The 57,671-nt window shown below is 67.7% G+C and carries 50 protein-coding genes (2 of these 50 only partly in view); 26 read left to right on the plus strand and 24 right to left on the minus strand.

The window, feature by feature from the left end; all coding sequences use genetic code 11:
- Positions 1-1,066, plus strand: the 3' portion of a protein-coding gene (locus SR882_RS00035) for a peptidoglycan DD-metalloendopeptidase family protein (protein WP_322521318.1). The gene continues 518 nt to the left of window position 1, outside the view; only the last 1,066 of its 1,584 coding nucleotides appear in the window; its start codon lies off the left edge, out of view; its stop codon occupies positions 1,064-1,066.
- Positions 1,067-1,115: 49 nt separating this feature from the next.
- Positions 1,116-2,240 (plus strand): anhydro-N-acetylmuramic acid kinase, encoded by a 1,125-nt coding sequence (locus SR882_RS00040; RefSeq protein ID WP_407653355.1) that lies wholly within the window; start codon positions 1,116-1,118, stop codon positions 2,238-2,240.
- A gap of 27 nt (positions 2,241-2,267) precedes the next feature.
- Here SR882_RS00040 and SR882_RS00045 read toward each other — a convergent pair whose 3' ends face one another.
- The 3 genes from SR882_RS00045 to argC form a co-directional block, all read right to left on the minus strand.
- Positions 2,268-3,422 (minus strand): citrate synthase, encoded by a 1,155-nt coding sequence (locus SR882_RS00045; RefSeq protein WP_322521320.1) that lies wholly within the window; start codon positions 3,420-3,422, stop codon positions 2,268-2,270.
- A 71-nt stretch (positions 3,423-3,493) separates the two neighbouring features.
- Positions 3,494-3,868, minus strand: coding sequence for an iron-sulfur cluster insertion protein ErpA (gene erpA, locus SR882_RS00050; RefSeq protein ID WP_456152241.1), 375 nt, complete (start codon positions 3,866-3,868; stop codon positions 3,494-3,496).
- Positions 3,869-4,153: 285 nt separating this feature from the next.
- Complete coding sequence (gene argC / locus SR882_RS00055; protein ID WP_322521321.1) at positions 4,154-5,188, minus strand: N-acetyl-gamma-glutamyl-phosphate reductase; 1,035 nt, start codon at positions 5,186-5,188, stop codon at positions 4,154-4,156.
- A gap of 167 nt (positions 5,189-5,355) precedes the next feature.
- On the opposite strand from argC, the gene SR882_RS00060 reads away from it, so the two are divergent.
- From SR882_RS00060 to SR882_RS00105, 10 genes are all read left to right on the plus strand, one after another.
- Entirely contained in the window at positions 5,356-7,371 is a 2,016-nt protein-coding gene (locus tag SR882_RS00060; RefSeq protein ID WP_322521322.1) for a chloride channel protein, read from the plus strand.
- Positions 7,372-7,534: 163 nt separating this feature from the next.
- Positions 7,535-8,095 carry a peroxiredoxin family protein gene (locus tag SR882_RS00065; protein WP_322521323.1) on the plus strand — a complete coding sequence of 187 codons (561 nt, stop codon included), beginning with the start codon at positions 7,535-7,537 and terminating at the stop codon, positions 8,093-8,095.
- A 120-nt stretch (positions 8,096-8,215) separates the two neighbouring features.
- Positions 8,216-8,974, plus strand: coding sequence for a type I methionyl aminopeptidase (gene map, locus SR882_RS00070; RefSeq protein ID WP_322521324.1), 759 nt, complete (start codon positions 8,216-8,218; stop codon positions 8,972-8,974).
- Positions 8,975-8,978: 4 nt separating this feature from the next.
- Positions 8,979-11,678 carry a [protein-PII] uridylyltransferase gene (gene glnD / locus SR882_RS00075; RefSeq protein WP_322521325.1) on the plus strand — a complete coding sequence of 900 codons (2,700 nt, stop codon included), beginning with the start codon at positions 8,979-8,981 and terminating at the stop codon, positions 11,676-11,678.
- The gene (locus SR882_RS00080) at positions 11,675-12,340 is read left to right on the plus strand and encodes an RluA family pseudouridine synthase (protein WP_322521326.1); all 666 of its coding nucleotides are present in this window, start codon (positions 11,675-11,677) and stop codon (positions 12,338-12,340) included. Before glnD ends, SR882_RS00080 begins: the two co-directional genes overlap by 4 nt.
- Before the next feature lie 101 nt (positions 12,341-12,441).
- Positions 12,442-12,840: a succinate dehydrogenase, cytochrome b556 subunit gene (gene sdhC / locus SR882_RS00085; RefSeq protein ID WP_322521327.1), complete on the plus strand. Its 399-nt coding sequence runs from the start codon at positions 12,442-12,444 to the stop codon at positions 12,838-12,840.
- Positions 12,837-13,160, plus strand: coding sequence for a succinate dehydrogenase, hydrophobic membrane anchor protein (sdhD, locus tag SR882_RS00090; RefSeq protein ID WP_322521328.1), 324 nt, complete (start codon positions 12,837-12,839; stop codon positions 13,158-13,160). Before sdhC ends, sdhD begins: the two co-directional genes overlap by 4 nt.
- Complete coding sequence (gene sdhA / locus SR882_RS00095) at positions 13,157-14,914, plus strand: succinate dehydrogenase flavoprotein subunit (RefSeq protein WP_322521329.1); 1,758 nt, start codon at positions 13,157-13,159, stop codon at positions 14,912-14,914. Before sdhD ends, sdhA begins: the two co-directional genes overlap by 4 nt.
- A 367-nt stretch (positions 14,915-15,281) precedes the next feature.
- Entirely contained in the window at positions 15,282-15,977 is a 696-nt protein-coding gene (locus tag SR882_RS00100) for a succinate dehydrogenase iron-sulfur subunit (protein WP_322522366.1), read from the plus strand.
- Positions 15,970-16,227: an FAD assembly factor SdhE gene (locus SR882_RS00105; RefSeq protein ID WP_322521330.1), complete on the plus strand. Its 258-nt coding sequence runs from the start codon at positions 15,970-15,972 to the stop codon at positions 16,225-16,227. The genes SR882_RS00100 and SR882_RS00105 overlap by 8 nt, the downstream gene beginning before the upstream one ends.
- Before the next feature lie 29 nt (positions 16,228-16,256).
- On the opposite strand, the gene SR882_RS00110 is transcribed toward SR882_RS00105, so the two are convergent.
- Positions 16,257-16,670, minus strand: a complete 414-nt coding sequence (locus tag SR882_RS00110) for a VOC family protein (RefSeq protein ID WP_322521331.1) — start codon at positions 16,668-16,670, stop codon at positions 16,257-16,259.
- A gap of 198 nt (positions 16,671-16,868) precedes the next feature.
- Between SR882_RS00110 and dapC the strand changes: the two genes are divergently transcribed.
- The 3 genes from dapC to SR882_RS00125 all read left to right on the plus strand — a co-directional run bounded on the left by dapC (position 16,869) and on the right by SR882_RS00125 (position 22,085).
- Positions 16,869-18,077 (plus strand): succinyldiaminopimelate transaminase, encoded by a 1,209-nt coding sequence (gene dapC / locus SR882_RS00115; protein WP_322521332.1) that lies wholly within the window; start codon positions 16,869-16,871, stop codon positions 18,075-18,077.
- A gap of 856 nt (positions 18,078-18,933) precedes the next feature.
- Positions 18,934-19,758 (plus strand): 2,3,4,5-tetrahydropyridine-2,6-dicarboxylate N-succinyltransferase, encoded by an 825-nt coding sequence (gene dapD, locus SR882_RS00120; RefSeq protein WP_322522367.1) that lies wholly within the window; start codon positions 18,934-18,936, stop codon positions 19,756-19,758.
- 134 nt (positions 19,759-19,892) lie between these two features.
- Entirely contained in the window at positions 19,893-22,085 is a 2,193-nt protein-coding gene (locus SR882_RS00125; protein ID WP_322521333.1) for an EAL domain-containing protein, read from the plus strand.
- Between the two features lie 71 nt (positions 22,086-22,156).
- On the opposite strand, the gene SR882_RS00130 is transcribed toward SR882_RS00125, so the two are convergent.
- The 3 genes from SR882_RS00130 to phoB are packed head-to-tail and all read right to left on the minus strand — an operon-like array spanning position 22,157 to position 24,954.
- Positions 22,157-22,762, minus strand: a complete 606-nt coding sequence (locus SR882_RS00130; RefSeq protein ID WP_322521334.1) for a class I SAM-dependent methyltransferase — start codon at positions 22,760-22,762, stop codon at positions 22,157-22,159.
- A 32-nt stretch (positions 22,763-22,794) separates the two neighbouring features.
- Entirely contained in the window at positions 22,795-24,219 is a 1,425-nt protein-coding gene (gene phoR, locus SR882_RS00135; RefSeq protein WP_322521335.1) for a phosphate regulon sensor histidine kinase PhoR, read from the minus strand.
- A 48-nt stretch (positions 24,220-24,267) separates the two neighbouring features.
- Entirely contained in the window at positions 24,268-24,954 is a 687-nt protein-coding gene (gene phoB, locus SR882_RS00140; RefSeq protein ID WP_322521336.1) for a phosphate regulon transcriptional regulator PhoB, read from the minus strand.
- A 256-nt stretch (positions 24,955-25,210) separates the two neighbouring features.
- On the opposite strand from phoB, the gene nadC reads away from it, so the two are divergent.
- Positions 25,211-26,047, plus strand: coding sequence for a carboxylating nicotinate-nucleotide diphosphorylase (gene nadC / locus SR882_RS00145; RefSeq protein ID WP_322521337.1), 837 nt, complete (start codon positions 25,211-25,213; stop codon positions 26,045-26,047).
- Between the two features lie 25 nt (positions 26,048-26,072).
- On the opposite strand, the gene SR882_RS00150 is transcribed toward nadC, so the two are convergent.
- Positions 26,073-26,378: a c-type cytochrome gene (locus SR882_RS00150; protein ID WP_322521338.1), complete on the minus strand. Its 306-nt coding sequence runs from the start codon at positions 26,376-26,378 to the stop codon at positions 26,073-26,075.
- Positions 26,379-26,543: 165 nt separating this feature from the next.
- On the opposite strand from SR882_RS00150, the gene SR882_RS00155 reads away from it, so the two are divergent.
- On the plus strand, positions 26,544-26,888 hold the full coding sequence (locus tag SR882_RS00155) for an arsenate reductase (protein ID WP_322521339.1): 345 nt from the start codon (positions 26,544-26,546) through the stop codon (positions 26,886-26,888).
- On the plus strand, positions 26,885-28,048 hold the full coding sequence (gene dapE, locus SR882_RS00160) for a succinyl-diaminopimelate desuccinylase (RefSeq protein ID WP_322521340.1): 1,164 nt from the start codon (positions 26,885-26,887) through the stop codon (positions 28,046-28,048). The genes SR882_RS00155 and dapE overlap by 4 nt, the downstream gene beginning before the upstream one ends.
- Positions 28,049-28,069: 21 nt before the next feature.
- Here dapE and proB read toward each other — a convergent pair whose 3' ends face one another.
- The 5 genes from proB to SR882_RS00185 form a co-directional block, all read right to left on the minus strand.
- Positions 28,070-29,188: a glutamate 5-kinase gene (proB, locus tag SR882_RS00165; RefSeq protein WP_322521341.1), complete on the minus strand. Its 1,119-nt coding sequence runs from the start codon at positions 29,186-29,188 to the stop codon at positions 28,070-28,072.
- Positions 29,189-29,190: 2 nt separating this feature from the next.
- Positions 29,191-30,264, minus strand: a complete 1,074-nt coding sequence (gene cgtA / locus SR882_RS00170) for an Obg family GTPase CgtA (RefSeq protein ID WP_322521342.1) — start codon at positions 30,262-30,264, stop codon at positions 29,191-29,193.
- 127 nt (positions 30,265-30,391) lie between these two features.
- Entirely contained in the window at positions 30,392-30,649 is a 258-nt protein-coding gene (gene rpmA, locus SR882_RS00175; protein WP_322521343.1) for a 50S ribosomal protein L27, read from the minus strand.
- 32 nt (positions 30,650-30,681) lie between these two features.
- Positions 30,682-30,993, minus strand: a complete 312-nt coding sequence (rplU, locus tag SR882_RS00180) for a 50S ribosomal protein L21 (RefSeq protein WP_125198165.1) — start codon at positions 30,991-30,993, stop codon at positions 30,682-30,684.
- 383 nt (positions 30,994-31,376) lie between these two features.
- Positions 31,377-32,795 (minus strand): KamA family radical SAM protein, encoded by a 1,419-nt coding sequence (locus tag SR882_RS00185; RefSeq protein ID WP_322521344.1) that lies wholly within the window; start codon positions 32,793-32,795, stop codon positions 31,377-31,379.
- 218 nt (positions 32,796-33,013) lie between these two features.
- Between SR882_RS00185 and SR882_RS00190 the strand changes: the two genes are divergently transcribed.
- The 6 genes from SR882_RS00190 (at position 33,014) to SR882_RS00215 (ending at position 41,923) form a co-directional block, all read left to right on the plus strand.
- Positions 33,014-33,781, plus strand: a complete 768-nt coding sequence (locus SR882_RS00190; RefSeq protein WP_322521345.1) for a CPBP family intramembrane glutamic endopeptidase — start codon at positions 33,014-33,016, stop codon at positions 33,779-33,781.
- Between the two features lie 66 nt (positions 33,782-33,847).
- Entirely contained in the window at positions 33,848-34,954 is a 1,107-nt protein-coding gene (locus tag SR882_RS00195) for a PQQ-dependent sugar dehydrogenase (protein ID WP_322521346.1), read from the plus strand.
- A gap of 69 nt (positions 34,955-35,023) precedes the next feature.
- Positions 35,024-35,356, plus strand: a complete 333-nt coding sequence (locus tag SR882_RS00200) for a hypothetical protein (RefSeq protein ID WP_322521347.1) — start codon at positions 35,024-35,026, stop codon at positions 35,354-35,356.
- 90 nt (positions 35,357-35,446) lie between these two features.
- Entirely contained in the window at positions 35,447-36,700 is a 1,254-nt protein-coding gene (locus SR882_RS00205) for a TolC family protein (RefSeq protein WP_322521348.1), read from the plus strand.
- Complete coding sequence (locus tag SR882_RS00210; protein WP_322521349.1) at positions 36,697-38,256, plus strand: efflux RND transporter periplasmic adaptor subunit; 1,560 nt, start codon at positions 36,697-36,699, stop codon at positions 38,254-38,256. The genes SR882_RS00205 and SR882_RS00210 overlap by 4 nt, the downstream gene beginning before the upstream one ends.
- 391 nt (positions 38,257-38,647) lie before the next feature.
- Positions 38,648-41,923 carry an efflux RND transporter permease subunit gene (locus tag SR882_RS00215; RefSeq protein ID WP_322521350.1) on the plus strand — a complete coding sequence of 1,092 codons (3,276 nt, stop codon included), beginning with the start codon at positions 38,648-38,650 and terminating at the stop codon, positions 41,921-41,923.
- A 135-nt stretch (positions 41,924-42,058) separates the two neighbouring features.
- Here SR882_RS00215 and SR882_RS00220 read toward each other — a convergent pair whose 3' ends face one another.
- The 6 genes from SR882_RS00220 to SR882_RS00245 form a co-directional block, all read right to left on the minus strand.
- A complete protein-coding gene (locus SR882_RS00220; RefSeq protein ID WP_322521351.1) occupies positions 42,059-42,535 on the minus strand; it encodes a DUF302 domain-containing protein in 477 nt (158 codons plus the stop codon).
- An 82-nt stretch (positions 42,536-42,617) separates the two neighbouring features.
- Positions 42,618-44,255 carry an FMN-binding glutamate synthase family protein gene (locus SR882_RS00225; protein ID WP_322521352.1) on the minus strand — a complete coding sequence of 546 codons (1,638 nt, stop codon included), beginning with the start codon at positions 44,253-44,255 and terminating at the stop codon, positions 42,618-42,620.
- A gap of 101 nt (positions 44,256-44,356) precedes the next feature.
- Positions 44,357-45,907, minus strand: a complete 1,551-nt coding sequence (gene rmuC, locus SR882_RS00230) for a DNA recombination protein RmuC (RefSeq protein ID WP_322521353.1) — start codon at positions 45,905-45,907, stop codon at positions 44,357-44,359.
- Positions 45,904-46,911: a bifunctional riboflavin kinase/FAD synthetase gene (gene ribF, locus SR882_RS00235; protein ID WP_322521354.1), complete on the minus strand. Its 1,008-nt coding sequence runs from the start codon at positions 46,909-46,911 to the stop codon at positions 45,904-45,906. Before ribF ends, rmuC begins: the two co-directional genes overlap by 4 nt.
- A 25-nt stretch (positions 46,912-46,936) precedes the next feature.
- Positions 46,937-48,523 carry a murein biosynthesis integral membrane protein MurJ gene (gene murJ, locus SR882_RS00240; protein ID WP_322521355.1) on the minus strand — a complete coding sequence of 529 codons (1,587 nt, stop codon included), beginning with the start codon at positions 48,521-48,523 and terminating at the stop codon, positions 46,937-46,939.
- 654 nt (positions 48,524-49,177) lie between these two features.
- Entirely contained in the window at positions 49,178-49,882 is a 705-nt protein-coding gene (locus SR882_RS00245) for an arylesterase (protein ID WP_322521356.1), read from the minus strand.
- A gap of 5 nt (positions 49,883-49,887) precedes the next feature.
- On the opposite strand from SR882_RS00245, the gene SR882_RS00250 reads away from it, so the two are divergent.
- Positions 49,888-50,619, plus strand: coding sequence for an ABC transporter ATP-binding protein (locus tag SR882_RS00250; RefSeq protein WP_322521357.1), 732 nt, complete (start codon positions 49,888-49,890; stop codon positions 50,617-50,619).
- Positions 50,620-50,761: 142 nt separating this feature from the next.
- A complete protein-coding gene (locus SR882_RS00255; protein WP_322521358.1) occupies positions 50,762-53,227 on the plus strand; it encodes an ABC transporter permease in 2,466 nt (821 codons plus the stop codon).
- Positions 53,228-53,241: 14 nt separating this feature from the next.
- Here the strand turns inward: SR882_RS00255 and SR882_RS00260 are convergent, their stop codons facing one another.
- The 5 genes from SR882_RS00260 to SR882_RS00280 form a co-directional block, all read right to left on the minus strand.
- Positions 53,242-53,985, minus strand: coding sequence for a ParA family protein (locus SR882_RS00260; RefSeq protein WP_322521359.1), 744 nt, complete (start codon positions 53,983-53,985; stop codon positions 53,242-53,244).
- A 134-nt stretch (positions 53,986-54,119) separates the two neighbouring features.
- Positions 54,120-55,565, minus strand: a complete 1,446-nt coding sequence (gene ntrC, locus SR882_RS00265) for a nitrogen regulation protein NR(I) (protein ID WP_322521360.1) — start codon at positions 55,563-55,565, stop codon at positions 54,120-54,122.
- A 7-nt stretch (positions 55,566-55,572) separates the two neighbouring features.
- On the minus strand, positions 55,573-56,679 hold the full coding sequence (gene glnL, locus SR882_RS00270; protein ID WP_322521361.1) for a nitrogen regulation protein NR(II): 1,107 nt from the start codon (positions 56,677-56,679) through the stop codon (positions 55,573-55,575).
- 213 nt (positions 56,680-56,892) lie between these two features.
- Positions 56,893-57,537, minus strand: a complete 645-nt coding sequence (locus SR882_RS00275; RefSeq protein ID WP_322521362.1) for a DUF4124 domain-containing protein — start codon at positions 57,535-57,537, stop codon at positions 56,893-56,895.
- 67 nt (positions 57,538-57,604) lie between these two features.
- A protein-coding gene (locus SR882_RS00280) for a 5-(carboxyamino)imidazole ribonucleotide synthase (protein ID WP_322521363.1) crosses the window boundary here: on the minus strand, positions 57,605-57,671 show its 3' end. 1,127 nt of this gene lie beyond the right edge of the window; the window shows 67 of its 1,194 coding nt (coding positions 1,128-1,194); its start codon lies off the right edge, out of view — the gene reads right to left on this strand; the stop codon is at positions 57,605-57,607.

Consider the following 57,671-nt stretch of genomic DNA (forward strand, 5'->3'; position numbering starts at 1 on the left):
CAAGGTGCTAGACCTCGGTGACGAGGCCCGTCGCCTGGAACGCATTCGCCCGGGCGACAAGCTCGTGCTGATGATGGACGACGCCGAACAGTTCGCCGGACTGAAATACGACCTCAGCAGCGAGAGCGAGCTTTCCATCTTCCGCAGCGAGGGCGACCAGCTGGTGGCCGAGATCACCGACCTGCCCAGCGAGACCCGGCTGGTCTCCGCCGGCGGGACCATCAAGGGCTCGCTTTACCAGTCCGCCATCGCAACGGGCGTTCCCCCCGCGCAAATCATGCAATTGGCCGAGGTCTTCGGCTGGAAGGTGGATTTTCTGCGCGACGTGCGGGATGGCGACCAGTTCCGCCTGATCTACGAGGTGCGCGAACGCGAGGGCGAGCGTCTCGGGACCGGCCAGCTCGTCGCCGCCGAGTTCGTCAATCGCGGCGAGCGGGTCCAGGCCGTGCGCTACACCTCGCCCGACGGGACGAGCGGCTACTACGAACCCGATGGCAGCAGCCTCGAGCGCGGTTTCCTGCGCTACCCGGTGGAGTTCTCCCGCATCAGCTCGAACTTCAACCCCAAGCGACTGCACCCGATTCACAACACCGTCCGTCCGCACAATGGCGTGGACCTCGCCGCCCCGACCGGCACACCGGTCAAGTCCGCCGCCTCCGGCCGCGTTACCTTCGTCGGCTGGAAGCACGGCTACGGCAAGGTGGTCCAGGTACGGCACGACGCCAAGCACGAAACCCTCTACGCGCACCTGTCCGGCTTCAAGGGCAACCTCAAGCGCGGCGCGAGCATCGACAAGGGCACCACCATCGGCTTTGTGGGCATGACGGGCGCCGCCACGGGGCCGCACCTCCACTACGAATTCAAGGTCCACGGCAAGGCGCTCGATCCGCTCAAGGTGGACCTGCCGGAAGCGAACCCGATCGCCTCGAAGGACCGCAAGGATTTCATCGCCCGGACGCGCGGATCGCTTGAGGAACTGGCCCGCATCGAGGTCGACGTGGCAGGCGAGCAGCCGGTTCACCTGGCCCGCAACGAGCGTGTCGCCCACGAATCACGTGACGACTGATCCGGACCGGAACCGCCCCGACGACGGCGGCGAGCTCTTCATCGGGGCGATGACGGGCACCAGCATCGACGCACTCGACCTGTGCCTTTGCGACTTCTCCGGTTCGCTCCCCCGCCTGATTGCCCACCACCAAGAGCCGCTGGACGCCAAACTGACCGCCCAGTTGAAACGACTGGCCCAAGGCGTCAACGGCGCGGCAGACCAGGCCCCGCCGGCGCCCGCGATCGACGCCATCGACCTGTTGGGCATGGCCGATCGTCGGCTGGCCGAGACCACGGCGGCAGGCGTCGCCCGGCTTCTAGAGCAGGCCGACCTGCCGGCAACGGCGATCCGGGCAATCGGCTCGCATGGTCAGACCGTGCGCCACCGACCGAATTGGCGGGACGCCGCCTTCACCCTGCAACTGGGCGATCCCAGCCGCATCGCCGAGCTCACCGGCATTACCGTGGCCGCCGACTTCCGTCGCCGCGACCTGGCCGCCGGCGGCCAGGGCGCCCCGCTGGCGCCGCCGGCCCACGCGGCCCTGTTCCCGCCCGGCCCCGAGGGGCGGATCGTGATCAATCTGGGCGGGATCGCCAACGCCTCGATATTGCACCCCGGCCGGGAGCCCATCGGCCTGGACACCGGCCCGGCCAACACCCTGATGGATGCCTGGCACAGCCGCCACCGGCCGGCCCCGTTCGACCGGGACGGCCAATGGGCTGCCAGCGGGACGGCACACCCCGCTCTGCTTGAGCAACTCCTGATCGAATCGTTCTTCACGGCCCCCGCCCCGAAATCCACCGGACCGGAACAGTTCAACCTCGATTGGCTGGAACGACTGGGCGGGCAGTGGCTCGAGGTACTCCCGGCCGAGGACGTCCAGGCCACCCTGCTTGAACTGACGGTCGAGAGCATCGCCCGAGCCCTGTCGCCCTGGCAGGCCGAACAACCGGGCATGCCGATCACGCTGTGCGGCGGCGGGGCTTACAACGGGCGACTGGTCAAGCGACTGGGCGAGCGGCTGGCCGCGCCGGTGGAAAGCAGTGCGGCACTGGGCCTGGCGCCGGAATGCGTGGAGGGGGCCGCGTTTGCGTGGCTGGCCCGCCAGTTGCTGAGCGGCCAACCCGCCAACGCCCCCAGCGTGACTGGCGCGGCCGGGCCGCGCCTGCTGGGTGGCATCTACCCGGCCTGAATCGACCGGATCCTCAGCAGAGATCGATCAGCGGGCGCCGATCGAGCGGTAGTCGCGCGGGCTTTCACCGACGTATACCTGGGTGGGACGATAGATGCGGTTGTTCGCGATCTGCTCCTTCCAGTGCGCCAGCCAGCCGGCCGTGCGCGAGATGGCGAAGATCGGCGTGAACTGATCACGCGGGATGCCAAGCTCGGCGTACAGCAGACCGGAATAGAAATCGACGTTCGGGTAGACACCCTTGCCGGCCAGGTGTTCGGCCGCCTGGGTCTCAAGCTCGCGGGCAATCTCGTAGAGCGGCGAGAGCTGGCCACCGCGGTGCTCGCGCAGCTGCTCGAGCAGCCCCTGCAGGATGTCGGCGCGCGGGTCCTTGACCTTGTACTCGCGGTGACCAAAGCCCCAGATCACCTCCTTGTTGGCCAGCTTCTGCTCCAGCCAGGGCGTGACGTTCTCGACCGAACCGATCTCGTCGAGCATCGCCAGCACGCGCTGGTTGGCCCCACCGTGCAGCGGCCCCGCCAGCGTGCCGATCGCCGAGGCGACCACCAGATTCGGCGGCGCGAGTGTCGAACCGCAGACCAGCGAGGCGAAGGTCGAGGCATTGAGCGTGTGCTCGGCGTGCAGGATCAGGCAGGCATCCATGATGCGCGCCTCGATCGGGTCGGGCTCGCGCTCGGTCATCATGTACAGGAAGTTCTCCGCGTAGGAGAGATCGGCGCGCGGCGCGACCGGGTCGTCACCCTTGCGGATATGCTCCCACATGGCCACGAGCGTGGACATGCTCGAGAGGATCTTGACGATCATCTGCTCGACGAATTCGCTGTCGGCATTGACGCCGTTGGCCGTCATGCGCTCCTGCCCCGGGTAGAACATGCCGAGACTGGCCACGCAGGTCTGCAGCGCCTCCATCGGGTGCCCGTCGATGGGCAGGAACTTCATGATGTCGCGCACGTTGTATTTCACGCGGCGGTTGCGACGCAGGTCGGCGTCGAACTCGGCCAGCTCGAGCGCCGTGGGCAGATCACCGTGGATCAGCACCCACGCGGTTTCCTCGAACGTGCTCTGGCGGGCCAGATCCACGATGCGATAACCACGGTAGGTCAGCAGCCCGGCCTGACCATCCAGATACGAAATGGCAGACTGCGCCGCCGGCACACCCTGCAAACCCGGTACGAAATCCATCGACAACGCCTTGTAATAACCCTGACAAACGCGAGACGCGGGCGATGCCCGCGTCCTGACCCATTACCCAATCAGATCGAGAACGAGGAACCGCAGCCGCAGGTGGTCGCGGCATTGGGGTTGCGGATCACGAACTGCGCACCGGAGACATCTTCCTTGTAATCGATCTCGGCACCCTCGAGGTACTGGATGCTCATCGGATCGACCAGCAGGGTTACGCCCGAGCGCTCCACCGCCGTGTCGTCCGGCTGGACCTCTTCCTCGAACATGAAGCCGTACTGGAAGCCGGAACAGCCGCCGCCCGTGATGAACACGCGCAGCTTGAGCTCCGGGTTGCCCTCTTCCTCGATCAGTGACTGGACCTTGTTCGCCGCATTTTCGGTAAAGACCAGCGGCGTGGCTTCGGTGGCCGGCTCGGCCACCATGGTGTCGGTTGCGTCAACCATCGCGTTCACCTCAATCGATTGCGCGCCCGCTCGGCGGAAAAATACCGTTGCCGAGCGGCAAACTCACAGTCTATCAGACCATTGGCGAATGCATGCGAGCCGGCACTGGGGAATCTTTGCACGATTCGATAGTGCCTCTGCGGGACCGCCAAGGGCCCAGTGGCAAGGCGCAGCCCGCCGTGAACGGCTGCGTCCTTCACAAGGGCTGCAACACCGCAAATGGGGCCTTGGCGGCTCGCCCGAACGGGGTTCGCCAGAGGCGCCATCGAATCGTGCAGAGGTTCCCTAGGGCGACAGGGCGACCAGCTCGAGCCCGGCCGGCTCGTCGCAACCGAGCATCAGGTTCATGTTCTGCACGGCCTGCCCGGCGGCGCCCTTGACCAGGTTGTCGATCACGCTGGAAACCACCAGCATCGGCCCGTCGAGCGGCCGGTGCACGGCCATGCGGCAGATGTTGTTGCCGCGCACGCTGCGGGTTTCCGGGTGGCTGTTCGGCGGCATGACGTCGACGAACGGCTCCTCGGCATAGTAGCGCTCGTAGAGCCGCTGCACATTCTCGCCCGGTTCGCCCTGCAGCGGCAGGTAGACGGTCGACTCGATCCCCCGGACCATCGGCACCAGGTGCGGCACGAAGGTCAGGCCGATCTCGCGCTCGGCGATGGTGGTCAACGTCTGGCGAATCTCCGGCTGGTGGCGGTGACCGGCGGCGGCGTAGGTGCGCACGCTCTCGCCCGCCTCGGCCAACAGCGTATGCACCGCGGCCGAACGACCGGCGCCGCTGGCGCCCGACTTGGTGTCCGCCACGATCTGGCCGTGATCGACCCAGTCCAGCCCCATCAGCGGCAGCACGGCAAGGGTCGTCGCGGTCACATGGCAACCGGGATTGGCGACCAGCTGCGCGCCACGGATCTCGTCACGGTAAAGCTCGGGGAGCCCGTAGACGGCCTGTTCGACCCATTCCGGCGAGGCGTGCGTCATGCCATACCACTGCGACCAGACATCGAGATCCTTGAGGCGATAGTCGGCGGCCAGATCGACCACCCGCACGCCTTGCTCGAGCAACGCCGGCGCCTCCTGCATCGCGATGCCGTTGGGCGTGGCGAAAAACACGAGATCACAACCGGCCAGGTCGGCATCACCCGGCTCGCTGAAGACCAGGTCCGTGTGACCGCGCAGGCTGGGATAGAGGTCGTCCACACGCCGACCGGCCTCGCCGCGCGAGGTCATCGCCACCACCTCGACGTCCGGATGGTGGGCCAGCAGGCGCATCAGCTCGACACCGGTATACCCGGTGCCACCGACGATTCCGATCTTCTTCATGTCTTCGCTCGACTCCTCGTGCTTGGGTACATCCGATCCGGCCCTGCCCTTCGGGCAACCGGCGTTCGAATCGGGTCGGCAATCGTGGCATATTAGCAGCGCCGTTGCGGCGGACCATCCGCCCGCCCGATTCATCACCGCTCTCTATTCTCCGGGAGGCCCGGCCCGTGACCGCTTTGCTCGCCCGCCTACAGGACTGGTTCGGCCGCCCGCTGAACCGGTTCATCGAGCGTCTGCGGCTTCGCCTGGCACAGCCGGATGCCCTGTTGCAGGTCACCCTGCTGGGCCTGATCGCCGGGCTGCTCGCCGCACTGCTGGTGGTCGCCTTCCGACTGGCGCTCGAGGGACTGCAGGTCTACGGCCTGGGGCTGCCGGGCGCGGAGCGCTACGAATCCCTGCCCGCCGAATGGCGACTGCTGCTGCCGATCCTCGGCGCCCTGGTGCTGGGCCTGGCCTTTCACCTCTTGCCGTTCGGCATGCGCAACGTCGGCGTCGGCCACGTCATCATCCGGTTTCACCGCTTCGGCGCCGACATGCCCTGGCAGAACGCCGTGGTGCAGTTCGTCGCCGGCGTGTGGGGCCTGCTGATCGGCCTGACCGGCGGGCGGGAAGGCCCCGGCATCCACCTGGGCGCCTTCTCGGGCAGCCTGCTGGGACACAGCCTCGGCCTGCCGAACAACAGCGTGCGCACGCTGTCGGGCTGCGGGGTGGCCGCGGCCATCTCGGCGGCCTTCAATACGCCGTTGGCCGGCGTGATCTTCGCCCTCGAGGTGGTGATCAAGCAGTACACGCTAGCCAGTTTCCTGCCGGTCATCCTCGCCTCCTCGATGGGCGCCCTGCTGGCCACGACCGTTTTCGGGCCGGAAACCCTGTTCACCATCGAGATCCATCACCAGATGTCGTTCTGGGAGGTACCCACCCTGCTGGCGTTGGGGCTGATCAGCGGCGCGATGGCTGCCGGCTACATCCAGATCGTCGAGGGCACCATTGCCCGCAGCTGGAACTGGCCGGTCTGGGCGCGATTTACCGCCGCCGGCGTGGCCACCGGCGCCATCGGCTTCTGGGTGCCGGAGATCCTCGGTATCGGCCACGACACCACGGACCTGGTCGCCGCCGCCGAGTTGACCCTGGGCGCCCTGCTGATCATCGCCGCGGCCAAGTGGCTGCTGGCCAGCATCACCGTGGGACTCGGCCTGCCGATTGGCACCATCGCGCCGGTACTGATGATCGGCGCGGTGGTCGGCGGTACCCTCGGTAGCCTGCTCTACCGTCTCGACCAGATCCCGCTCAACGACGTCGCCTTCTACACCGTGCTGGGCATGGGGGCGATGCTGGGCGCGACGCTCCAGGCGCCACTGGCCGCCCTGGCCGCGGTACTGGAACTCACCAGTGACACCGGCGCGATCCTGCCCGCCATGATCACCATCGTCGTCTCGGGGCTGGTCAGCCGCATGGTGTTCGGCAAGTCCGGCCTCTACGACGCGATCCTGCGCGCCAACGACCAGCAGATGCCGGGGCCGTCGCTGTGGTTCAACGGCGACAACATCGGCGTTTCGAGCATCATCGAGCGGCGCGTTGCCGAGGTGAACTGCCCCTGCAACCTCGCCCGGTTCGAACAGGCGCTCGAGGAGAAACCGGCCTGGCTGGTCATCCGCGACGAGAACCGCCAGGCGATGGGCGTGATCCGCTATGCCCCGGCCCGAGCGGCCTTCGACCAGGCCTTCAACCAGGCGCTGTTCGATGCCCAGACCCGGGCCGAACAGGCGGCACGGGAGGCCGAGGCCGAGGCCGAGGCCGACGCCGAGGCGCAAGCCAGCCGGGCATCGGCGGAAAACGAATCAGTCGCCGAAGACGAGGCCGCCCGCACCCCCGCCGATGCGATCGAGGGCGAGACCGCCACCACCGGCGCGCCGGCTGGCGGCGAAGACGCCGACTCGGGCATCGACCTGGATGCCCTGGCCAACCAGGTGCGCGAGGATGTCCTCCTCGACCCGGCAGAGATCAGCGGCTTCTACCAAGCCGCCGACGTCGAGGTCGGCTACACGCTGACCCAGGCGCAACGCGTGATGCGCGAGGAGGACGTCGGCGTACTGGTCGCCCGACGCATGCTCGGCTCGCCGCAGGCCCGCACCCTGGGCGTGATGACCGCCGCCATGCTGGAACAGGCGATTGTCGAACGTTGACCTCGAAGGGCGTCCCGCGGAAACTTTGCTGCCTCGCGCCGGTCCATTTTGCTTGCACGCACCGGGCGCCTTTACCCAAAGACGCGTTGATCCAACAGGAATGCCGTTTCGGCTTGCCGGACCGCATCCCTATTCGACCTGGGCTTCCCAATGAGGGTTCGACATGACGCGACGTAACGATATTTCCCGCCGGGCCGACGCCGCCGCGGATCCGCAGCACGACACCTCACGCCGCCGCCTGCTGCTGGGCGGGGCGGGGGCGCTGCTCACCCTGGGGCTGGGCGGCTGCCTGTCGGACAGCGGCCTGGCCCTTGAGGGCGTGACCGTGCAGGACCGCGACGGCAACCCGGTCGACTTGGCGTCGATCAAGGGCAAACCCACCCTGATCACCTTCTGGGCGACCACCTGCCCCGGCTGCGTCAAGGAAATCCCGCACATCCAGGAACTGCACGACAAGTACGCCGATCGCGGCGTGAACGTCGTGGGGCTCGCTATGAGCTACGACCCGCTCGACCAGATCAACACGATGGTCGAAGAGCGCGACATGACCTATACCATCTGGCAGGACAAGGACGGCCGCGGCGCCGAAGCCTTCGGACCCGTACGCGTCACGCCGACGACCTTCATCCTCGATGCCCAGGCACGCATCGAGTTCCAGAAGATCGGCGTGTTCGACGTCGACCGGGTCGAGCGCACCCTCGACCAGCTGCTCGAATCGGCTTAAGGCTCCTCGCCCCACGCACTCCGACGCCCCGCGATCCGGGGCGTTTTTCGTTACACTGGGAGTCTTTGCGCGCGGCCGGTTGCCGCGGCGGACACAGTCAGGGGAGCCCGTTGCCAGGTCATGAACATTTCCATCAAGACCCCCGAGGAAATCGAGAAGATCCGCATCGCCAGCAAGCTTGCCGCCGAGGTGCTGGTACTGCTGCGCGAACACGTCAAGGCTGGCGTGACCACCGGCGAACTCAACGAGATCGCCCACAAGCACATCACCGAGGTGCAGGGCGGCACGCCGGCCACGCTTGGCTACCACGGCTTTCCCGCCTCGATCTGCACCTCGCTGAACCACCAGGTCTGCCACGGCATCCCGGCCGACAAGACCCTGCGCGACGGCGACATCCTCAATATCGACGTCACCGTGATCAAGGACGGCTGGCATGGCGACACCTCGGCGATGTACACCGTCGGCAAGCCGTCCGTGCGTGCGCAGCGCCTGATCGACGTCACCCATGAGGCGATGATGAAGGGCATCGAGACGGTCCGCCCCGACGCCACCCTGGGCGACATCGGCCACGCCATCCAGAGCCATGCCGAGGCCAGCGGCTTTTCCGTGGTGCGCGAATACTGCGGCCACGGCATCGGCCGCAACTTCCACGAGGACCCGCAGGTGGTCCACTACGGCAACCCGGGCGAAGGCGTGCGCCTCAAGGAAGGCATGGTCTTCACCATCGAGCCGATGATCAACGCCGGCAAGAAGGAGATCAAACTGCTCGGGGACGGCTGGACGGTGGTCACCAAGGACCACTCGCTGTCGGCGCAATGGGAGCACACGATCGCCGTGACCGCGGACGGATTCGACATCCTCACCCAACCGCCTGCCTGATCCCATGCAATCGACAGGGCAACCGGACCCCGACGGTCGATTCGGCGACCAGGTCACCTTCCCGGCCGACCGGCCACTGGCGCGCCAGCTCGAGACACTGAACGAACACTGGGCCGAGGCACTGGCCGACGAGACCAACGCCCGCGGCTTCATCCGGGAGGTCACCGCCCGCGTCGACAGCGCCCTGCGGACCCTGTGGCAGGACAAGCTCGCCGACACACCCTGTGCGCTGGTCGCGGTCGGCGGCTACGGTCGCGGCGAGATGTTCGTCCACTCGGACATCGACATCATGGTGCTCACCGCCGATCACGCCCATGACGAGGCGGTGCAGGCCTTCCTCTATACCCTCTGGGACACTGGCCTGTCGATCGGCTACGCCGTGCGCAGCGTCGAGGAGTGTCTCGAGGCGGCCACCGACCCGACCGTCTACACCAGCCTGATCGAGATGCGCCTGATCGCCGGCGACGAGGACCTGCTCACCCGCCTCGATGCGGCCATCCGCGATGACGCGGCCTTCGATCCCGCCTGGTTCTTTGCCGCCAAGCTCGACGAGCAGCAGGCGCGCTACGAGTCACACGACAATGTCGGCACCAAGATCGAGCCGCATATCAAGGAAGGCCCGGGTGGCCTGCGCGACCTGCACACCATCCGGTGGCTGGCCAACCGCATCGATGGCGCCCCCAGCCTCGCGGCGATGCACCGTCGCGGCGAGCTGCTGCGCGATGACGAATACCGGGCGCTGCTGCATGCCGAATCGCTGCTGTTTCGCATCCGGATCGGCCTGCATGGCCTGGCCGAGCGGGCCGAAGAGCGTTTGCTGCTCACCCACCAGAAAACGCTGGCCGGCGCGTTCGGCTACGAAGGGCTCCAGGATGGCAACCTCGCGGTCGAGCGCTTCATGCAGCACTTCTTTCGCGCCACCATCGAGGTCGAACGCCTCAATCAGCTGCTGATCCAGCGCTGGCGCGAACGCCTGCACCCCGAGATCCTCGAGCCGATCCAACGGCTCAACCCGCGCTTCGTTCGCCGCGGCCGCTTGATCGAGACCCGCGATGCCCAGGTGTTCATGCGCTCGCCGACCGCCATCCTCGAGCTGTTCCTGCTGCTCGCCGAGCACCCCGATCTCGAGGGCATGACGGCCGCCACCGCCCGCCAGCTGCGGGCCAACCTGTCGGTGATCGATGCGGGCTTTCGCGCCAACCGCCATGCCAAGCAGTTGTTCATGCGCCTGTTGCGCGCCGAGCGCGGCGTCTATCTCGCCCTGCGCAACATGAACCTCACCGGCGTACTCGCCGCCTACATCCCCAACTTCGCCCCGATCGTCGGGCTGATGCAGTTCGACCTGTTCCACGCCTACACGGTCGACACCCACACCCTGCTGGTGATCCGCAACCTGCGACGCCCCGCACTGCCCGAGTACCGCGACGAGAACCCGATCGCCTCGGATGCCTTCAAGCGCATCCCCCGCCCGGAAGTGCTGTACCTGGCCGGGCTGTTCCATGACATCGCCAAGGGCCGCGGCGGCGATCACGCCGAGTTGGGCGCATTCGACGCCCGCGACTTCGCCCGGGCTCACGGCCTGCCGCGCGAGGACATCGACCTGGTCGGCTGGCTGGTCGAACAGCACCTGCTGCTCTCCTTCACCGCCCAGCGCCAGGACATCGAGGACCCGGAAGTGATCCGGCGCTTCGCCGAACAGGTCGGCAGCGCCGAGCAGCTCGACTACCTCTATCTGCTGACGGTGGCCGACATCCGCGCCACCAATCCGCAGTTGTGGAACTCCTGGCGCGACACCCTGCTGCGCCGCCTGTTCGAGCTCACCCACCAGCATTTCGCCGAGGGCGTGCGCTCGTCCGCACAGATCGTGCGCGAGACGCGCCGCGACGCCAATCGCCAGGGCTCGAGCGAGGGCATGGACGCCGCCAAGCTGGCCGCCTGGCTGTCGGGCATGCCGGAGGAGTACTTCCTCAGAAACGAGATCGACAACATCCTGCGCCACTCGCGGGTGGCGGTGGATGCCGACCTGCCCGCCCTGACCATCAACGACGACCCGCAGCACCAGGCGACCCAGATCCTGATCCTGGCGCAGAACCACCCGGCGCTGTTCGCCCACGTGGTCGCCGGCATCGACCGGGAGGGCCTCAATGTCCAGTCGGCCAACATCACCGTGATCCCGCGCCCGCTGGTGGTCGAGAGCGGGCTCAATGCCATCGACGGCGACGGCAACCGCGAACCCTTGCCCGAGTCCGAGCTGATCCTGCTGGAATTCTTCGTGCTCGACCGCCAGGGACACGCCGTCAGTGACCCCGGCGCGATCGAGGCGCTGCACGAGCGGCTCGAAGGCGTGATCCAGCGCCCGGAGCGGGCCCTGTCGGTCACCCGCCGGCGCACCCCGGCCCAGCTATCGAGCCTGGACGTGGATACCGAGGTGGAATTCATTGCCGATGTCGCCCGGGCACGCACCATGATCCAGGTCCTGACCAAGGACCGGCCGGGCCTGCTCGCCGATCTCTCCGACACCCTGTGGCGCATGGGCGCCATCCTGCTGCACGCGCGCATCGCCACCCTGGGCGAACGCGCCGAGGACGCCTTCTTCGTCGTCGACCAGTACGGCCACCCCATCAACGACCGCGAGCATCAGCAGGCGATTGCCGAGGCCCTGATCCACGCCGCCAAGGGCAACGCCGCCGACGGTGACGCATGAGCCCGATCGACCACAACCTGCCCGCCAACCAGCCACCGGGCGACTGGGCATTGATCGACGAGCGTCGCGATTTCCTGGTGGTGGCGAAGCCCGAACGGATGCTGTCGGTGCCCGGTATCGGCCCCGACAAGCAGGACTGCCTGATCACGCGCGTGCAGATGGAGTTTCCCGAGGCGCGCATCGTCCACCGCCTCGACTGGGACACCTCGGGTCTGCTGGTGCTGGCGCGCAATGCCCGCGCCCATTCCTTTCTCTCCAAGGCCTTCGCCGCCCGGGAGGTGGACAAGACCTACGAGGCATTGATCGATGCCCCGCTGGAGCCGGCCGAGGGACTGATCGATCTCCCGATCGGCAAGGACCACGAACGCCGGCCGCGTTACCGCATCGACCCGGAAACCGGACGCCCATCGCAGACCCGCTACCGCCTGGCCGAACCGCTGGAAGACGGCATCCGCGTGATTCTCGAGCCGATCACCGGGCGCTCGCACCAGCTGCGCGTCCACCTGCTGGCCCAGGGGCGCCCCATCCAGGGCGACTCGCTCTATCACCCCGAGGCCGATCGCCACGAGCGGCTGATGCTGCACGCGACCCGGCTGGCCTTCCCCGACCCGCAACATCCGGACGCCCCCAAAGCCGGCTACCACTGCAAAGCGCCGTTCTAGCCCGGGTATTTAATGAAATTCCGGGCTAGGGCATCTGCCGATCGAGCGCCTATAGTAGCCAGTAGGCCAACGTTCACGGACGAGGACAGGGCAACCGCGCCATGCCGCCGAAAGATCAGAACAGCCATCGAAAACGTCCAGTCTTTCTCGACCTGCGCCGGATGCATTTCCCCCCGCAGGCGATCGCCTCGATCGCCCACCGGCTGACCGGCGTATTGATGATCCTCGCGATCCCGCCGGCCACCTGGCTGTTTGCCCTGAGCCTGTCCGGTCCGGCGGGATTCGCGCGGGCCGGCGAGGTGCTGACGGGGCTGCCGGCACGCCTGGCGGGCCTGCTGCTCGCCCTGGCGCTGGCCCATCACCTGTTCGCCGGCATCCGCTATCTGCTCCTCGACCTCGATATCGGCATCACCCGGGTAACCGCGCGTCGCAGCGCGCTGCTGGTCATGGGGGTGGGCGTGATCGCCGGGCTCGGCCTCTGGTGGGGGCTGTGGGCATGAGCGGGCTGGTCGCCTGGCTGATCCAACGCCTCTCCGCGCTCTTTCTCGGCGCGTTCACCGTCTACGTCCTGGTCTGCCTATCCATGGCCGACGCCTGGTCGCATGCCGCCTGGAGCGGCTGGCTCGCCGCACCGTCCAATGCCGTGACGCTCTGGCTCGCCGCGCTGGCGTTGCTGCTGCATGCCTGGGTCGGCGGCCGCGACGTGCTGCTCGACTATGTCCATCCGCTCGGCCTGAGGGTCGCCCTGCTGACGGCACTCGCCGGTTGGCTGCTCGGGTCGGGCATCTGGTTCGGCGCGACACTACTGGAGGTGATGTGAGCAAACCACGACAGGTCGACGCGCTGGTGATCGGCGCCGGAGGCGGCGGGCTACGCGCCGCGCTGCAACTGGCCCGCGGCGAGGCGAGCGTGGCGGTGGTCTCCAAGGTCTTTCCCACCCGCTCGCACACCGTCGCCGCGCAGGGTGGCGTCAATGCCTCGCTGGCCAATACCCTGCCGGACAACTGGCACTGGCACATGTTCGATACGGTCAAGGGCAGCGACTACCTCGGCGACCAGGACGCGATCGAGTACATGTGTCGCGCCGCGCCCAAGGCGGTCCGGGAGCTGGAACACTTCGGCGTGCCGTTCTCGCGCCTGCCCGACGGGCGCATCTACCAGCGCGCCTTCGGCGGGCAGAGCCAGCACTTCGGCGGCGAACAGGCCGCACGCACCTGTGCCGCCGCCGATCGCACCGGACACGCGATCCTGCACTCGCTCTACCAGCAGAATCTTGCCGCCGGCACGCACTTCTTCGACGAGCATTTCGCGCTCGACCTGCTCGTCGACGATCAGGGCGCGGTCCTCGGCGCCCAAGTCCTCGACATCGCCAGCGGCGAGACGACCACCATCGAGGCGCGCACCACCCTGCTCGCCACCGGCGGGGCGGCCCAGATCTACCGCACCAACACCAACGCGCTGATCAACACCGGCGACGGCATGGCCATGGCCCTGCGTGCCGGCATCCCGCTGCAGGACATGGAGTTCGTCCAGTTCCATCCCACCGGCATCGCCGGCAAGGGCATGTTGATCACCGAAGGGGTGCGCGGCGAGGGGGGCTACCTGGTCAATGCCGAGGGCGAGCGCTTCATGGAACGCTACGCCCCCCACGCGAAGGATCTGGCCAGCCGCGACGTAGTCAGCCGGGCGATCGTCACCGAGATCCGCGAGGGCCGCGGCTGCGGCCCGAATCGCGACCACGTCCTGCTCAAGCTCGACCATCTCGGCGAGGCGGTTATCCGCGAGCGCCTGCCGGCAATCCGCGAGACGGCGAAGACCTTCGTCAACGTCGATCCGGTCGACGACCCCATTCCGGTGTTCCCCACCGCGCACTACACCATGGGCGGCATCCCCACCAACCGCCACGGACAGGTGGTCCGCCCGGGCGAAGACGGCAGGGAAGCGCCCGTCGAGGGTCTGTATGCCGCGGGCGAATGCGCCTGCGTCTCAGTGCACGGCGCCAACCGGTTGGGCGGCAACTCCCTGCTCGACATCGTGGTCTTCGGTCGGGCGGCGGCGCGCCACATGCTCGAGCACCTGGCCGCGCACCGCTATCACCGCCCCCTGCCGGAACAGGCCCCTGCCCGCGCGCAGGCCCTGGCCGATGCCATCGAGGAGCGGGCAACCGGCGAGGCGGTCGCCGCCCTGCGCCGGGAGATCCAGCAGACCATGGAAGACTATGCCGGCGTGTTTCGCCGCCAGGATCAACTGGATCAGGGGCTCGAGCGCATCCGCCAGCTGCATGCCCGCAGCCGGGAGCTTGCGATCGGCGATCATGGCCGCGTGTTCAACACCGCGCGGATCGAGGCACTGGAACTGGTCAATCTCGCCGACGTGGCACTGGCGGCGATCACCGCGGCGGCCGCGCGGACGGAAAGCCGCGGCGCGCACTCCCGGGTCGACCACCCCGACCGCGACGACGAGCACTGGCTGGTGCACAGCCTGTTCTCGCTCGAGCGCGGCATGCGTTACAAGCCGGTGCGGACCACCCCGCTGACGGTGGACTCATTCCCGCCCAAACCGAGGGTCTACTGATGGGGACCTCGAATAACCTGCTACGCCACCCGACTGCGGCGTCACGTGCGGACTCGGGACATCCGTGTCCCTCGCAAGCGCAAGCGAGACTTGCGTACGGAATGGCATCCGGGCCATTCCATCGCTCGCTCCTCTCGATTCGCTGGGAGCGCATCGAGGCGCACGTAGTGCGCTCGGAGACTGCAGGCCATGGATGGCCTGCATCCACCTATCTTTTTGATATGTCTCGTCGCTCGCTGAATGCGAAGCAGGCGCAAGCCAGCGGCTCCTTGCACTCGGGCGGCTCGCTACGGTTTTTCGAGGTCCCCAGATGAGCGAATGGCAGCCGATCCGCGTGTTCAAACGCCCCGGCCCGCGCGACGGGCGGATGCGCTTTTCCCTCTACCGCTACGATCCGGAAAGCAGCGAGGCGCCCCACCAGCAGGCATACGTCCTCGACGACCTGTCTCCCGACGACATGCTGCTCGACGCGCTGTTACGCCTGCGCGAGATCGACGAGACACTCGGCTTTCGCCGCTCCTGCGGCGAGGGGGTCTGCGGCTCGGACGCGATGAACATCAACGGGCGCAACGGGCTGGCCTGCATCACCCGGCTGGGCGAACTGACCGAGCCGGTGGTCATCCGGCCACTACCGGGCATGCCGGTGATCCGCGACCTGGTCGTCGACATGGGCAACTTCCACCACCAATACCAGCGGGTCGAACCCTGGCTGCAGGCGGATGCCCCGCCACCGGACCGGGAGCAGGCGCAAACGCCCGACGAGCGCGAGCGTCTCGATGGCCTGACCGAATGCATCCTCTGCGGCTGTTGCTCGGCCGCCTGTCCGTCCTACTGGTGGAATCCGGAACGCTTCCTCGGCCCGGCGGCGCTACTGCAGGCCGCGCGCTTTATTGAGGACAGCCGCGACACGGCCACCGCGGCGCGGCTCGAACAGCTCGACGACGCCTACAAGCTGTTCCGCTGCCACACCATCATGAACTGCAGCGACGTCTGCCCGAAGGGGCTGAACCCCACCGAGGCGATCGGCCGTATCCGCCGACGCATGCTGGGCCGACATGTCTGAAGGGGACCGCCGTGCTCGCCTGCGCTGGCGCTGCCGGCGGGGCCTGCGAGAGCTCGACCTGCTGCTCGGCCCGTTCGCCGAGCGGCAATTGCCGCGGCTCTTGCCACACGAACTCGACGACTTCGATCGACTGCTGACCGCGGCCGACCAGGACCTGCAGGCCTGGTTTCTCGGCCGGGAGCGCCCGAGCGATGACTCCCTGGCCGATCTGGTGGAACGAATACGGCAACAGGCGCGTTCATCCGGGTAAACCCTGGGCGAATGCGACGGAAAGGCGCGTTACGCGGAGCCGTTCGTCCCCACCAACTCCACCGCATTGCCGTCCGGATCACGGAAGAACAACGCATCGCGGCCGGATCGCGAGCGCGTGAAGGCAAGGCCCTTGGCCTCCAGTCGCCCGGCGAAAGGTGCTGTCGTCTCGACCCGCAACGCGAAATGCCGGTCACGACCGCCGTGTTCCGGTCGACCGTCGACCCCGTCGGGGTTGGGCAGCTCGAGCAGGTGCAGGGCCTGCCCCCCGCCCAGGGACAGCCACGCGCCCGGAAAGCCGAGATCGGGCCGCGGCAACTCCGCCAGCCCCAGCACCTCGGCATAGAACGCGCGCGATCGCCGGGCATCGCTGACCAGCAGGCTGACGTGGTCGACGCCTTGGACCTCAGGCGGCACATCGAGTCGGTTATCGGCATCAGGCATGACTGGCTCCCGGTTAGGAGAACGCTGCACGATTCGATAGTGCCTCTGCAGGACCGCCCGCATGGGGTTCGCCAGAGGTGCCATCGAATCGTGCAGAGCTTCCCGAGGTTCTCGCCGCCACTCGCGGCGACTGGATCGGACACCTATAATGCCCGGTCGCATCCCGCCCCGTCACCACCCAACCGAACGGCCCCCGGCATGAATCCCAATCTCGACCGACTGCATCCCTACCCCTTCGAGAAGCTCGCCGAACTCAAGGCGGGCGCCGAGCCGCCCGCCGACCGAAAGCACATCCCGCTGTCGATCGGCGAACCGCGCCATGCCCCGCCGGCCATCGTGCTCGACACCCTGCGCGAGACGCTGCCGGAGATTGCCCGCTACCCGGCAACCAAGGGCGAGCCGGCCCTGCGCCAGGCGATGGCCGGCTGGCTGAGCCGCCGCTTCAATCTGGCCGACGGGCTGCTCGACCCGGAGACCAACGTGCTCCCGGTCGCCGGCACCCGCGAGGCGCTGTTCGCCATCGCCCAGGCGGTAGTCGATCGCGACACCGGCGACCAGCCGCCGGTGGTGCTGATGCCCAACCCCTTCTACCAGATCTACGAGGGGGCGGCCCTGCTCGCCGGCGCCGAGCCCTACTATTACCCGACCCTGCCGGAAAACGGCTTTCTGCCGGATTTCGAGGCCGTCCCCGAATCGATCTGGCAGCGCGCGCAGTTGCTCTACGTCTGCTCGCCGGGCAACCCCAGCGGCGCGGTGATCGATGCCGAGCGCTACCGCCACCTGCTTGCCAAGGCCCGCCGCCATGACGTCGTGGTCGCCGCCGACGAGTGCTATTCGGAGATCTACTTCGACGAGGACGCGCCACCCACCGGTCTGCTCGAGGTGGCAGCTACCCGCGACGGCGACGATCCCTTCGAGAACGTGATCGTGTTCCACAGCCTCTCCAAGCGTTCCAACCTGCCGGGCCTGCGCTCGGGGCTGGTCGCGGGTGACGCGGCGCTCTTGAAACGCTTCCTGCGCTATCGCACCTACCAAGGCTGCGCCCTGCCGCTACCGACGCAACTGGCATCCATCACCGCCTGGAACGACGAGGCCCACGTGCGCGCCAACCGTGCCTTCTACCGCGAGAAGTTCGATGCAGTACTGGAAATCCTCGAACCGGTGGCCGGCATCGACGTCCATCGGCCCGATGCGGGCTTCTACCTCTGGGCCGGAGTCGAGGGCGACGAGCGCGACTTCGCCCGGCAGCTGTTTGCCGAGCAGAACATTACGGTGCTGCCGGGGCGCTTTCTCTCGCGCGAGGCCGATGGCGTGAACCCCGGGGCGGGGTTCGTGCGCATGGCGCTGGTGGCGGAGTTGGACGACTGCGTCGAGGCGGCGAAGCGGATTCGGGCGATGCTTTCCTGATTCGTTTTGGTACTCCTGATTGAAGGTCGACAGGGTTTCGCACGCCGGTTGGACCAAGGTGGTACGAATGCACCGCCGTGCATGGCGTGCGAGTCGATTTTCTTGCTTGTCCAAGAAAACCGACGAAAAGAAGACACCCCGATGCATTGGCCCTTCGGGCCTGATCGACTCGGATTGCATCCGAGCCGATCAGCCTCGCGAACGAGGGGTTGCGGACGGGTCGGTTCGACGCGACCTCCTGTCGCGGCGAACCTCGGGCTCGCGTCCATGCGAGCCCGACCCTGCAATCCCTCGCTCGCGAGGCAAAGCATAAGGGGACTCGACCCTTCGATCGCATTTGAAGCGTGGCCTCCGAGCATTCCAAATTATCTTGTGACGCTGCTTCACGCCTCCAGATGGTTGGGAACCAGATTCCCCTTGCGTCCTGCCTCGCGGCCGGTGGATGGCTCGGGGTCGGAGCGACAGGGACGTCGCTCCGAGGCTCGCCGTGACAGGAGGTCACGTCGAGCCGGCCCCGAAAACAGCCGCCGGTCGCGAGGCTTCGAGTCCGGACACCGTCCGGGCTCGAAGGCCCGCAGGGCCAGGACGCCGGGGTGCCCTTCTTTTCGCCCCTTTTCTTGGGCAAGCAAGAAAAGGGGCTCGCGCGCCGAGCACGGTGGCTCAAACAGAACGTATCCGAGTCTCGGGCGCGCGAAAACTCTGACGATGGCTCTATGTGACCACTCACGCCCACGAGACCAACGCCCTCAACCATCTGTTGTTACAATAACCGCAACCAACACATCCCATTCCCACGGCCGACCCACACAGGTCGGCCGATCGTTTTTCCAAAACATTTCAGGAGCATCCGATGGACATCAACGCCATTCGCGACACGATCGAATCGGCCTTCGAGCGCCGTGCCGAGATCAACCCGTCCAACGCCCCGGCCGACGTGGTCGAGGCGGTCGAGACCGCACTGGCCGGTCTGGACGACGGCTCGCTGCGCGTCGCCGAACGCCGTGGCGTGGGCGACTGGCAGGTCAACGAGTGGCTGAAGAAGGCCGTACTGCTGTCGTTCCGCCTGCGCAACAACGAGGTGGTCTCCGGCGGTGACGTGAACTACTTCGACAAGGTCCCGACCAAGTTCGCCGACTGGGACCAGGCGCGCTTCGAGGCCGCCGGCATGCGCGTGGTGCCGAACGCCGTCGCCCGTCGCGGCAGCTTCATCGCCAAGAACACCGTCCTGATGCCGTCCTACACCAACATCGGCGCCTACGTCGACGAAGGCACCATGGTCGACACCTGGGCGACCGTGGGCTCCTGCGCCCAGATCGGCAAGAACGTCCACCTGTCCGGCGGCGTCGGCATCGGCGGCGTGCTCGAGCCGCTGCAGGCCGCGCCGACCATCATCGAGGACAACTGCTTCATCGGCGCGCGCTCCGAGGTGGTCGAGGGCGTGATCGTCGAGGAAGGTTCGGTGATCTCGATGGGCGTCTACATCGGCCAGTCGACCAAGATCTACGACCGCGAGACCGGCGAGATCCACTTCGGTCGCGTCCCGGCAGGCTCCGTGGTCGTCTCCGGCAACCTGCCGTCCAAGGACGGCAAATACAGCCTGTACTGCGCCGTGATCGTCAAGAAGGTCGACGAGAAGACCCGCTCCAAGGTCGGCATCAACGAGCTGCTGCGCGACGTGTGATCCCGGACGGGCAACGGCCCGCCTGACCAATACGACGCTGTTTCCGGGCCCGCCTTTCGACTAGCATCAGTCGAAAGGCGGGCCTTTTTACGTGCACAGGGAGTGGGCGGATGGTGGTAGGAAGGACAACGACGATGACACGGCGAGTGGGCGAATCCCTGCTCGCCTTCGTCGGCTGGTGGCTGACCGCCTGGCTGGTCAGCCAGGCCTACCCGGCGGTCGCCGACCACCTGCCCATCTCGCTGCTCTGGGTGGCCAATGCACTGGCCTATGGGGCGGTGCTCAGCCTGGGCCCGCGCCTGATTCCGGCCTTCACCCTCGCCGCACTGACCTGGAACATCGCCCGCGGCGATGCCCTGCCCGAGATCATCATCGGCACCGGCGCCTTCTTGGTGGTGATGCTGTTCGTGATTGTCTTCTCGCGCCTGCTGGAGGCCCGAGTCGAGCAGGACCAGGCCCGGCGCCTACTGCGCGTGCCGATCATTGCCATCGCCAGCGCGAGCGTGTTCACGCTGCTGGGGGTGTGGCAGTTCGCCGGCGGCGGGCTGCCGACCACCGAGCTGGTCATCGCCCTGTGGCTGTCCGAGGCCACCTCGGTGCTCCTGTTCACGCCACTGGTCCAGCAGGTGGTCTCCGCACAGGCCCGACACCATGGCCCGCCGCGGTTCCGGCCGATCACCGGCGTGATCGCCGCCTGGACCCTGACCGCCTTTCTCGTGCTCGCCGCCCTGCTGCTGGTGGGGCAACAGGACGGGCCGGGGCGCGACTGGCTGCCGTACCTCGCGCTGACGGTGCCCATGCTGGCCGTCTACCTGCTGCCCACCTCGGTCACCCGCTTCGCGGTGGCCGGCTTCGTGCTGGTATGGGTGGGGGTCCACTACGCGGTCTTCTCCCGCCCGGATGGCCTGGTCGAGGTCAACGCGCTGCTCAACGGGCAGATGATCATCTTCACCGCCACCCTGATCGCGTTTCTCGCGATCGAGTCGGTGCTCTCCTTCGAGGTCGCCAACCGGCGACTCAAGGCCGCCCGCCTGCGTGACGGCGTGACCGACCTCTACAACGACCTGGGGCTGACCCGGCGCCTGCGCGAGCTGTCGGAACCCGGTCAGCCGCATCGTCGGCTTGCCCTGGTGGGGGTGCAGGTGCCCGACGTCGACGACCTCTCCGCGCTGATCGGGCTGGACGAGGTGCACCGAGTGGAGCGGTTGATCGGCGAGGCGCTGCGCGAGGTGCGAACCGATACCGAGATGCCTGCCGGGCGACTACAGCCGGGCCTGTTTGCCATGCTGGTCCCCGAACACGGCGAGGCGGACCGGGCGACCCGGATCGCGGCCCAACTGCGCGCCGCGATCGACCGCGCCGAACGCGAGGGCCAGCTACCGACCGCCCGGCAGGGCGTGCGACTGGCCGTACTCGACACCGTCACCGCCAGCGACCACCAGCACCTGACCACGGTGCTCCTGATGGCCTGCCAGAAGGATGCCGAGCGCGACGACAGTCCGTTCCATCATCACCGCGAGGCGGCCATCGACCTGATCGAGGACCACCGCCGCACGCTCGAGTGGGCCCGCAACCTGCGCGAGGCCCTGGCCGGCGAGAGCCAGGCGGGCGGTTTCGTTCTTTTTGCCCAGCCCATCGTCGACCGGCACGACCCCGGCGCCCACCGCATCGAGGTGCTGCTGCGCTGGCGAGCGCCGGATGGGCGCATCGAGCCACCGGGCGCGTTTCTCGAGATCGCCGAGGATTTCGGCCTGATGCCGAAGATCGACCGCTGGGTACTCGACCATGCCCTGGCCGCCGTCGACCGGCAGCCCCCCGGCATTCACCTCACCGAGATCGCGATCAACCTCTCGGGCGATTCGCTGGCCGGCGACTGGTTGCCGGCGCGGATCGAGGCCCTGCTCGAGGACCACCACTGGCCGGCCGAACGCCTCTGCCTGGAAATCACCGAGACCATGCTGATCCGCGACACGGTCCGGGCGCAGCGCAATCTCGCGGCCCTGCACGATCTGGGCGTCGCGATCGCGATCGACGACTTCGGCACCGGGCGGGCGACCTTCTCCTACCTGCAGCACTACCCGGTCGACGAGCTCAAGATCGACGGCAGCTTCGTCCGCCGGCTGGCCGAGTCGAGCTTCGACCGCGAGGTGGTCAAGGCCACGCGTGCGCTCGCCGATCACCTCGGCTGCCGGGTGGTGGCGGAATTCGTCGAAACCCCGCGCCAGGTCGAGCTGCTCGAGGAGCTGGGGGTGCACTTCCATCAGGGCTATGGCGTGGCTCAGCCGATGCCCCTGACCGATTACCTGGCCAGCCTGCCCGCTTACTGACGAGCCGGCACTAATCGACCGGACCGGCCAGAGCGCCGCTCACCGACGAGGTCGACGTTCGCCGGCAGTGATCAGGAGCCGGTGCGCTGCCCCACGCCGTGGGTGACGAAACCGGGGCCCTGGTGCCCCGGCCCCTCGTCGAGCAGCGCCTTGCCCTCGGCGAGAATGAGCCACTCCAGTCCGGGCAGATCCTGCGAGAGGTCGCTGGCGCGCACCAGCATGTCGGCCCGCTTGGGCCCACCGCTCTGATAGGCGAGCTGGCGCGGGTGGAACAACTCGACGATCAGCAGACCACCGGGGCGCAGGGCGGCCGCGGCGCGGCGATAGACCTCACGACGGGCCGGCGGTTCGAAATGCAGGTAGATCAGCACGACGGCATCGAAACCGTCCTCCTCCCAGTCCCACTCGGTCAGATCGGCACAATGGACCGCCAAGCTGACATCGCGCTCATCGGCCAGTTGCCGGGCCTTGCCGCAGCCCACGGCCGAGTAGTCGATGCTGGTCACGTCGAAGCCCTTCTCGGCCAGCCAGACGCCGTTGCGCCCCTCACCATCGCCGAGGACCAGCACGCGCCCGCCCGGCGGCAGGCGCCAGGACTGGCTCAGCAGGAACTCGTTGGGATGGGTCCCGTAGAGGAAATCGACCTGGCCGTACTTTTCGTTCCAGAACTCGGACATCGGCTGGCTCGCGCCCCTGGTGGCAAATGGGATCAGTCTACGTCATCCCGCCCGGCCTGCATGGCGGCCGGCACCGGGAAGATCACCCGGAAGCAGCTGCCCTCGCCCGGCGTGCTGTCGATTTCGAGCCTCGCGCCGTGGCGCAGGGCCACGTGCTTGACGATGGCCAACCCCAGACCGGTGCCTCCCCGCGAACGCGACCGCCCCACGTCGATGCGATAAAACCGTTCGGTCAGGCGGGGAATGTGGCGCGCCTCGATGCCGATACCCGAGTCGCATACCGAGAACACGGCCCGACCCTGGTCGTCACGGCCCCAGCGCACATCGACGCGCCCACCGGCCGGGGTATATTTGACGGCGTTGAAGACGAGGTTGGAAAACGCCGACTGCAGTTCACGCGGCACGCCCCACAATGTCAGCGCGGGGTCGAGATCGGCACGGATGTCGTGGCCTTCCTCGCCGGAGACGAGTCGCGCGTCGTTGAGAATGGGCTCGACCAGGCGAGCCACGTCGATCGCCTCGAACCAGTCGGCATCGGGTTGCGAGGTCTCGAGCCGGGACAGCAGCAACAGGTCCTCCACGATCCGCCGCATCCGGTCGGCCTGCTGGTGCATGTTCGACAGGATGCGGTGCATCTGCGGATCGTGACCCTCCTCAGTATCGAGCAGGGTCTCCACGTAACCGGCCAGCACGGTCAGCGGGGTGCGCAACTCGTGCGACACGTTGGCCACGAAGTCCTGGCGCACCCCCTGCAGACGATGCAGGGCGGTGACATCGCGGCCGATCAACAGGTAACGATCCGAGCCGTAGGGCTCGATCCGCAGGCTCAAGGTGCGCGTTTCGTCCGCCGGTGCCACCAGTTCCAGCGCCGGTCGGTCACTGCCCTGCTTCAACCAGGCGATGAACGCCGGGGTGCGCCAGAGATCGTCCAGGCGCAGGCCGATGTCGGAGCGGTTGAGCCCGAGCATGTCGATGGCGGCACGATTGAGCCACTCGATCTCGCGCTCGTCGGTAAGCACCACCATCGCATCCGGTACGGTCATCGCCGAGTGGTGGTAGCGCTTGAGCAGGGCGACCAACCGGCGCTGGCGTCGGGACCACCGCCGACTCAGGCGTCGCTGGCGCACCTGGATCAGGCCAGGCAGCCCCCAGACGCGGCGCGGCTGCGAGGTGATGGGCAGCGCACGCGCCAGGTAGATCACTCGCCAGAGCAGCGCGGCCGTATAGGTCGCCAGCCCCACGACCAGGGCCAGCAACCAGGCAAGCCCCCAGCCCATCGCCGCACCGCCCCAGACCACCATCGAGGCCAGCGCCAATGCCGCCAGGACCAGGATGCCTTCCTCCCGCCACGCCCGCCGGCGCGCCTCGGCCAGGCGCAACTGTCGTAGCTGGGCGCGGCGCTCGAGTCGCGTCGACCGGGTGGCAATGGGGGGCTGAAAGGGTTTCGGGTCGGTCATTGACGGATCAGTCGCGGATCGGACGGCCGGAGGCGCGAGCCGCGCACCTCATCGGGGCGAGAGACGGTAACCCACACCACGCACGGTCTGGATCAGGCCATCATAACCGCTCGGCGCCAGGACCTTGCGCAGGCGCAGGATATGCACGTCGACCGTCCGCTCCTCGACGTAGGCGTTCTGCCCCCAGACACGATCGAGCAACTGCGCGCGGGTAAACACGCGATCCGGGTGCTTCATGAAGAAGGCCAGCAGGCGAAACTCCGTCGGCCCTATCTCGATCGGCTCGTCGGCGGCAGTCACGCGGTAACTCTCCTGGTCGAGCTTCAACCCCGCGATGTCGAGAACGGGGTTCTCGGTCTCCGGCGACACACGACGGAGTACAGCCTTGATCCGGGCCATCAGCTCGCGTGGCGAGAACGGCTTGGTGACGTAGTCATCCGCGCCGGCCTCCAGCCCGCTGACCTTGTCCTCCTCCTCGCCGCGCGCGGTGAGCATGACAATCGGCACATCGCGGGTCAGCTCGTCACGCTTGATGCGTCGGGCGAGCTCGATGCCGCTGGCCCCCGGCAACATCCAGTCGAGCAGGATCAGGTCGGGCTGCTTTTCCGCCAGACGCTCGAAGGCCTCCTGCACATCGGCCGCCTCGACCAGGTCGTAGCCTGCCCGCCCCAGGGCAAAGGCGACCATCTCGCGAATCGGCTTCTCGTCCTCGACGATCAGTATGGTCTTTTGCATTCGGTCATCCCGGCCAGGGCCGGTCCTCGCAACAATCAGTGTGAGCGGAACGCCAGGGAACCGAGTGGAACCCCGACCATCTGCCGGCATTAAACGCCGTCGCGATGACAGCAGCATGACAAGATGACAGCGTGACGGGAAGCACCATGCGGACTCGCAACCGCAGGCCGCCACCACGGCCGTCTGACCGCGAGTCAATTCGCCCTCGAGAACTTGCTAGACTTGCCGGCCCGACCACCCGACACACGGTGCCTCAATGAGCAAAGCGGACCCTGACATCGTTGCCCTGGATGTGGCGCGCGCCCTGGCCGAGGATATCGGTAGTGGCGACGTCTCGGCGCAGCTGATCCCGGCCGATGAGACCGCGCATGCCCGCATCATCAGCCGTGAGCCGGCGATTCTCTCCGGGATCGACTGGGCGGATGCCGCCTTCCGACGCGTCTCGCCGGCGGTACGGATCGAGTGGGCCGCCGCCGACGGCGACCGCCTGTTCCCGGAACAAAGCCTGTGCCTGCTCAGCGGCCCGGCGCGTGCCCTGCTCACGGCTGAACGGGTCGCACTGAATTTCCTGCAGACGCTCAGCGCGACGGCCACGGCCACCCGTCGATACGTCGAGGCCGTCGAGGGCACCGGCGCGCAGATCCTCGACACCCGCAAGACCCTGCCCGGCCTGCGCTACGCGCAGAAGAAGGCCGTGACCGATGGCGGCGGCACGAACCACCGCATGGGTCTGTACGACATGGTGATGATCAAGGAGAACCACATTCGGGCGTCGGGGTCGATCACTGAGGCCGTTCGTGCCGCCGGGGTGGTGGCGCGCGACCTGCCGCTGGAGGTCGAGGTGGAGACGCTCGAGCAACTCGAGGAGGCGCTGGACGCCGGGGTCAAGCGAGTGCTGTTGGACAACTTCGCCCTGGGTCAGCTGCGCGAGGCCGTCCGACTCACCGCCGGCCGGGCCAAGCTGGAATCCTCCGGCAACGTCTCGCTCGAAACCGTACGCGACGTGGCCGAGACCGGCGTCGACTTCATTTCCATCGGCGCACTGACCAAGCACCTCGAGGCGATCGACCTGTCGATGCGGTTCATCGACTGATCACGCATCGAGGTCGCCGGGCGGGTCACTCGAACTCGTAGTATTCCTGGTTCATCCAGGCGGTGACCGCGTCGACCTCCTCGTCGAACCACGGCAGACCAAAGTTGTTGGCACAACCCTGGACCATGGTGCGCAGGCTCTCGTAGCTGCCCATGTTGCCGGCGTCCGCGCGCGCTTTGAACCACTCGTCGTTGTGCGGAACCATGTGGCACTCGGAACAGTTCTCGGCAAAGAGCTCACCGCCCCAGGCGATATCGGGTTCGGCGGCCACAGGGGCGGCGAGCATCAGGCCGGCGATAAGGCCGAGCATTCGAGTCGGGTTTGCGTGCATCGTCATCTTCCTGGTTCGCATGGCATTGCCACTCCTTTTCTGCTGCAATTCGATCGCGCGGGCCATCTTCAGGGCCGCATGGAGTTTGAGTGTAGGACGCCGACACTGATAGGAAAATCAATTTTTCCTATCCGGAACAACAATTTTCACTTGATAGGACTATCGATGATCACCGTCTATGGCATCCCCAACTGCGACACCGTGAAGAAGGCCCGCGCCTGGCTGGCCGAGCAGGGGCTGGAATATCGCTTTCACGACTTCAAGAAGGCGGGCGTACCGGAAGCCCAACTGGATGACTGGCTGGAGCGATTCGGCTGGGAGACGGCGATCAATCGCCGGGGCACGAGCTGGCGCCGCCTGCCGGCAGAGGACCGCGAGGCGATGGACGCCACCCGCGCCCGCGAGGCGGCACTCGCCAACCCGAGCCTGATCAAGCGCCCGGTGGCGGAACACGACGGCAACACCCTGATCGGCTTTGCCGCCGACGACTGGCAGGAGGCTCTGGCATGACGGATGCGACCATCGATCTTGCGCGCGACCTGATCCGCCGCCCCTCGGTCACCCCGGACGACCAGGGCTGTCAGGCGCTGATCGCCGGGCGGATCGCCCCGCTGGGCTTTGCGATCGAATCCTTGCGCTTCGAGGAGGTCGACAACCTCTGGGCGGTACAGGGAGGTCGGAACACCGCCGCTCCCTTGTTCGTGTTCGCCGGACACACCGACGTGGTGCCGACCGGCGAGGCCGCGCGCTGGACCTACCCGCCGTTCGGTGCCGAGATCCATGGCGGTCGCCTGTACGGGCGCGGCGCGGCGGACATGAAGGGCTCGGTGGCCGCCTTTGTCACGGCCACCGAGCGCTTCCTCGCCCGACAGCCCGACCCGGCCTTCCGGTTGGGCTACCTGATCACCAGCGACGAGGAGGGCCCCGCGCAGCACGGTACCAAGCGCGTGGTGCAGTGGCTGCGCGAAAAGGGGATTTCCATCGACTGGTGCCTGGTGGGCGAACCGTCGAGCCGCAACCGGCTGGGCGACGAGTTCAAGATCGGGCGGCGCGGCTCGATCACGGGCAATCTCGTCATCGAGGGCCGTCAGGGCCACGTCGCCTACCCCCACCTGGCCGATAACCCGGTGCATCGCGCCGCGCCGTTCCTGGCCGAGCTGGTGGGGATCGAATGGGACCAGGGCAACGCCCACTTCCCGCCCTCGACCCTGCAGATCGCGAACATCCAGGCGGGCACCGGCGCGAACAATGTCATCCCCGGCGAGCTCTCGGTGCAGTTCAATCTGCGCTTCAACACCGAAACCTCGGTCGAAGACATCAAGAGTCGGGTGGAGGAGTTGCTCAAACGCCACGGCCTGAGCTACCAGCTCGACTGGCATCTCTCGGGCGTCCCATTCCTCACCCGCGACGACGGGCCGATGGTGGGGGCGGTCGAACGGGCGGTCGAAGGGGTACTGGGTAGTGCGCCGACGCCGTCGACGGCGGGTGGGACCTCGGATGGGCGGTTCATCGCGCCGACCGGCGCCCAGGTAATCGAGCTCGGCCCGCTCAACGCCACCATCCATCAGATCGACGAGCATGTCGCCGTCGAGGACCTCAAGATGCTGTCGGCGATCTACGAACGGCTGCTCGACGAGCTCGACGCGGAGGCCCGACGCCTCAGGGGCTGACAGGCAGGCGCTGCCCTAGCCCTAGAGGAGAACCAGGTTGTCCCGGTGCACCAGCTCGTTCTCCTCGCGGTAACCGATCGCCGCGGCAATCGCCTGGCTGGAGCAACCGACCAACCGGGCGGCATCGCTGCTCGGGTAGTTGACCAGCCCGCGCGCGAATTCGTGGCCGTCGGCATCGACGATCGAGACCAGCTCACCACGGGCGAACTGTCCCGACACGGCGGTCACGCCGACCGGCAGGAGCGATCGCCCCTGCCCGGCGACCGCCCGGGCGGCGCCGGCATCGACGCGCAACTGGCCGCGCACCCGCAACTGGCCGGCCAGCCATTGCTTGCGCGCCGCCAACCGGTTGGTCGCGGGGCGAAAGTGCGTCCCCAGCGGCTCACCGGCGGCCAGCCGGCAGAGCACATCCGCCTCGCTGCCCGCGGCGACGATGGTCGCCGCGCCGGAGCGGGCGGCGCGCTTGGCGGCCAGCACCTTGGTGTACATGCCACCGCGACCAAGCCGCCCACCTTCCGGCGAGGCCATGCTCTCCAGCTTGGGATCGCCGGCGGTCACCTCGGCCAGCAGCTTCGCATCGGGCTGCTTGCGCGGATCGGCCTCGAACAGCCCCGGCTGGTCGGTAAGGATCACCAGCATGTCGGCCTCGACCAGGTTGGCGACCAGCGCGGCGAGCGTGTCGTTGTCGCCGAAGCGGATCTCGTCGGTGGCGACCGTGTCGTTCTCGTTGACCACCGGCACCACGCCTAGGTCCAGCAGGGTGCGCAGGGTGCTGCGGGCATTGAGGTAGCGCTCGCGGTCGACCAGATCATCGTGGGTCAAGAGGATCTGCGCCGAATGGGTGTCGAACCGCGCCAGCCCCTCGGCGTACGCCTCGACCAGCCCCATCTGGCCGACGGCCGCGGCCGCCTGCAGCTTGGGCAGGGACTCGGGACGCTCCTCCCAGCCCAGGCGGGCCATGCCCTCGGCGACCGCCCCGGAGGTGACGATGAGAATCTCGCGCCCCTCGCGCCGGAGTTCGGCCAACTGGCGCGCCCAGGCGGCGATGGCCTCTCGGTCCAGGCCGCGCCCGTCCCCGGTGACCATCGCCGAGCCGATCTTCACCACCCAGCGCTGATAGCCCCTGACCTCGTCACGCATTCTCAGTCCTCCGTCGACGATCCCGGGCGATCGGTCGTCGCCTCACGCTCCCGCGCCCACTCGGCCTCGAGGTATTCGAGGATCGCCCAGACCAGGGGCTGCGTGCCGGTCTTGTCCAGGGCACTGATCGCGAACACCGGCCCGGTCAGACCGATCTCGGTCGCGAAGCGCTGCTTGAGGGCCTCGATATTGGCCGCGCGCTCCTCGTCCGTCCAGACGTCGATCTTGTTGAGCACCAGCCAGCGCGGCCGCTCGGCGAGCGACTCGTCGTACTTCTCCAGCTCGGCCTCGATTGCCGCGACGCTTTCGACCGGATCGACCTCGTCGTAGGGGGCGACGTCGACGACGTGCAGCAGCAGGTTGGTGCGTGCCAGGTGCTTGAGGAAGCGGATACCTAGACCCGCCCCCTCGGCTGCGCCCTCGATCAGGCCGGGGATGTCGGCGACCACGAAACTGCGATGCGGCTGGGGGGCCACCACGCCAAGATTCGGGTAGAGGGTGGTGAACGGGTAGTTGGCGACCTTCGGCCGGGCATGCGAGATGGCGCGAATCAGGGTCGATTTGCCCGCGTTGGGCTGACCGAGCAGACCGACATCGGCCAGCACCTTGAGCTCGAGACGCAACCGGCGCTCATCACCGGGCGTTCCGTCGGTCTTCTGCCGCGGCGCCCGGTTGATCGAGCTCTTGAAGCGGGTGTTGCCCAGGCCGTGCCAGCCACCCTTGGCGACCAGCAACTCGGCTTCGGCCTCGACCACTTCGCCGATCACCTCGCCGGTATCCTCGTCGTGGACCACCGTACCCAGCGGCACGTGGACGTAGAGGTCGCCACCCTTCCGGCCGGTCATGTTGCGGCCCGCGCCGTTCTTGCCCCGCTCGGCCTCGTAGTGGCGCTGGAAACGGAAGTCGGCCAGGGTGTTGAGGTTGACGTCGCCGACCAGGTACACCGACCCGCCATCGCCGCCATCGCCGCCGTTTGGTCCGCCGAATGGCACGTACTTCTCGCGGCGGAAGCTCACCACGCCGTTGCCGCCATCACCGGCCTTGACCTTGATGGTCGCTTCATCGACAAATTTCACGACACGATCCCCACAATTCCCTGTCCGATTGCGGACAGACCACAAACACGAAAGCCCCGCTCGCGGGCGGGGCTCAGACGACGGTCACCGGCCAGCCGGGCTGACCGCCAACTCACATCGTGCCGGTTCAGGCCGACTCGATGCTGACGAAACGGCGGCTCTTCGGACCCTTGACCTCGAACTTCACCTGACCATCGGTCAGGGCGAACAGGGTGTAGTCGCGGCCGACGCCCACGTTGCTGCCGGCGTGGAACTTGGTGCCACGCTGACGAACGATGATGCTACCGGCGGAGACGGCTTCGCCGCCGAAACGCTTCACGCCGAGGCGCTTGCTTTCACTGTCGCGCCCGTTCCGGGTAGAGCCTGCTGCTTTCTTATGTGCCATGGTTCAAGTCTCCTGGTCTGGTCACCGGGCGCTTAAGCGCTGATGCCGGTGATCTTGAGTTCAGTGTAGGCCTGGCGGTGGCCCTGACGCTTCATGTGGTGCTTGCGGCGGCGGAACTTGATGATCTCCACCTTCTTGCCACGACCCTGGCCGACGATCTCGGCGGTGACGCTCGCGCCATCGACGTTGGGCGTGCCCACCTTTATGTCAGAGCCGTCGCCGACCATCAAAACCTGATCCAGCGTCACGGTGCTGCCGGCTTCGCCAGAGAGCTTCTCGACGCGCACCTTGCTGCCTTGCTCGACGCGGTACTGCTTACCGCCGGTAACGACCACTGCGTACATGCTGTAAAACCCGAATGTTTATGCGTAAAAGGGCTGGCGACACGAAGGCATCGCCAGCCGGCGTTGTTAACGGAAGGTCTGCACGAATTCGATGCCACTCTGGCCAGTCGAGCCGCTCGTGATCGAGGCGCCGACGTCGCTGGCGTGCCGGCGGCCACGTCAAGACGGCGCAACGACTAGCACGGGCGGCTCGGCTGGCCCCGAAGGGCGGGCCTTGAGCCGGCCACCTGCGGCGTTGCCGCCCTTGGAAAGGGAATCACCCTGTCCGGCGGACGGTCGCCTTGCATCTGCCCGGCTCAAGGCCCGCAGAGCGGTATCGAATTCGTGCAGGCCTTCCGTAAAGGCGCGCAATCTTAGCGACCCACGCCTCGCTCGTCAAGGGCTTATGCCTCGACTTCCGCCGCGTCGATCACCTTGAGACCACTGTCGGCCTGCATGGCCTCGTACTCGTCCTCGAAGAAGAACTTGTCCTCACCGAAGGCCGGCGTCAGCTCGTTGAGCCAGGTGGCCTGTTCGTCGTACTTGGCGAAGAATGGCCGCTGCACCCAGTCCGGGTTGCGGCCCTGGACAAAGCGCAGCACGAACACCTTCTCCCCAAAGATCTCGGCCACGCCCTGCACCTCGACCTTGCCCGGTCCGGCGGACATGGACGGCCCGCGCGCGGTGCGCGCCAGGCCCGAGACCTTCTTCATGGCATCACGGTAGATGCGATGCGCCTCGGCCAGCGGCACCTCGAAGCGGTACTTCGCACCGGTGTCGCGCTCGACGAACATGTAGTACGGAATCATCCCCAGGCGGACCTGCTCGCGCCACATGCGTGCCCAGACCTCGCCCGAGTCGTTGATGTGCTTGATCAGCGGGCTCTGGGTGCGGATCTCGGCACCGGTCGCGCGGATGCGCCGGACCGCCTCGCGGAAGATGGGATTCTCCATCTCCTGGTAGTGGTTGATGTGCGCCATCACCGCGACATGCTTGCCGGACTCGACCAACCGCTCGAACAGGCCCAGCAACTCGTCGGCGTCCTTATCGGTGACGAAGCGGTACGGCCAGAACGACAGCGCCTTGGTACCGATGCGCACGGTCTGCACGTGCTCGAGACGCTCGTCGAGCAGCCCCTCGAGATACGGCGCCAGGTGCTTGGTCTTCATCACCATCGGGTCGCCGCCGGTCATCAGCAGGTCGGTCAGGTTGGGGCGCTCGGCCAGGTAGTCGAGCAGCTGGCCGGCCTCCTTGGAGGCGATCTTGAGATCCTTGTCGCCGACGAACTGCGCCCAGCGAAAGCAGAAGGTGCAGTAGCTGTGGCAGGTCTGGCCCTGGCTCGGGAAGAACAGCGCGGTCTCGCGGTACTTGTGCTGCACGCCCTCGACCGTCTCGCCGTTGACCTCGGGGAGGTTCATCTCCATCTGGCCGGCCGGGTGCGGATTGAGCTGGTGACGCAGCTTCCAGGCCAGCGCGGTGATCTCTTCCTTGGGCGCCTCGCGACGATGCAACTCGGCCATCTGCTCGTACATCTCGGGGTCGAGCATGTCGCGCTGCGGGAAGGTCAGGGCGAAGATCGGGTCGTCGGGGGCACGGTCCCAGTCGATCAGGTTCTCGATGACGTAGTTGTTGACGCGAAACGGCAGCACGCTCGCCACCACCTTCATCTCGAACAGCACCTCCTCGCCCAGGCGCTTGAGCGGCTCGATCTTGTCGAGGTGGCGATCGGTGAAGACCTGCAGCTTGGGCGCTTGCCCGTCCTGCGTACCCGCCGCTTCCTGCTGGCGGGTTCCGGGAATGCTTCGCTTGGCAACAGTCGTCATAAAACCTCGTCTGGTGCGCATGGAATGGGGCCGTGCCGACCACAAAGGCCGGCGAATTCTAGCCCATTTCCCGATAAAAACAACCGCTTATACGTGCGCATGCCATCCAAACAGGATGGATCCATGGTCACGACCTCCAACCCGGCCGGCGTCTCGGCGACCATGCCATCTCCGTGATCGACGCCACCCGTGAACCCAGCGGAAATCGCAAAGCAGCCATGATCGATCTTCGCCACTGGAGCCTCGCCCTGACTCTCTCCGTGACCACGGGCCTGGCCGCGCTGCTTGCCGGACACGCCGAGCCACTGGGTCTGGCGGTGCTGCTGCCATTGCTGGGGCTGGGCCTGATCGTCGCCACCCGCGGGACGATCGGCCCGATGACCGCGGCCATCGCCATCGGCCTGGGCGTGATCCTCACCCTTCATCTCTGGCCCGGATTTGAAAACCCGCGAATCTGGCAGGACCGACACTTCTGCCGCGACTGCCTGCCGCACAGCCTCTACCTGTCGGTCGACCAGGCCCTGCTGGTGGCGGCCTGGCTGCCGTTGGTCATCGGGCACTGGCGGGCAGCCAACCCGATGCCTCTGCTGACGGCCAGCGTGGCGACCATCGCCGCGGCGGTCGCGCTGGGCATCGCCACCGGCCTGTTCCGCTGGCAGCCCGGCTGGCCCGGCCTGTCGCTACTGACCCTGTTTGCCGCGGCGAACCTGGTCACCGTCGCCGCCGAGGAAGTGCTGTTCCGCGGCCTGCTCCAGCGCCACCTGCTGGCCCGACTGGGCGCGACACCGGCCTGGTGGCTCACCGCCGTGCTTTTCGGCCTGGCCCACCTGCCCTTCGGCATCGAATTCGCCGCCGTGGCCACCGTCGCCGGACTGGGCTACGGCTGGGTGGCCTGGCAGAGCCGTTCGCTGTGGCCGGCTATCGGCCTGCACTGGCTGGTCAATCTCACGCACTTCTCGCTATTCAGCTACCCGATGCTGGCCTGAGCAGCGCTCATCGTCTCGTCTACTCTCAGCCTGCACGCCACTGAATACCGGCCGCGAGGAACCGCCATGTCCCGTGCTCAACTTGCCCTGCTCGCCCTCCTGCCGCTGTTGCCAATGTTCCCGCTGCTCGCCGCCCACCCCGCACAGGCCGAGCCGACGGTCGAGACGGTCACCGACGAGCTGCACCACCCCTGGGCCCTGACCTTCCTGCCCGACGGCAACCTGCTGGTCACCGAGCGGCGCGGTCGGCTCTGGCGGGTCGACCCGGCGAGCGGCGAGCGCCAGGCGATCGACGGCCTGCCCGAGGTCGACCACCGCAACCAGGGTGGCCTGCTCGACGTGCTCGCCCACCCGGCGCAGGCCGACAACCCATGGACCTACCTGACCTGGGCGGGGCGCTGCGATGGCGGCAATGCCACCCACCTGGGTCGTGGGCGGCTGGAGGGCAACCGGCTGGTCGACTTCGAGACATTGTTCGTCGCCACCCCCTGCGTCGATTCCGGCATCCACTTCGGCTCGCGGTTGGCCTTTGATCGCGACGGCTACCTGTTCATGACCGTCGGCGACCGCGGCGAACGCAATCGCGCCCAGGATCTCGCCGACCACAACGGCTCGGTCCTGCGATTCCACCCCGATGGCCGCATTCCCGCAGACAACCCGTTCGTCGACCGCCCGGACGCCGAGGCCGCGATCTTCAGCTATGGCCACCGCAACCCGCAGGGCGCGGCCACCCACCCGCACACCGGCCGTGTCTGGATTCATGAACACGGCCCGCGCGGCGGCGACGAGATCAACATCCCGGTCGCCGGGGAAAACTTCGGCTGGCCGATCCAGACCTACGGCCGGGAGTATGCCGGACCGGAAATCGCCCCGGACGAAGTGGAGGGCGTCACCGGTCCGCTCCATCACTGGACACCGTCGATCGCCCCCTCCGGCATGACCTTTTACGACCACGATGCCGCACCCGACTGGCGGGGCAACCTGTTCGTCGGTGCATTGGCCAAGCGCCACCTGGCCCGGCTGCAACTGGATGGCGAACGCGTGGTCAGCGAGGAACGCTGGCTGGCAGAACGCCACTGGCGTGTCCGCGATGTCGAGGTCGGGCCGGACGGGGCACTCTGGGTGATTACCGATCATGCCGATGGCCGACTGCTCCGATTGACCCCGGACTGACCGCCGACTGACTGCCAATCCGCGGCCGGGCTTGCGCCTGCCAAACGAGGCACCTATAGTCCTGACACCATGAAATTCATGCACCTGGTCACCCTGCTGCTCGCCCTCTGGGCACCGCTGAACGCGGTGACCGCCGGCGTGGCCATGCTCGATTGCCCGATGAACGACACGATCGAGCACTCGGCCGACTGCCCGAGCATGAGCGGCACGGCCGAGGAGCCCACTGCCTCGGCCGGCTGTGACCATTGCGGCAACTGCGTGCTGCTGGGCGGCTTCTCCCTGCCGGCCCAGGCCACCCCGGCCGCCATCCACCAGCCCAACGGCACCCTCGAGGCGCCGTTGGCCGATTCGGTGGCCCCGGGCGTTCCGAGCACCCCGTTCCGCCCTCCCCTCTCGGCCTGACACGGCCGAGCACCCCGCGGGCACCACACACCCCGCGACACCTCGGCTGACCCAGCTTCCTGCTGACCGTCTTCAACCGAGGAAACCACCATGAACCAATCGATTCTCTCGCGGGCCGCTGCGGCCTGGCTGGTGATGGTCGTGTCGACCATGCCGACGCTGGCCGACTCGTTGGCCGACACCGGACCGCGCCTGACGCTGGAAGCGGCCGTACAGGCCGCGACCCAAAGCGACGAAGGACTGCAGGCCGCCGACAGGCGGCGTGCCGGGCTCGCCGCGACCGCCGAGGCCGCCGACGAACTGCCCGACCCGCGGCTGTCCGTTGCCCTGCAGAACGTGCCCACCGACAACTACAGCCTGAGCGATTCACCCATGACCCAGACGGTGGTGACGCTCTCGCAAAGCCTGCCGCCGGGGGACACGCTCAGCTTCCGCGGTGAGCAGGCCGAGGCCCGAGTCGCCGGCTCGGTAGCCGCCCTGACCACCGCCGACCACCAGCTCAAGCGCGACGTGCGCCGACTCTGGCTGGCCATCTACCGCGAAGAGGCCCTGGGCCACCTGCTCGAGACCGAGCGTGAGTTGTACCGCGAGCTGCTGGAAAGCGCGCGCACCGCCTACCAGGTCAACGAAGCCAGCGGCAGCGATCTCGTTGCCCTGCAGGCGCGCCTGTCGCGCATCGGGGACGCCCTCGATCGACGACAGGGCGAGGCCCAGGCCGCGCGCGCCCGTCTGGCACGCTGGGTGGGCGAGGCCGCCGAGCGCCCCCTGCCCGAATCACTGCCTGCCAGCCTGACCGACGAACCGACAGGCGAGCTCGATCACCAGCCCGAACTCGAGCGCCTGCGCGCCGAGCTCGAGGCCGCTCGAGCCCAGGTGGGCGAGGCCGAGGCGCAATTCGCCCCGGAAATCGGCCTGCAGGTTGGCTATGGCCTGCGGGCGGGTAGCGAACCCAACACGCTGTCCGCCGGCGTGAGCGTGAGCCTGCCGATCTTTGCCGAGCGCCGCCAGTCGCCCCGGCTGCGCGGAGCGCAGCAATCGGCCCAGGCCGCCCAACTCGACCTGACCAAGCGCGCGCGTGACCTCGCGGCCGAGGCCGACGGCATCCGCGCCCGGCTGGCCGCCCTGGATCGCCGCATCACCCGCTACCAGAACGACATCATTCCCGAACTGCAACAGGTCGCCGAGATGATCCGCGGCGAGATCGGCGCCGGAAGGGGCGAATTCGACGCCCTGATCGAGGCCGAACGCGCCGTGGTCGAGGCCCGCCAGGAGCTGCTCACCCTGCGCCTCGACCGCGCCGATCAACTCATCGACCTGCGCTACCTGCTGGAGCCGACCGCATGAAGACCCGCAAGCATCGCAATCCGACCTTACGCATCAAGCGATTCACACGCGTCACCCTACTGGGCTCGGCCCTGGTCACCCCGGCGGTACTGATGGGCATCAATCCGGCGATCAGCTCGGTGATGGCGGCTGACCAGGGCGACCAGACCGACCACGACAATCACGATCACGCCCAGTCCGCGAGTGACGGCGGCGACACCGTGACCCGCTGGACCTGCCCGATGCACCCACAGATCGTCGAGGAGGAACCCGGTAGCTGCCCGATCTGCGGCATGGACCTGGTCGAGAAGGAATTCCCCGCCGAGGAGACTGGCGCGGACGCCCACGCCGGCCATGCGCACGCCCAGGCCTCAGGCGATGGCGGCGATACCGTGACGCGCTGGACCTGCCCGATGCACCCGCAGATCGTCGAAGAGGAGCCCGGCAGCTGCCCCATCTGCGGCATGGATCTGGTCGAGAAGGAGTACCCGGCCAGCGAGGTGGCCGGCGGTGAGTCGAGCTCCCGCCAGCAGGTGCCCAGCTACCCGAGCGTCTCGGTCGACCCGATCACCGTGCGCCACATGAACGTGGTGATCAGCGAGGCCGCCGAGCGGCAACTGGCCGGCGAGATCCGCACGGTGGGCACCGTCGGCTACGACGAGGACCTGCTCGCCCACGTCCATCCGCGTGCCGAGGGCTGGGTGGAGACGCTCAAGGTCGCCTCCATCGGGGCCACCGTGAACAAGGGCGACGTGCTGTTCGAGGTCTACTCCCCCGACATCGTTTCCGCCCAGCAGGACTACCTGGTGGCCCTGCGCCGCGGCATGAGCGACCTGATCGAGTCCAGCCGCGCCCGGCTGGAACTGCTGAACGTGCCCAAGGCCACCATCAACCGCGTCCGCCAGCAAGGCAAGGTGTCGCGCACCATCCCGCTGCTGGCGCCGCAGGACGGCTACGTCGCCGAGATCAACCTGCGCGAAGGCATGTACATCCGCCCGGACATGGAGCTCTACACCATCGCCCGCCGCGACCGCGTCTGGGTCAACGTCGACGTGCTCGAACGGCGCATGCAGGCGGTCGACGAGGGCCAGACCGCGCGCATGCATGTCGACGGCGTCCCCGGGCGCGAATTCCAAGGCACGGTGGACTTCGTCTACCCGGAACTCGACCCGCAGTCACGCACGCTGCGGGTGCGGCTCGCCTTCGACAACGCCGAGGGTCTGCTGCGCCCCAACCAGTTCGCCGAGGTCACCCTGAGCCCGGCGAATGCCCCAGAGGTGCTGGCCGTGCCGTCGACCGCGATCATCCCCGCCCCCGGTGGCGCCCGCGTGGTGGTACGCACCGGCGAGGGACGCTTCCGACCGGTGGCGGTGGAGACCGGGGTCGAAACCGGCGGCTACACCGAGATCGTCTCGGGGCTGAAGGCCGGCGACCAGGTGGTCGCCTCCGGTCAGTTCCTGATCGACTCCGAGTCCAGCATCCAGGCAGCCTTCTCGCGCCTGTCCGGCTCCAGCGGAAATGACAAGCCGTCGGACGACTCGACCGGCGACGAGCATGCGGGGCACCAGCAACGATGAATGCCAGTGACGAGGCAACGGAACGTACCACCCGGTGGCGGAACGAAGGGAGCGCTCCCCTGGCGTTTTGCCTCGTGGCCGGGAGGTGGCCGGGTCGGAGCGACAGGGACGTCGCTCCGAGGCTCAGCGTGACAGGAAGTCACGTTGAGCCGACCCGAAAAGCCGCCTCCCGGACACGAGGTCTGCCCGAAGGGCCAAAGCGTGGGGTGTCCTTCTTTTCCCCTCTTTTCTTGGACAAGCAAGAAAAGAGGGTCGGGCGCCACGCACGGCGCTCGAACTCATGCCGCCTCGCGCAACGGGCGCACGAAACCGTTCCACTCCGAGACAACACCTTCCCGACTGACCACCATCCGCGGCAAACCGCATGGCGGCCGTCCGAGGAGACCCAGACATGATCGAAAAACTAATCCATGCCTGCATCCGCCTGCGGGTGCTGGTCGTTCTGCTGGCCGCCCTGCTGGCGGTGGCCGGCTGGGCGAGCTGGAAGGCGACCCCGCTGGATGCCATTCCGGACCTGTCCGACACGCAGGTGATCGTCAAGACCAGCTATCCCGGTCAGTCGCCACAGGTGGTCCAGGACCAGGTCACCTATCCGCTGACCACGCGCCTGCTGGCCGTGCCCGGCTCGACGGCCGTGCGCGGCTACTCGTTCTTCGGTGACTCCTACACCTACGTCACCTTCGAGGAGGGCACCGATCTCTACTGGGCACGCTCGCGGGTACTCGAATACCTCAACCAGGCGGCCGGCGACCTCCCCGAGGGCGTCACCCCCAGCCTGGGGCCGGATGCGACTGGCGTGGGCTGGGTCTTCCAGTACGCGCTCAACGACCCGACCGACCAGCACGACCTCTCGGAGTTGACCACGCTGCAGAACTGGTTCCTGAAGTTCCAGCTCGAATCGGTCGCCGGCGTCTCGGAAGTGGCCACCGTCGGCGGCATGGTGCGCGAATACCAGATCGTGGTCGATCCGCAGCGTCTGCGGGTATTCGGCATCTCGATCACCGAGCTGCGCAACGCGATCGCGGAGGCCAATCGTGAAGTGGGCGGCGGCGTGATCGAACGCGGCGGCGCCGAGTACATGATCACCAGCCGCGGCTACCTGCAGTCGGTGGACGACATCACCCAGATCCCGGTGGGCGTCTCGGATTCCGGCACGCCGATCACGATCCGCGATCTGGGTCGGGTCGAGGTCGGGCCGGCCGAGCGGCGCGGCATCGCCGAGCTCGACGGCCAGGGCGAGGTCGTAGGCGGCATCGTGGTGATGCGCCACGGCGAGAACGCCCGCGAGGTGATCGCCGCGGTCAAGGAGAAACTCGAGGACGTCAAGTCCGGCCTGCCCGAGGGCGTGGAGGTGCTGACGACCTACGACCGCAGCGGCGTGATCGAGCGGGCGGTCGCCTTCCTCGAGAAGAAGCTGGTCGAGGAGATGATCGTGGTGGCCTTGGTCAGCCTGATCTTCCTGTTCCACCTGCGCTCGGCGCTCGTCGCCATCGTCAGCCTGCCGCTGGGGATTCTCGCGGCATTCATCGTCATGCACTGGCAGGGCATCAACGCCAACATCATGTCGCTGGGCGGGATTGCGATCGCCATCGGCGCGATGGTCGACGCGGCGATCGTGATGATCGAGAACGCCCACAAGCACCTGGCGCGCTACCGGGAGCAATACGGACACGCCCCGAAAGGCGAGGAACACTGGCACCTGATCGGCCGTGCCTCCGCCGAGGTGGGGCCGGCCCTGTTCTTCTCCCTGCTGATCATCACCCTGTCGTTCCTGCCGGTGTTCGCCCTGGAGGCGCAGGAAGGCCGGCTGTTCGCGCCACTGGCCTACACCAAGACCTACGCCATGGCCGCGGCCGCCGGGCTGGCCGTGACGCTGGTGCCGGTGCTGATGGGCTATTTCATCCGCGGGCGGATTCCGAAAGAGGAAAGCAATCCGCTCAACCGCTTCCTGATCTGGGGCTACCGACCGTTGCTGTCCGGCGCACTGCGCTTTCCGAAAACCGTGCTGGTCGGCGCGCTGCTGCTCCTGCTCTCGGCCGTGCTGCCGTTTGCCGGCGTTTCCGGCTTCCTCGCACCGCTGAAATGGGCCGGGGACACGGACTGGCAGGCGCAGGTCACCGACTGGCAGTCCGGCCTCGAGCGCCAGTGGCAGGGGTGGTTCGACGACTCGCCCCGACTCGCCGCGCTGGGTACGGGGATGGGCTCGGAGTTCATGCCGCAACTCGACGAGGGCGACCTGCTCTACATGCCCACCACCCTGCCGGGTCTGTCGGTGGGCGAGGCGCGCCTGCTGATGCAGCAGGTCGACGCGCTGATCGCCGAGGAACCGGAAGTCGAACGCGTGTTCGGCAAGATCGGCCGCGCCAACACGGCCACCGACCCCGCCCCGCTGACCATGATCGAGACCAGCATCACGCTCAGGCCGCGTGATGAATGGGCCGAGGGCGTGACGCTCGACGACCTGATCGAGCGGCTCGATGACAAGGTCGACTTCCCCAGTCTGAACAATGCCTGGGTCATGCCGATCAAGACCCGCATCGACATGCAGACCACCGGCATCCAGACGCCGATCGGCATCAAGATCACCGGCCCGGATCTCGAGCAGATCGAGGCGATCGGCCAGGAGGTCGAAACCGCACTCAAGGGGCTGCCCGGCACGCGCAGCGCGTTTGCCGACCGCACCTCCGACGGCCGTTACGTGGTCATCACCCCCGACCGCGCCAAGGCCGCACGCGTGGGGCTGAACATCGGCGAGATCCAGCGGGTGATCAGCCTGGCCGTCGGCGGGGTCAAGGTGACCGACACCGTCGAGGGATTGGAACGTTTCCCGGTCAGCCTGCGCTACCCGCAGGCCGATCGCGATTCGGTCGAGGCACTGCGCGACCTGCCGATCGTCACGCCCACCGGGGCGACCGTGGCGTTGGGCCAGGTCGCCAGCATCGAGATCGAGTCTGGCCCGCCTGTGATCAAGTCGGAGAACAGTCGGCCGGCCGGCTTCGTCTTCGTCACCACCCGGGGCGTGGATCTGGGCGGCTACGTCGCCCGCGCCAAGCAGGTGCTGCGCGAGGAGGTCGACCTGCCACCGGGCTACGCGATCGAGTGGGCCGGCCAGTACCGCTACATGGAACGCGCCGCCGAGCGCCTCAAGCAGGTCGTGCCGCTGACACTCGCGATTATCTTCCTGCTGCTGTATCTGGCCTTCCGCCACAGCGGCAAGGCGGTGATGATCATGGGCAGCCTGCCGTTCGCGCTGATCGGCAGTTTCTGGCTGCTCTGGGCGCTGGAGTACAACCTCTCGATCGCGGTGGCGGTGGGGCTGATCGCCCTGGCCGGCGTGGCCGCCGAGTTCGGCGTGGTGATGCTGATCTACCTCGATCAGGCAATCAAGCGTCACCAGGAGGAAGGCCGGTTCAACACCCGCGACGATCTCAAGGCGGCCCTAATGGAAGGCGCGGTGCTGCGGGTGCGCCCCAAGGCGATGACCGTCGCCGTGATCCTCGCCGGCCTGATGCCGATCCTGGTCGGCGTGGGCACCGGCTCGGAGGTGATGTCGCGCATCGCCGCGCCGATGGTCGGCGGCATGATCACCGCACCGATCCTGTCGATGATCGTCCTGCCGGTGATCTACTGGCTGTGGCGGCGACGCAAGTTGCCCGAGGCGAGCTGACGCACCGCCTCAGGCGCGATCGTCCGAGCGAATCACCCAGCGGATTCGCCCACGCAGAAAGGCCGGCAATTTGCCGGCCTTTCTTTCGTGCCTCGCGGGGCGGGAAATCAACCGCGATGAGGGGATGATTTCACCTCATTGAGGGCCAGCGGCCGCCCGCGCAAACCCGTGCAGTGCCTGGCGGATCTTTCCCTGCACCAGGGCGGCGCAATCGCCGATGCCATGACGTTCGACGAGATAGCCCGCCGTGTTGTAGGCCACCTTGACGGTGTCCCCGTCTTCCCAGATCAGCATCTTCATGGGCAGGTCGATCGCCACCGTCGGCGCACACTTCATCAACTGGGTGCCCGCCGCGGGGTTGCCGAAGATCACCAGCCGCGTCGCCGGCATCTCCATGTCGACCGTCTTGGCATTGGCCTGGTGATCGACCCGGGCCATGACCGTCAGCCCCTTGCCCTCGACCGCCTCGATCAGGCGCGCTTCGGTCTCGGCCACGCCGTGCTGACTGTCGATGACGACCATGCCATCAGCCGCCAGCACGCCGACCGGCAGCCACAGGGCCGCTGCAGCAAAAACGGCAAACCGCAACATACGCTCAATCCGTGCCTTCATGACGAGCCTCCTCTGGTTGAGTTATCCACCAACCGTAGTCGCCAGCGGGGCTCAGTGCCCGGACGCGATCGTGGCTGTCACCTCAATGCCGCTCGACGGGCTGCCGCGAGTCGCGGATCTCGGTCAGGCAGGTCTCGGGCAGGAAGCTGTCCGCGCGCGCCTCGTGCAGTTCCAGGGCATAACGCTCGGGCGGATCCTCGCCGAGAAAGCACCCCTTGGACACGTAGGGGAAAATCTCGTCGTAGCGGCGAATCGACTCGGGGCTCACGCGCCGGTAGAGATGGGTCCGGTTGAGTGCCTCGGGATGGCGCAACCCGGCCGACGACAGCAGTTCCGCGGTGGCCACGAGCGTGCCCTCGTGGTAATGCGCCACCCGCTCGGCCTTGTCGGGCACGACCAGCCCCCGATACAGGTCGGGGTTCTGCGTGGCCACGCCGGTGGGACAACGGTTGGTATTGCAGGTCAGGGACTGCACACAGCCGAGTGCCAGCATCATGCCGCGCGCGCTGTTGCAGAGATCCGCGCCCAGGGCGAGGTTCTTGACCAGGTGAAAGCCGGTGAAGATCTTGCCGGAGGCGATCACGCGGATGTGCTGGCGAATACCGAATCCGGTCAGGCTGTCATCGACGAACGCCAACGCCTCGCGCAGGGGCATGCCCACCGAGTTGGCGTACTCGATCGGCGCCGCGCCGGTGCCGCCTTCACCGCCGTCGACCGTGATGAAGTCCGGATAGACGCCGCGCTCGACCATTGCCTTGCCGATCGCGAGGAATTCGCTCTTGCGGCCGATCGCGAGCTTGATCCCCACCGGCTTGCCCTCGCTGAGCTCTCGCAGGTGCTGGATGAAATCGACCAGACCCAGCGGCGAATCGAAGGCGCTGTGCACCGGGGGCGAGACGATACGGGTACCCGGTGGCACGTGGCGAATCGCCGCGATCTCGGGGGTGTTCTTGTCGGCCGGCAGGATGCCGCCATGACCGGGCTTGGCCCCCTGGGAGAGCTTGAGCTCGATCATCTTCACGACTGCCCGGCCGGCGTTCTCGCGGAAGGTCTCCGCGCAGAACCGCCCCTGCTCGTTCCGGCAGCCGAAATAGCCGGTGCCGATCTGCCAGACGAGATCGCCGCCGTGTTCGAGGTGGTGGGGACTGAGACCGCCTTCGCCGGTGTTGTGCGAGAAGCCACCGAGACGCGCCCCGCGATTGAGCGCCTCGACGGCAACCGGGCTGAGCGAGCCGTAACTCATGGCGGAGATATTGAGCACGCTGGCGCAGTAGGGCTGACGACACTGCGGGCCGCCTATCGTCATGCGCAGATCGGGATCGATCTCCTCGACGTCGATCGCCGCCATCGACTGCCCCAGCCATTCGTAGCCGAGCCGGTAGGTATCGACGCGCGTGCCGTAGGGCACCGTCTCGTTCTGCTGCTTGGCCCGCTGGTAGACCACCGAACGGAACATGCGGCTGATCGGCCGGCCGTCGGTGTCCGATTCCAGCAGGTACTGGCGGATGAATGGCCGCGTGCGCTCCATCAGCCAGCGGCCCCGCGCCACCAGCGGAAAGTTGCGGCGCAGGGAATGACGCCGCTGCAGCATGTCGTACAGACCGATGCCGATCAGGGGCAACACGAGAATCAGGAGCCACCACAGCGGTGACCACAGCAACCCAAGGACGATAACGGCCGCCAGGATCGAGGCGGCGGTGGCGAGAAAGCGCCGGTGCATACGAGACTGCTACCTCCGGTTTCGACCGCCCGGTCGGAAGACTCATGGAAGCGTAGCCGGAATGCCCGTGCCGTGCTCAGGTTCCGACTGCTTGCCCGCCCCTAGCGATCATCGATTGCGGGGTCGTCCGATGCTGCCGAGTCGATGAGCTCGGCCGCCGACAGCGGCCGCGTCTCCTGGGTGACCGGCTCGGGCGAACCGATCTCCTTGTCGGCCGAGACCGTCTTCAGGTCGCGGAACTTGCGCGCGCTGGGCAGCACGCGCGTCTCGAGCGAGCCCACGGCGCTGTTGTAGGCGTTCACCGACTGGTTGAGGCTCTTGCCCACCTTGGTCCAGTGCTCGGCGAGGGTGCCGATGCGCTCGTAGAGCTCCTTGCCCAACGCGGCCACCTCGGCGGCGTTCTGCGCCATGGCCTCCTGCCGCCAGCCGTAGGAGACGGCCTTCAACAGCGCGATCAAGGTGGTGGGGCTGGCGGGAATGACGCGGTTCTCCGCGCCGTACTCGATCAGGCCGGGATCCTCGGCGAGTGCTGCGGAGAAGAACGCCTCGCCAGGCACGAACAGCACCACGAACTCGGGGGTCGGGTCGAACTGGTCGAAGTAGCTCTTCTTCGCCAGTTGGCCGACGTGGGTGCGCACCTGACGGGCGTGATTGACCAGCGCGGCCTTGCGCCCGGCCTCGTCCTGCGCCTCGACGGCGTGCAGGTAGGCGTCCACCGGCGCCTTGGCATCGACCACCACCTGGCGACCGCCGGGCAGGTGCACGATCAGGTCGGGGCGCAGGCGCGCACCTTCGGTGGTCTGGCTGACCTGCTCGTCGAAGTCGCAGTGCTCGAGCATGCCGGCCATCTCGACCACGCGCTTGAGCTGGAGCTCGCCCCAGCGACCACGTGCCTGCGGCTGGCGCAATGCCTTGACCAGATCGGCGGTTTCGCGGTGCAACTGCGGTAGGTGGGTCTGCAACAGGTCGTTGACCTGCTGAGTGAGCGCCGAGTAGGCACTGGTGCGCGCCTGTTCCAGCCCGTCGAGCTTGGTGTCGAACTTCTCCAGGCGCTCGCGAATCGGCCCGGTGAGCTGTTCGATCGCCTTGTGGCGGGCGGAGAGATCGTCCTTGGCCTGGTGCTGGAAGCGCTCGAGGTTCTCGCGGGCGAGCTTGAGGAAGGACTCGTTGTTGCGCGACAGCGCATCGGCCGACAGCCCCTTGAAGGCGTCCGCCAGCTTGTCGCGCGCCTCGTCGAGGAGCTTGAGTTTTTCGTTGGCCGCCTCGCGCTCCCGTTCGAGCCGCTCTGTCAGTTCGGCCTTCTCTGCCCGGAGCGCGGCGGCGACCTCCCGCTCGGCATCCAGCGCGGCCTGTGCCTCGCGCCGCCGGGTCTCGAGCGCATCGCGCGTCTCGACCAAGTGCTGGCGTTCGGCTTCATGGCGGGCAGCCATGGTGCGTGCCTCGCCCAACGCGTCGCGGGCCGCGCTGAGCGCGTCGGTTTCCGCCTCGAGCAGAGTCTCGAGACGCTCGTGTTCGGTAGACAGTCGGTCGCGTTCCCGGCTTTCCGCCCTTAGCCGGGCCGCCAGCCAGGCGGTGGCCACCAGGGTAGTCAGCGCGATCGCCACCAGTCCCCAGGCAATCGGGTTGTCGATCAGCACGTCGATGGACGTCACGAGGTTTCTCCTTCATCCACCGGCCAGGCGGTGCCCGACCGGTGGTGTGTGTCTATCAAGTGGCGCGCCTCGGCGACGTCCGCCCCGATCTGTTCGACCAGGGCATCGAGCGACTCGAAACGCCGTTCGTCGCGGATGTCGGCGAGGAATTCCACCGTGACCAGCCGTCCATAGAGATCGCCGTCGAAGTCGAGCACGAACACCTCCAGGCGGGCCTCTCCCCCGTCGACGGTCGGGCGGGTGCCGATATTGGCCACCCCGTAGCGTGTCCCGCCGGCGATACCACTCATCCGCACCAGAAAGACGCCACGCAACGGCGACAGGCGGCGTCGCAACGCGATGTTCGCGGTGGGAAAGCCCAGCTGGCGGCCACGCTTGTCACCGTGCATCACCCGTCCGCAGAGGAAGAACGGGTGGCCCAGCAGGCGGGCGGCACCCGCCACGTCGCGCGCCTCGAGTGCCGCGCGCACCCGGGTCGAGGAGACGCGTTCGCCGTCGAGGGTGACGGTCACGGCCCGCTCGACACCGAATCCCAGGCGCGGCCCCATCGATTCCAGCAGGGCGAAATCGCCCGCTCGCTTCGCGCCGAAACGAAAGTCGTCACCGATCACCACGTGGCGCGCGCCCAGCGCGTCGACCAGCAGCTCCTCGACGAAGGCCTCGGCCGACATGCCCGCCAGCCGGGCGTTGAAGGGCATCAGCACCAGCCGGTCGATCACGCCCAGCGCTGCAAAGGCCTCGAAGCGTTCGCGCAACCGAGTCAGCCGCGCCACCGGCGGCACACCATGGCGTTCGGCAAAGAACTCGCGCGGTAGCGGCTCGAAGATCACCACGGTCAACGGCAAGCCCTTTTCGTCGGCACGCTCGGCGGCCTGCCGGATCACCGCGCGATGGCCACGATGAACGCCATCGAAATTGCCGATGGTGACCACCGTGCCACCGGCCGACCCAAGATGACCAGGGTCACTCGGCATGGTCCCGGGTGTCAGGCGGATGAGCTCCATTCAGGCTTCCTTCATTGGCGTTTCGTCATTGACGCTCAGGGGGTACCAGGCGATCGAAGGCGACCACCGATACCAGCCGGCGCGGGGTCTGCCCCAGGGCCGCGGCGACCGCGACGAAAACCGCCACCCCGATGGCTATCAGGCCGAGCACCGCGCCAAGTCGCTCGAACCATGCCCATCCGGTCCAGACCTCGGCCCCCGGGCTCACCCACAGCAGCAGGCCGGCCATCGCCAGCGCCGCGAGGGTGATGTGGCCGATGAAACGACGCGTACCGGCCTCCACCCGCCAAACCCCACGCTGGCGCAGGGTCCAACCCAGCAACAGGGCGTTGACCCAGGCGGCCATCACGGTGGTCAGCGCCAGGCCCACGTGGGCGAGATTACCGCCCAGCCAGATGATCCACGGCAGCACCAGCAGCGCCTTGAAGACCAGATTGGCGCCCACCGAGACCACCGCGATGCGCACCGGGGTGACCGTGTCCTGGCGGGCGAAAAAGCCCGGCGCGAAGATCTTGATCAACAGGAACGCCGGCAGGCCCAGCGCGTAGGCGACCATCGCCATCGACACCATCTGGGTATCGGTCGGCGAGAACGCCCCGTACTGGAACAGCGTGGCCAGGATCGGCACCGACAGGCCGATCAGCCCGGCCATCGCCGGCACCCCGATCAACAGGGTCAGCCGCAGCGCGCCGTTGACGGTGCGATTGTAATCCTCGTCGCTGCCCCGGGCGAACGCACGCGACAGGGCCGGCAGGATGACCGTGCCGATCGCCACGCCGAACACGCCCAATGGCAGCTCGACCAGCCGGTCGGAGTAGTACAGCCAGCTCACCGAGCCGGCCACCAGCAAGGATGCCAGGATGGTATCGACCAGCAGGTTGATCTGGGTCACCGAGGCGCCGAACATCGCCGGCAGCATCAGTCGCAGGGTCTTTCTTACCCCCGGATGCCGGCCGAGGCGCGGGCGCGGCAGCAGCCCCAGCCGGGCGAGAAACGGCAGCAGGAAGAACAGCTGCAGGATGCCGGCGACGAACACGCCCCAGGCCAGCGCCATTACCGGCTCGTCGAAGAACGGCGCGGCAACCAGGGTCGCGGCGATCAGGCTCAAATTCAGCCAGATCGGTGCGAGCGCCGGCATGGCGAACCGACCAAAGGCGTTCAGGCTGCTGGCGACGAACGCCGTCAGCGAGATGAACAGCAGATACGGGAAGGTGATCAGCAGCATCGTCTCGGCCAGCTCGAGCTGGGCCGGATCGTCGGTGAAGCCCGGGGCGAACAGCATCACCAGCAACGGCGCGCCCGCCAACCCGAGGGCGACCACCACCGCGACCACCGCCGCCAGCGTGCCGAACATGTAATCGACGTAGCGCTTGAGCTCCTCGCGCGTCGAGGTCTCGCGGTACTCGGACAGCACCGGCACGAACGCCTGCTGGAACGCGCCCTCGGCGAACAGCCGCCGAAGGAAGTTGGGGATCTTGAAGACGACGAAGAAGGCGTCCATCGAGGCGCTCGCCCCGAACACCCGCGCGAGCAGCATGTCGCGCACGAAGCCCAGCACCCGCGAGATCATCGTCATGCCACCGAAGGCCGCGCTGCTCTTCCAGATGCTCACTTGACCGCCTCCTCACTCGCACCACGAACGCCCACCGCGTTTGAATCGATACGTAGGAGCGCCTTCAGGCGCGAACCCGCTGGGTGTCGAGTCGCGCGCCGCAATTCTTCGCGGCTAAAGCCGCTCCTACGACCAACATCGAGCGGTTGCGACACCTGGTGGCTACCTGAAGTGGAGGCTCGCGCCGATTGGCGCGATTCGCTTGCAAGGCAAGCTCCCACAGGCCAACCAGCCAGCGCCACGTGGGAGCGGGCCCTGCCCGCGAAGGCCGCACCAGCGGCCGTCCTGTACGAAAAGCCCACCAGCGCTCGGCCTTCCCGTATGTCTCGCCGAGTATCGCAATGGAAGCCGGAAAAGCCCGAAGGGTGGCGCGCACGGACGCGCGCCATCGCGCCGGCGGGCAGGGATGCCCGTCGGCGCGGCCCGGCTGGAATGAGAAACACAGGGGATCGCCCGCAGGGCGACGAGACATCCGGCGCGTTTCTTTTCGGCGGTTTTCTTTCGCGCGAGCAAAGAAAATCGCCCCGACCGCCGCGCACGGCGCCCCGTGACGTCGCGATAAGCAGACGGCGGGCGGAACCCGCTCCCAACGCCAGCGAGGGCCGCAGATCAACATCCAGGATTGGCTGCCAACTCATCCGTGACTCGCTCCCGTCAATCATCGCTCCCGTTGCCCTCGAGCTCCCACAACGGCCCCACCACTTCCCAGACATTCTCCAGCACCCGTTCCTGCCCCTCGGCATTGGGATGGATGCCATCATCGAACATCAAGTCGCGCTCACTGGCCGCCCCTTCGAGAAGGAAGGGCAGCCCCGGCAGGTCGTTCTTGTCGGCCAGGCGCGCGTACATGGCGGCGAAGGGGTCGGCGTAGGCGGGGCCGTAATTGCTAGGCAGCATGATGCCGAGCAGGACCACTTGCGCGCCGTGGGCCTCGGCGCGGTCGATTAGCTTCTGCAGGTTGGTCTCGATGACGCCCAGGGGCAGGCCACGCAGGCCGTCGTTGGCGCCCAGTTCGAGCAGCACCCAGTCGTAGTCGCCGGTCTGGAGCACCTCGGGCAAGCGCGTCAGCCCGCCGGAGGTGGTCTCGCCACTGGCCGAGGCGTTGGTGACCGCGAACCGGCCGGGCGCACAGGCATCCAGCCGCTCGCGCAGCAACGCGACCCAGCCGTCACTGGCCGGCAGCTTGTAGGCTGCCGAGAGCGAATCGCCGAACACCAGCACCTGGGTTGGCACCTGGGTTGGCGCCTCGGTTGGCGCTTGTGTCGGCGCGGGCGGGGTGTCGTCACCTATACTCGCGCCGACTCCGAAACACAGCAGCAACAGCCCGGCGATGCCAGCCGGCCAGCGACGTCCGAGCATTCCCCATGTCCTCATCGAAAAGTCCGCAAAACGACAGCCAGCCGATCCTGACCGTCGAGGGCGTGACGCAGACCGTGCGCACGCCCGAACCGCTCACCATTGTGCACGAGGCCCACCTGCAAATCTTCCCCGGCGAGGCCGTCGCGCTGGTGGGGCCGTCGGGGGCGGGCAAGTCGACGCTACTGGCCCTGATGGCCGGTCTGGACACGCCCAGCGCCGGGCGAATCCGGCTGGCGGGCGAGTCGCTGGAAGACCTGGACGAGGACGGCCGCGCCGCAGTCCGCGCCGGGCGGGTGGGCTTCGTGTTCCAGTCCTTCCAGCTGATCGACGGACTCAACGCGCTGGAGAACGTCGCCCTGCCGCTGGAACTGGCCGGCGAACGTCGCGCCGAGGCACGGGCCCGCGAGGCACTGGTCGAGGTCGGGCTGGGCGAGCGGATGACCCACCTGCCCCGCCAGCTCTCCGGCGGCGAGCAGCAGCGGGTGGCGCTGGCGCGCGCCTTCGTGATCGAGCCGGACATCCTGTTCGCCGACGAGCCCACCGGTTCGCTGGATACCACCACCGGCGAGCACGTCATCGATCTGCTCTTCCGCCTGCGCGAACGCCATCACACCACGCTGGTGCTGGTGACCCACGACCCGGCACTTGCCGCCCGCTGCGATCGGGGCTTCGAGGTCAATGCCGGCCGGGTGAGCGACTGGCAGCCGGATCCGGACGAACTGCGGGGTGACACATGACGACACCTCGAAAAACCTGCTGCGCCACCCGATTGCTGCGTCGCGTGCTCGCTCACTCCTCGCCTATCGGTTTGATATGTCTCGTCGCTCGCTCCGCGGCTCCTTGCACTCGGGCGACTCACGACGGTTTTGCGAGGTGTCTATGACGGGCAAAACGATGCGCAACGCCCGGCTGGCCTGGCAGGGGCTGGTCCGCGAGGTGCAGAGCGGGCTGCTCACGCCGATGCTGCTCGCCCTGCTGGTGGCGGTGTCGGCGGTAACGGCCGTGGGTTTCTTCGTCGATCGCGTCGACGGGGCGATGCGCGCACAGGCCGCCCAGTTCCTCGCCGCCGATGCGCGGGTGGAATCGCCCGATCCGCTCGACGAGTGGGCCGCCGCGGCGGCGGAGCTGGGACTGACCACTAGCCGGCACGTCACCTTTCCGACCGTGGTGCTCGCGGGAGAGCAGAGCCAGCTGGTCGGCCTCAAGGCGGTCGACGACGCCTACCCATTGCGCGGCGACCTGCGCATCGACGACGGCGAGGCAGTGACCACGGTCGAACACGGTCCGCCGCCCGGGCAGGCCTGGCTCGCCCGACGGGCGCTGCTATCGCTGGACACGGCGATCGGTGAATCCATCGCGATCGGTCAGACGACGCTCGAGATCGCCGCCGTGCTCGAACGCGAGCCGGACGTGGGCAATATCTTCGCCCAGGCCGCCCCGCGGCTGATGATCCACCGCGACGACCTGGCCGCCACCGGGCTGGTGACCGATACCAGCCGCGTGGAACATGCCCTGCTGCTGGCGAGCGATGCGGGAGATCGTGATGCCCGACTGGAGGCGTTTGCCAACCGGCTGCCCGATCGGCTGCGACTCGAGCGCCCCGAATCGAGCCAGCCGGCCTTCGAGACCGCCTTCGACCGGGCCGCCCGCTTTCTCGGTCTCGCCTCGGTGGTCGCTGTACTGCTGGCAGGCGCCGCTCTGGTAATCGCCGCGCGCCACTACAACCGCGTCCAGCAGGGGGCGGCGGCCCTGATGCGCGCACTGGGCGCTTCATCCCGCCAGATCGGGTCAATCTACCGCTGGCGCCTGCTGATGCTCGCACTGCTGGCGGCCGTCCCGGGCATCGCCATCGGGGCGATGACGCAACTGCTGCTCGCCGATCTCATGGCGCAGGTACTGGAGGTCGACCTACCGCCGCCCGGCCTGACGCCGGTGGCGCTGGGGCTGGCCGTCGCCCTGGTCGCCCTGTTCGGCTTTGCCCTGCCGAGCCTGGTGCAGCTCAAGCACACCCCACCGCTGCGCGTACTGGTCGAGCACGTGGTCGCGCCCAGTCCCGCCGCGACCCTGCTGTTCGGTGCCGGCATTGGGGCGATCACGCTGCTGGTCTGGTTCCAGGCCCGCGATGCCGCCCTGACGCTGTGGGTGATCGTCGGGCTGGGGGCGAGCCTGCTGGTGTTCCTGGCGGTGGCCTGGCTCTTGGTCACGCTGCTGCGCCACTGGCCGGCCCGGGGCGTGGCCCGTTTCGGCCTGGCGCGCATGGCCCGCACCCGCTGGGTCTCGTCGACGCAGATCGCCGCCCTGGCGCTGGGCGTGACCGCCGTGCTGCTGCTCTCGGTGGTCCGTTCGGATCTGATCAATGCCTGGGAGCGCCAGATCCCGGCCGATGCGCCCAACATCTTCGCCATCAACATCCAGCCGGAACAGGTGGACGGCATGCGTGCCTTCCTCGATCGCGCCGGGATCGAGAACGCGGGCTTCTACCCGATGGTGCGCGCCCGCTGGACGCAGATGGACAGCGCCCCGGTGGACAAGGCGGACTACGAGGGACGCGCCCACCGGCTGGCTACCCGGGAGTTCAATCTCTCGGTGGGGGCGGAGGCCGCCGCGCACAACCGCGTCGTCGCCGGCGATCTGGGTGAGGAAGGCTTCTCGGTCGAGGAAGGCATCGCCGAGACCCTCGGCTGGTCGCTGGGCGATCAGCTGACCTTTACCGTCGACGGGCGCGAGGTCAGCGGCGCGATCACTTCGCTGCGCACGGTCGACTGGGATTCGATGCGGCCGAACTTCTTCGTCATCGCCAGCCCGTCACTGATGGACGGGGTGGTCGCGCAGTACATCACCAGCTTTCATTTCCCCGACGGGGCGCCGCAGACGCAGGTCGCCCTGCTGCGCGAGTTCCCGACGGTGACGCTGTTCGACGTCTCGCGGATTCTCGACGAGGTGCGCACGCTGATCGACCGGGCCAGCCAGGCCGTGGAGTACGTCTTCGCCTTCACGCTGGCCGCGGGATTGGTGGTGCTGCTGGCCGCCTTCGGCGCGAGCGAGCGCCAGCGCATTCATGACGCCGCCGTGCTGCGGGTGATGGGCGCGAGCCGCGGCAAGGTGATCGCCGCGCTCTGGATCGAATTCCTCGCTCTGGGGCTACTGGTGGGGCTGTTGGCGGCCGTCGCCGCCATGGCCGTCGGTGCGACCCTGTCTGCGCGGGTCTTCGACCTGCCGCTGGCGTTCAACCCGCGGCTTTTGCTCTGGGGACTGGGCGCCGGCCTGCTGCTGGCCGCGCTGGTCACGCCGCTGCTGGGACGGCGCATGACGCGCGTACCGCCGGCGCGCGCACTGCAACGCTGAGGCGCCAGGCACCGTCAGGCGAACAGCTCGTCGATCTCCTCCCAGAGGGCGCGGTAGGCCTGGTTGGCCAGATGGCGCGGCTCGCGGTAGACGCTCGGCTGCTGGTCCTCGCCCATCTGCTCGACCACCGAGGCGTAGGGGATCTCGCTTGAGAGCAGTTCGGGGATGTCGTGGCGATGGCGCTCGGCAAACTCGCGGTGCATGCGTCGGCGCCGATCGACCAGCGACAGGAAGGCACGCAACCGTTCGGGATGGATATTCCGCTCGTCGAGGTGGCGCTTGAGCTGGAACCAGGTGCGCTCGGACAGGTGCGTGGGCACCATCGGCACCAGCACCATGTCGGCCGCGCGCAGCACGTTGTCCGCCAGCAGCGACAAGCCCGGCGGCGCGTCGATCCAGATTTCCTCGAACTGTTCGGCCAGCGGGTCGATCAGCTTGGCCAGCCGATAGCCGGCGTCCTTCTTGTCGGCAAGATGATGCTCGATCGCCTGCTGGCCCGGCAGGGCCGGCAGCACCCAGAGGTGGTTGTGGATGGTGGGTCGGACCGAGGCGGCCAGCCCCTTGGGCTTGAGAAGCTTCTTGACCGACCGCTCCGCGCCCGCTTCGGCCTGCAGATACCACGAGGCCGCACTCTGGGGATCGAGGTCCCAGACCAGCACGCGCCGACCGGCCGAGGCCGACAACGCGGCCAGATTGACCGCCGCGGCGGTCTTGCCTACCCCGCCCTTGACCGAATACAGCGCCACCGTCTGGGCCATGCCTGTCCTGCTCCTGCCTCGATTGAACCTGGGACCGAGCATAGCATCGGGCCATGGCGAATCTTGTGACAGTCCGCCTGGGTGGGGAAGGACGTCGGGCCAACGCGGACCAGCCTCGCTACCCCGGACGCGTCTCAGTGCTCGCCCAGTTCCTTGAGCTTTCGCGTGACGGTGTTGCGCCCCCAGCCGATCAGCGCGGCGGCCTTCTGCTTGTGCCCACCGGTGAAGGCCAGCGCCGCCTGCAGCAGGGTGCGCTCGAACGCAGGCCCCGCCGTGGCGAGCAGGTCCTGGTCGCCGGCCTTGAGCCGGGCATCGGCCCAGCGCGACAGGTCACTGGTCCAGCGCGAGAGCAGTTGGTCGTCACCGTCGACGGCGTGCGGGCCGCTTAGCCCCTCGGTGATGGTATCAGGCAGATCGTCGACGCTGATCTCGTTACCCGGTGCCATCACGGTCAGCCAGCGGGCGATGTTCTCCAGTTCGCGGACGTTGCCCGGCCAGGGGTAGTCGCACAGGCGGGCCTCGGCGGCCCGGGTGAGTGTCTTGACGGGCACGCCCAGTTCCTCGGCGGCGCGCACCAGGAAAAAGCGCATCAACTGAGGGATGTCCTCGACCCGTTCGCGCAGGGAGGGCAGCTTGAGGCGAATGACGTTGAGCCGATGATAGAGGTCCTCGCGGAAACGCCCCTCCTTGACCAGCTCCTCGAGCCGCTGGTGGGTCGCGGCGATCACGCGCACGTCGCTCTGGATCAGCGAGGTGCCGCCGACGCGGTAGAAGTGCCCGTCGGAGAGCACCCGCAGCAGGCGGGTCTGCAACTCGAGCGGCATGTCGCCGATCTCGTCGAGGAACAAGGTGCCGCCCTGGGCCTGTTCGAATCGCCCGCGCCGCTGGGTCGCCGCGCCGGTGAACGCGCCTTTCTCGTGGCCGAACAGCTCGGATTCCAGCAGGTCCTTCGGGATCGCGGCCGTATTGAGCGCGACGAATGGCCCCTCGCGACGCTGGCTGTGCCGATGTAGCGCCCGGGCGACGAGCTCCTTGCCGGTGCCGGATTCGCCGTTGATCAGCACGGTGACCGACGAACGCGCCAGCCGACCGATGGCGCGGAATATCTCCTGCATCGCCGGGGCGTTGCCGATCAGCTCCGAGCCGGATTCGGCCTCCTCCGGCACGGCGGCCTGCTGCGCCCGCTCCCGCGAGGCGTCGTAGGCCCGCTCGGCCAGGCGCACCGCCTCGTCGATGTCGAACGGCTTGGCCAGGTAATCGAACGCGCCCTTTTCGAACGCGCCGACGGCACTCTCCAGGTCCGAATGCGCGGTCATGATCACCACCGGGATCGCCGGGTGCTCGACGGCCAACCGGGTAAGGAAGCTCAAGCCGTCCTCGCCGGGCATGCGGATGTCCGAAAAGATCACGTGGGGCAGGTCGCCGCGATCGAGCCGGGCCTGGGCGCTCGCCACCTCGTCGAAGGACTCCACGGCGAAGTCGGTGGTGGCCAGCGCTCGCTCCAGCACCCAGCGGATGGCCTGGTCGTCATCGATTACCCACAGACGGGGAGTGGTCGGCTTGTCGGCTACGGCTTGCATGGCTGGATCACTCGTTCGAAGAATCGGATGACGCCTCATCCTGCGAGTCGTCGGGATGGATGGGCAGGATCAGGGAAAACCGTGTCAGGCCGCGCTTGGGCACGAACTCGATCATGCCCTGGTGGCGCTCGGCGATGGTCTGGGCCAGCGACAACCCCAGCCCGCTGCCACCGGCGCGGCCGCTGACCATGGGCAGGAACAGGGTCTCGACCAGGTCATCGGGCACACCGGGCCCGTTGTCCTCGACGTCGATACGCACGGCCAGTCGATGGCGCTTGCCATGGATGGTGAACTGGCGCAGCACGCGGGTGCGGAAGGTCAGCCGCGGCTCGGGCGTGTTGCCCTCGCGCATGGCCTGGACGGCATTGCGGGCGAGATTGAGCAGCACCTGGACCAGCTGGTCGCGATCAGCCCAGACGTTCGGGATCGACGGGTCGTAATCCAGCTGCCAGTCGAGCGGCTTGTCGCCCGCCTCGATCCGCAACAGCTGGCGGACCTGCTCGAGCGGTTCGTGAACGTTTACCCAGTGGCAGTCCGGCCGGTCGATCGGCCCGAGCATGCGATCGATCAGCCCGCGCAGGCGATCGGTCTCCTGCAGGATGATGCGGGTGTACTCGGTCAGGCGCTCGTCGGGCAGTTCGCGCTCGAGCAATTGGGCGGCACCGCGCAGCCCGCCGAGCGGATTCTTCAGTTCGTGGGCCAGCCCGCGCATCATCTGCCGCGTGGTCATCTGCAGGGAGTTGATGCGCGCATCGCGGGAGATGCGCAGGTGGCGCTCGATGTCGTTGAGCTCGAGCATCACCCGCGCGCCGGGGTACTCGGGACGCGGCGTGATGGCGCAATCGGCAACCCGAACCAGCTCGTGGGCCAGCACCAGCTCTACCTCGCGCAACGTCACCACCTGGCTGGTGGACAGCGCCTCGCGGATGGTCTCGACCAGCAGCGGGTTGGCCTCGAAAACGGCGTCGAATCCGGACTTCAACGCCGCGGTGTAGCTGGTGCCCAAGAACTGCTCGGCGGCCGAATTGAGATAGATCGGCCGGTTGCGTTCGTCGAGCACCACGATCGCGGTGTTGAGGGTGTCGGCAAGCCGGGGCTCGGATCTCGGATTCATGCACTGCTCCACCGGGCGCGAAACGATCGACAGGCCAGGCCTGCCGGGCGGCTGACGATTTTGGTGCAATTAGCGTGCCCGGCCGAGAACCGGCGGGAAAACCATGACGGATCGCATGGTGACGGGGTTTGCCTTGACCGCCAGCCCGGGCCGGCCCGTTCGGCAAGTCAACAATTGCACCAGGTCAGTGCATGAGAATAGACGACCGCACCGTTATTGGGAGGACGTCATCAATTGAAAGCGCACCGGCGCACTCTCCTTGATCACCTCGCCGTCGCGATGGATCTGCGCGACCAATTCGTGCGCGCCGGGCGCCAGCCCGTTGAGCAGATGCCGCCGGCCGGTGGAGTCGCGCACGCGCGCCTCGCCGTCGACCAGGATGCGTATGCGGTCGCCACTCCGCAGGTTCGGCTGCATCACCAGTTCGACCGTGATGCTGCCATGCAGACGACTGGCCACCTCGCCATCGGCGGGTTCGACGATGCTCAGGTGCTGGTAGCCGGCGGGTTCGTCGCCCGCCTCGCGCGACGCCGCCTCCCCGCCGGTCGTCGTGCCCGACGCTTCGCCCGCCCCGGTCGCGGTGTTGCGGGGGGCGTCGGCGGACGGTGCGGACCGGTCCGTCGAGCCGGCATCGCCCTGGCGTGGTTCGGGGACATCCACCGGCGTCATGGGAATGACCGGGGCGTCCTCGACCTCGTGGACGGTCGCGCCCTCGACCGGCTCGTCGGTGAACACCGTCTCGCCGGCACTGTTGGTGTACTGGTAGATCTTGGCGGCCGACAGGGGCGGGGCCAGCACCAGCAGCAGTGGCCAGAGCAGGTGGATGCGATGCGGCGATCTTCCGTTGACGACTCGCATGGGCATTCCCTCGATGAGTGGTGGCAGATGACGACCCGGGGTGGCGACCCGAGGTGATGCCCCGGGATTATTCCCCGGGCGGTCGGATCATGGCGCGCAGGCGGTCGAGCCGGGACTCGAGCGCGTTGCGATCC

The sequence above is a fragment of the Guyparkeria halophila genome, assembly GCF_034479635.1.
GTDB lineage: Bacteria > Pseudomonadota > Gammaproteobacteria > Halothiobacillales > Halothiobacillaceae > Guyparkeria > Guyparkeria halophila.

Coding starts and splice junctions, on each gene's coding strand:
- nadC (WP_322521337.1), top strand. CDS start 25,211: ATGAGCAAAGCGGACCCTGACATCGTTGCCCTGGATGTGGCGCGCGCC.
- SR882_RS00205 (WP_322521348.1), top strand. CDS start 35,447: ATGAACCAATCGATTCTCTCGCGGGCCGCTGCGGCCTGGCTGGTGATG.
- SR882_RS00185 (WP_322521344.1), bottom strand. CDS start 32,795: ATGACGACTGTTGCCAAGCGAAGCATTCCCGGAACCCGCCAGCAGGAA.
- sdhC (WP_322521327.1), top strand. CDS start 12,442: ATGCCGCCGAAAGATCAGAACAGCCATCGAAAACGTCCAGTCTTTCTC.
- SR882_RS00225 (WP_322521352.1), bottom strand. CDS start 44,255: ATGCACCGGCGCTTTCTCGCCACCGCCGCCTCGATCCTGGCGGCCGTT.
- glnL (WP_322521361.1), bottom strand. CDS start 56,679: ATGAATCCGAGATCCGAGCCCCGGCTTGCCGACACCCTCAACACCGCG.
- rplU (WP_125198165.1), bottom strand. CDS start 30,993: ATGTACGCAGTGGTCGTTACCGGCGGTAAGCAGTACCGCGTCGAGCAA.
- SR882_RS00210 (WP_322521349.1), top strand. CDS start 36,697: ATGAAGACCCGCAAGCATCGCAATCCGACCTTACGCATCAAGCGATTC.
- ribF (WP_322521354.1), bottom strand. CDS start 46,911: ATGGAGCTCATCCGCCTGACACCCGGGACCATGCCGAGTGACCCTGGT.
- dapC (WP_322521332.1), top strand. CDS start 16,869: ATGAATCCCAATCTCGACCGACTGCATCCCTACCCCTTCGAGAAGCTC.
- SR882_RS00275 (WP_322521362.1), bottom strand. CDS start 57,537: ATGCGAGTCGTCAACGGAAGATCGCCGCATCGCATCCACCTGCTCTGG.
- ntrC (WP_322521360.1), bottom strand. CDS start 55,565: ATGCAAGCCGTAGCCGACAAGCCGACCACTCCCCGTCTGTGGGTAATC.
- map (WP_322521324.1), top strand. CDS start 8,216: ATGAACATTTCCATCAAGACCCCCGAGGAAATCGAGAAGATCCGCATC.
- sdhD (WP_322521328.1), top strand. CDS start 12,837: ATGAGCGGGCTGGTCGCCTGGCTGATCCAACGCCTCTCCGCGCTCTTT.
- rpmA (WP_322521343.1), bottom strand. CDS start 30,649: ATGGCACATAAGAAAGCAGCAGGCTCTACCCGGAACGGGCGCGACAGT.
- SR882_RS00110 (WP_322521331.1), bottom strand. CDS start 16,670: ATGCCTGATGCCGATAACCGACTCGATGTGCCGCCTGAGGTCCAAGGC.
- SR882_RS00100 (WP_322522366.1), top strand. CDS start 15,282: ATGCGCTTTTCCCTCTACCGCTACGATCCGGAAAGCAGCGAGGCGCCC.
- SR882_RS00150 (WP_322521338.1), bottom strand. CDS start 26,378: ATGCACGCAAACCCGACTCGAATGCTCGGCCTTATCGCCGGCCTGATG.
- SR882_RS00260 (WP_322521359.1), bottom strand. CDS start 53,985: ATGGCCCAGACGGTGGCGCTGTATTCGGTCAAGGGCGGGGTAGGCAAG.
- SR882_RS00080 (WP_322521326.1), top strand. CDS start 11,675: ATGAGCCCGATCGACCACAACCTGCCCGCCAACCAGCCACCGGGCGAC.
- SR882_RS00190 (WP_322521345.1), top strand. CDS start 33,014: ATGATCGATCTTCGCCACTGGAGCCTCGCCCTGACTCTCTCCGTGACC.
- phoR (WP_322521335.1), bottom strand. CDS start 24,219: ATGACCGACCCGAAACCCTTTCAGCCCCCCATTGCCACCCGGTCGACG.
- SR882_RS00155 (WP_322521339.1), top strand. CDS start 26,544: ATGATCACCGTCTATGGCATCCCCAACTGCGACACCGTGAAGAAGGCC.
- proB (WP_322521341.1), bottom strand. CDS start 29,188: ATGCGTGACGAGGTCAGGGGCTATCAGCGCTGGGTGGTGAAGATCGGC.
- SR882_RS00215 (WP_322521350.1), top strand. CDS start 38,648: ATGATCGAAAAACTAATCCATGCCTGCATCCGCCTGCGGGTGCTGGTC.
- dapE (WP_322521340.1), top strand. CDS start 26,885: ATGACGGATGCGACCATCGATCTTGCGCGCGACCTGATCCGCCGCCCC.
- SR882_RS00255 (WP_322521358.1), top strand. CDS start 50,762: ATGACGGGCAAAACGATGCGCAACGCCCGGCTGGCCTGGCAGGGGCTG.
- SR882_RS00220 (WP_322521351.1), bottom strand. CDS start 42,535: ATGAAGGCACGGATTGAGCGTATGTTGCGGTTTGCCGTTTTTGCTGCA.
- SR882_RS00105 (WP_322521330.1), top strand. CDS start 15,970: ATGTCTGAAGGGGACCGCCGTGCTCGCCTGCGCTGGCGCTGCCGGCGG.
- SR882_RS00195 (WP_322521346.1), top strand. CDS start 33,848: ATGTCCCGTGCTCAACTTGCCCTGCTCGCCCTCCTGCCGCTGTTGCCA.
- phoB (WP_322521336.1), bottom strand. CDS start 24,954: ATGCAAAAGACCATACTGATCGTCGAGGACGAGAAGCCGATTCGCGAG.
- SR882_RS00040 (WP_407653355.1), top strand. CDS start 1,116: ATGACGGGCACCAGCATCGACGCACTCGACCTGTGCCTTTGCGACTTC.
- argC (WP_322521321.1), bottom strand. CDS start 5,188: ATGAAGAAGATCGGAATCGTCGGTGGCACCGGGTATACCGGTGTCGAG.
- SR882_RS00065 (WP_322521323.1), top strand. CDS start 7,535: ATGACGCGACGTAACGATATTTCCCGCCGGGCCGACGCCGCCGCGGAT.
- SR882_RS00130 (WP_322521334.1), bottom strand. CDS start 22,762: ATGTCCGAGTTCTGGAACGAAAAGTACGGCCAGGTCGATTTCCTCTAC.
- SR882_RS00045 (WP_322521320.1), bottom strand. CDS start 3,422: ATGGATTTCGTACCGGGTTTGCAGGGTGTGCCGGCGGCGCAGTCTGCC.
- SR882_RS00245 (WP_322521356.1), bottom strand. CDS start 49,882: ATGCTCGGACGTCGCTGGCCGGCTGGCATCGCCGGGCTGTTGCTGCTG.
- SR882_RS00200 (WP_322521347.1), top strand. CDS start 35,024: ATGAAATTCATGCACCTGGTCACCCTGCTGCTCGCCCTCTGGGCACCG.
- glnD (WP_322521325.1), top strand. CDS start 8,979: ATGCAATCGACAGGGCAACCGGACCCCGACGGTCGATTCGGCGACCAG.
- SR882_RS00125 (WP_322521333.1), top strand. CDS start 19,893: ATGACACGGCGAGTGGGCGAATCCCTGCTCGCCTTCGTCGGCTGGTGG.
- erpA (WP_456152241.1), bottom strand. CDS start 3,868: ATGGTTGACGCAACCGACACCATGGTGGCCGAGCCGGCCACCGAAGCC.
- SR882_RS00250 (WP_322521357.1), top strand. CDS start 49,888: ATGTCCTCATCGAAAAGTCCGCAAAACGACAGCCAGCCGATCCTGACC.